Genomic DNA, 56,043 nt, shown 5'->3' on the forward strand with positions numbered 1-56,043 from the left:
CCGACTGGATCCGCTTCTTCTCCGAGGCCGAGCTGTACGGCGAGAACTCCCACTCCTACCGCGACCTCGCCTACGTCGCCGGCCGCAGTCCCACCTACGCCTCCCTCGCCGAGCCGCTCATGCGGCGGGCGGTGGAGCTGTTCGCCGGGGACTCCGAGCACCAGCGGTCCTACGCGCTCAACCTCATCGGCGTGGCCACCGTGCACCTGCTCCAGCGCGAGCCCGAGGAGAGCACGGCCTATGCCGCTCAGGCCATGGACATCGCCAAGAAGGTCCGCTCCGAGCGTGTGAACACTCGTATCCGAAAGACGGTCGACACGGCCGTACGCGACTACGGCGACCTCGGCACCGTGATCGACCTCGCCGACAAGCTCGCCGTCGACCTCCCCGAGAACGCCGAGGCGGTCTGACCCGCAGAGAAACACATGCCCCGGCCGCGGCCGGTCCTCCCGAACTACCCGACTCGGCTCCCCCATGCCAGGTCATCGAGAGGCCGACCGCGGCCGGTTTTGTCCTCCCTCAGAAGGTTGCGCCACGATAACGATCCCGCAGCCGGACATCTCACGCTTCACCGACGCGTAACACGCACGGCGTCTTCGTCACCCGGGCGAAACAACGAGGGGCCTCCACCGAAACCGCGCTGCGCCAGTCTCAGGGCGCATAACCGGCCACCCCTCAACCGACCGGACCGCCAGGCACCGCCCGCACGGGGCCGTACCAACCGACGAGGAGACGCCGATGGCACCAGCCATCATGCTTGCGGCGGACGCACCCAGACTGTCGTCCGCCAACACCGGCTTCATGCTCATCTGTTCCGCCCTGGTGATGCTCATGACGCCGGGCCTGGCCTTCTTCTACGGAGGCATGGTCCGCGTCAAGAGCACCCTGAACATGCTGATGATGAGCTTCATCAGCCTCGGGATCGTCACCATTCTCTGGGTGCTCTACGGCTTCTCCCTCGCCTTCGGCACGGGCAGCAAGCTGATCGGCTGGAACACCGACTGGTTCGGGCTCAGCAACATCGGGCTGACGGAACTCTGGGACGGCTACACCATCCCGGTCTACGTCTTCATGGTCTTCCAGCTGATGTTCGCGATCATCACACCGGCCCTGATCAGCGGCGCCCTCGCCGACCGCGTCAAGTTCTCCGCCTGGGCGCTCTTCATCACCCTGTGGGTCACGATCGTCTATGTGCCGGTCGCCCACTGGGTCTGGGGCGCCGACGGCTGGGCCTACAAGCTGGGCGTGATCGACTTCGCGGGCGGTACGGCGGTCCACATCAACGCCGGTGCGGCGGCCCTCGGTGTCATCCTCGTCATCGGCAGGCGCGTCGGCTTCAAGCGGGACCCTATGCGCCCGCACAGCCTTCCGCTGGTCATGCTCGGCGCCGGTCTCCTCTGGTTCGGCTGGTTCGGCTTCAACGCTGGCTCCTGGCTCGGCAACGACGACGGCGTCGGCGCGCTGATGTTCGTCAACACGCAGGTCGCCACCGCCGCCGCCATGCTGGCCTGGCTCGCCTACGAGAAGATCCGCCACGGCGCCTTCACCACGCTCGGCGCCGCCTCCGGCGCGGTCGCCGGCCTGGTCGCCATCACGCCCTCCGGCGGCGCGGTCTCCCCGCTCGGCGCGATCGCCGTCGGTGCCATAGCCGGTGTGGCCTGCGCCGCGGCCGTCGGCCTGAAGTTCCGGTTCGGCTTCGACGACTCCCTCGACGTCGTCGGCGTCCACATGGTCGGCGGCATCATCGGCTCGCTGCTCATCGGCTTCTTCGCCACCGGCAAGGGCCAGTCCGCCGCCACGGGCGTCCTCTACGGCGACCACACCTTCACCCAGCTGTGGAAGCAGTGCGCCGGTGTCTTCGCGGTCCTCGCCTACTCCCTGATCGTCTCCGCCGTCCTCGCCTTCCTCCTCGACCGGACCCTCGGCATGCGGGTCACCGAGGACGAGGAGGTCTCCGGCATCGACCAGGCGGAGCACGCCGAGACCGCATACGACTTCAGCGGCGCCGGCGGCGGGGTCACCGGGACCACCGCCCACGCCCCGGGCGCCACGCAGACCAGGAAGGTGGACGCATGAAGCTCATCACGGCCGTCGTCAAGCCCCACCGGCTCGACGAGATCAAGGAAGCCCTTCAGGCATTCGGCGTCCACGGACTGACGGTCACCGAGGCCAGCGGCTACGGTCGGCAGCGGGGCCACACCGAGGTCTACCGCGGTGCCGAGTACACCGTCGACCTCGTCCCCAAGATCCGCATCGAGGTCCTCGCCGAGGACGACGACGCCGAGCAGCTGATCGAGGTCGTGGTCAAGGCCGCCCGTACCGGCAAGATCGGCGACGGCAAGGTGTGGTCGCTGCCGGTCGAGACGGCGGTACGGGTCCGCACGGGCGAGCGCGGGCCGGACGCGCTCTGACACGGACGCGCTTCGACACAAAGACGGAAGAACGGAGTCGCCGGGTGACGGGTACGGACGGGCGCGACGAAGCGGAAGACTCGGGACCCAGCGGCTACGCGGCGGCCCGGCTGCGCCTCCTCGGTGAGGGGGCGCGGCCCGGGCCGCCGCGCCGTGGCGCCCTCGCGGAACTGACCGACGACTGGCTCGCCGGACTGTTCGGCGCGGCGGTCGGCGGCCTCGGCGGCGTCTCGCTCGTCGCCGTCGGCGGCTATGGCCGCGGGGAACTCTCCCCGCGCAGCGACCTCGACCTCGTGCTGCTGCACGACGGCTCGGACCCCGGCGCGGTCGCCGCCCTCGCCGACCGGCTCTGGTACCCGGTGTGGGACCTCGGCATCGCCCTGGACCACTCGGTGCGCACCCCGGCCGAGGCCCGCCGGACGGCCGGCGAGGACCTGAAGGTCCACCTCGGCCTCCTGGACGCCCGCCACCTCGCCGGCGACCACGGCCTCACCACCGGTCTGCGCACCGCCGTCCTCACCGAGTGGCGCAACCAGGCCCCCAAGCGCCTGCCCGAACTCCGGGAACTGTGCGCCGAGCGCGCCGAACGGCAGGGCGAACTGCGCTTCCTGCTGGAACCCGACCTCAAGGAGGCCCGCGGCGGCCTCCGCGACGCCACCGCCCTGCGCGCCGTCGCCGCGTCCTGGCTGGCCGACGCGCCGCGCGAGGGCCTGGCCGACGCCCGCCGCCGCCTCCTCGACGTCCGTGACGCCCTCCACCTGTCCACCGGCCGCGCCACCGACCGGCTCGCCCTCCAGGAGCAGGACCAGGTGGCCGCCGCACTGGGGCTGCTAGACGCCGACGCCCTGCTGCGGCAGGTCTACGAGGCGGCCCGCGTGATCGCGTACGCCAGCGACGTCACCTGGCGCGAAGTGGGGCGCGTGCTGCGCGCCCGCGCCGTCCGGCCGCGCCTGCGGAAACTGGCGAAGGACCGGGGCGACTTCCTGCGCAGGGCGGTGGCGGGCGACGGCGACAAGCCCGTCACCGAGCGTTCCCCGCTCGCCGAGGGCGTCGTCGAGCAGGACGGCGAGGTGGTGCTCGCCCGCGCCGCACGCCCCGAACGCGACCCCGTGCTCCCGCTGCGCGCCGCGGCCGCCGCCGCGCAGGCCGGCCTCCCGCTCTCCCCGCACGCCGTACGGCGCATGGCCGCCACCGCGCGCCCCCTGCCCGCGCCCTGGCCCGCCGAGGCCCGCGAACAGCTGGTCACCCTGCTCGGCTCCGGCCGCCCGACGGTCGACGTCTGGGAGGCACTGGAGGCCGACGGCCTGATCACCCGCCTGCTCCCCGACTGGGAACGGGTCCGCTGCCGCCCCCAGCGCAACGCCGTGCACGTGTGGACCGTCGACCGGCACCTGATCGAGACCGCCGTCCGCGCCTCCGAACTCGCCCGCCGCGTCAGCCGCCCCGACCTGCTTCTCGTCGCCGCGCTGCTGCACGACATCGGCAAGGGCTGGCCCGGTGACCACTCGGTGGCCGGTGAGATCATCGCCAGGGACGTCGCCGCGCGGATCGGCTTCGACCGCGCGGACGTGGCGGCACTGTCCACACTCGTGCGGCACCACCTGCTGCTGGTGGAGACGGCCACCCGCCGCGACCTGGACGATCCGGCCACGGTCCGCTCGGTCGCCGAGGCGGTCGGCACCCCGAGCATCCTGGAGCTGCTGCACGCCCTCACCGAGGCGGACGCCCTCGCCACCGGCCCGGCCGCCTGGTCCTCCTGGCGGGCCTCCCTGGTCGCCGACCTGGTCCGCCGGGTCCGTGCCGTCCTCGCCGGGGACGCCCCCGACGAGCCCGAGCCGGCCGCGCCCACCGCCGAACAGGAACGCCTCGGCATCGAGGCCTTCCGCACCGGCGGCCCGGTCCTCGCCCTGCGCGCCCAGACCGAACCCGTCCCGGACGAGGAACCCTCCGGCGACCCGGAACCCCTGGGCGTCGAGCTGATCATCGCCGTACCCGACCAGCCCGGCGTGCTGCCCGCGGTCGCCGGTGTCCTCGCCGTCCACCGCCTGACCGTCCGCACCGCGGAACTGCGGGCCCTGCGCCTGCCCGCGGACGTGGACGACGCCGGCTCGGTCCTCCTGCTGAACTGGCGGGTCGCCGCCGAGTACGGCTCCCTGCCGCAGGCGGCACGCCTGCGCGCCGACCTGGTCCGCGCCCTGGACGGCACCCTGGACATCGCCGGCCGCCTCGCCGAACGCGACGCGGCCTATCCCCGCCGCCGCGGCTGGACCGCGCCGCCGCCCCGCGTGACCGTGGCCCCGGCCGCCTCCCACCACGCCACCGTGATCGAGGTCCGCGCCCAGGACGCGCCGGGCCTGCTGTACCGCATCGGCATGGCCCTGGAGAAGGCGGGCGTACGGGTGCGGAGCATGCACGTGAGCACGCTGGGCTCCAACGCGGTGGACGCGTTCTACGTCACCACGGGCACGGGCGCGCCGCTGCCCGGCGAGGACGCCACGTCGACGGCCGGGGCCCTGGAGGAGACGCTGCGCGGGTGACCCTGCCCCGGTGCACCCGGCGCCGGGATACCCTGGAGGGCGATTCCCAGAAGACCGTCACCGACCCCGAGGACCGCGAGCGCCGTGTTCGACACTCTCTCCGATCGCCTGTCAGCGACTTTCAAGAACCTGCGCGGCAAGGGACGGCTCTCCGAGGCGGACATCGACGCCACGGCACGTGAGATCCGTATCGCGCTTCTCGAAGCGGACGTGGCGCTGCCCGTCGTGCGGTCGTTCATCAAGAACCTCAAGGAGCGCGCGCTCGGTGCCGACGTCTCCCGGGCGCTGAACCCCGCCCAGCAGGTCCTCAAGATCGTCAACGAGGAACTGGTCACCATCCTGGGCGGTGAGACCCGCCGCCTGCGCTTCGCCAAGCAGCCGCCCACCGTGATCATGCTGGCCGGTCTCCAGGGCGCCGGTAAGACCACCCTCGCGGGCAAGCTCGGCCGCTGGCTGAAGGAGCAGGGCCACTCCCCGCTGCTGGTCGCCTGCGACCTCCAGCGTCCCAACGCCGTCAACCAGCTGAGCGTCGTCGCCGAGCGCGCCGGCGTCGCGGTGTACGCCCCCGAGCCGGGCAACGGCGTCGGTGACCCGGTGAAGGTCGCCAAGGACTCCATCGAGTTCGCGAAGTCCAAGGTCCACGACATCGTGATCGTCGACACCGCTGGCCGCCTCGGCATCGACGCCGACATGATGCAGCAGGCCGCGGACATCCGGGACGCGGTGTCCCCGGACGAGATCCTGTTCGTGGTCGACGCCATGATCGGTCAGGACGCCGTCAACACCGCCGAGGCCTTCCGCGACGGCGTCGGCTTCGACGGTGTGGTCCTCTCCAAGCTCGACGGCGACGCCCGTGGTGGCGCGGCCCTGTCGATCCGGCAGATCACCGGCAAGCCGATCATGTTCGCGTCCAACGGCGAGAAGCTGGACGAGTTCGACGCGTTCCACCCGGACCGGATGGCCTCCCGCATCCTCGACATGGGTGACCTGCTCACCCTGATCGAGCAGGCGGAGAAGACGTTCAGCCAGGAAGAGGCCCAGAAGATGGCCTCGAAGCTGGCGTCCAGGAAGGGCCAGGACTTCACCCTGGACGACTTCCTGTCCCAGATGGAACAGGTCAGGAAGATGGGCAGCATCAGCAAGCTGCTCGGCATGCTCCCCGGCATGGGCCAGATCAAGGACCAGATCAACAACCTGGACGAGCGGGACGTCGACCGCACCGCCGCGATCATCAAGTCGATGACCCCGGCCGAGCGCCAGGAGCCGACGATCATCAACGGCTCCCGCCGCGCCCGTATCGCCAAGGGTTCGGGTGTCGAGGTCAGCGCGGTGAAGAACCTGGTCGAGCGGTTCTTCGAGGCCCGCAAGATGATGTCCCGCATGGCCCAGGGCGGCGGTATGCCGGGCATGCCGGGGATCCCGGGCATGGGCGGCGGCCCCGGCCGGCAGAAGAAGCAGCAGAAGAAGACCAAGGGCAAGCAGCGCTCCGGCAACCCGATGAAGCGCAAGCAGCAGGAGCTGGAGGCGGCCCAGCGCCGCGAGGCCGCCGCGCAGAACGGGGGCGCGCTCGGGCTGCCGGGCCAGCAGGTCCCCCAGGACTTCGAGCTGCCGGACGAGTTCAAGAAGTTCATGGGCTGACCGCGCCCATGGACCGACCGGGTCCCTACGTCGCCGGGGGCGCCCCTTCCGTATCGGGGGCGCCCCCGGCGCATGCCGGTGACGGGCCGGTGCCGTACCGCCCCGCTACGACCCACCCCGCGCCGCCGCGCGAGCCGCCGGACCGGCCCCGACGCACCGGGACGGACGCCCACCGGGTCGCGGGCAGCGCCCGTCCCACCGAGGACGGCCCCGGTCAGGGCACGCGGGCGACGAGGTAGCGGAAGACGTTCGGCATCCACACCGTGCCATCCGGGCGGCGGTGCGGATGCAGGGCCTCCGTCAGTTCCTTGTCCACCTGCCTGGCGTCGGTCGCCGCGATCGCCGCGTCGAACAGTCCGGTGGAGAGCAGCCCGCGGACGGCGCTGTCGAGGTCGGCGTACCCGAACGGGCAGGCGACCCGGCCCGAGCCGTCCGGCCGGAGGCCGGCCCGCTGCGCGGCCTCCTCCAGGTCGTCCCGCCGGGCCGGCCGCCAGCGGCCCGCGCCGCGCGGCGGCCCGGCCGGTTCCGCGGCCACCCGCAGCACCGAGGCGGTGGCGCAGCGCTCCGGCGGTCCCCAGCCGGCCAGCACCACGGCGGCCCCGCGCCCGGCCAGCGGCACCGCCGCGGCGAGGAGGTCGCCGAGCCCCTCGGGATCGCCCGCGAGGCCGCCGACCGGCTCCAGGACGGTGACCACGGTGTACCCGGCCGTCTCGGCGCCGGCCGCGCACCAGGGCGGGCCGTCGAGGAGGCGCGCGGCCGTACGCGCGCGCGTGCCGGGCGGGCCGCCCCGTCTGCCGGGCGGGAGGGCCGGCAGCAGACGTTCGCGTGCCAGGGCGAGCCGTTCGGGGGACGCGGAGTCGGCGCCCGTGACCGCGGCCCCTCGCGAGGCCGCCATCAGCAGGGCCAGTCCGGCCCCGCAGCGCAGGCCCAGCAGCCGGGTGCCGGGACCCACGTCGAGTCGGTCGTACACGGTTTCGTACAGGGGTACGAGCATCCGCTCCTGGATCTCGGACCAGTCACGCGCGCGTGCGCTCCGGTCCACGCGCGGTGCGGAGACCGCGTGAGACACGTGCTGCCGCACGAGCGTAGGTGTCATAGGTAAGCGCCCCAATCCGCCGACAGTTCGCCGCCGCGCCCGGTCGCATGGCCCCCGTGTGCCGTGCGCGCGCCCTTCCCACGTATGCCAGGTAACTCCCGCCTCGCGGTGCCGTCCAGGGGTCGAGGACCCCGGCTTGATGCCGCGACACCGGTGTGGCGAGAATTCACGTCCCGGCAATCCGGCCGGCCGTACGGTGTCCGTTCCGCAGGGACGGGCCGGTGCCGGGGTACCGGGCGGCTCGGAGTAACGTCACGAGCGCCGTGGACGCTGACCGAGGTGAGACCGAGCGCCGGAAGCGGCCGAAACACCTCTTGCGGATCCGCCGCTCATCGTTGTGCCAGGGCGTACGGGCCCGGGCGTAGCGCGGACTACGCACCAGCTTGGTAGGAGCTGCGAGGCTTCTCCGCAGATCAGCGCACCCGCCCTCGTCTCCACGCATCAGCGGCAACTGACGGGTACGTGCAAATTATTTGGGATGCCCCGGAATCGGAACACAGCGGCACCCCCGCTCGTTGTCATTACGTGAGCACGACACAGACACCACCTGTTCTCGCCGCGGAGCTGGCGCAGGCGTGGGCCGACATTCAGCGGTACCACCCCGAGCTGCCGGATCTCGCCGCGCCGGAGTCCCTGATCGGAGAGTCGTCGTCCGCGTGCGGACACGCACTCTCCTTCGAACGACTGCTCCATGAGGCAGTCCACGGCATCGCCGCCGCCCGGGGGGTCCGCGACACCTCCCGGGCCGGCCGCTATCACAACCGTCGTTTCCTCGCGATCGCCGAGGAGCTGGGCCTGGACCACCCCGAGGAGCCGCACCCGAGCAGCGGTTTCTCGCTGGTCACACTCAACCCTGAGGCGAAGCGCCGTTACCGCCCGACCATCGAGCGGCTCCAGCGCGCGCTGAAGGCCCACACGGCGGCCACCTCGGCCGACACCTCCCGGACCTTCCGCGGCCCGGCCGCCCGGCACGGATCCTCCGGCGGCGGCGTCCGGGTCAAGGCGGTGTGCGACTGCGGCCGCAACGTCCGGGTCGTCCCCTCGGTCCTGGCCCAGGCCCCCATCGTCTGCGGCGGCTGCGGCAAGCCGTTCCGGATCCCGGAGGTCGTGGGGGCGGCGTAGTCACGAACCACGTCACCGGCATCTCGTGGGTGCCGGACGAGGGCGTCGCACCCCGCCGACGGTCGTGCCTCCCCCCGGCTCCTTCCGGCCGGGGGGACTCCGTCCCGCACGGGCGGGCGCGGACACCACCCGCACGGTCACGTCCACGCCGGGTGCCGCACCGCGCTGCCCGGCCCCAGCTCACGCACCCTCGGCGGAAGGCGACCCGCCGGGTATGGCACAATGGCTAGCTGTACTCGACAGCCGCACAGGACCCCTCTCTCCTCCGGCTGACGCGTCCGTCGGGCACTCGGGTACCGCAACCCCACGCGGCGTCCTGCCGTGCCCAACTCACGTCAAATCCAGGAGAACCCACTCCCGTGGCAGTCAAGATCAAGCTGAAGCGTCTGGGCAAGATCCGTTCGCCTCACTACCGCATCGTCGTCGCCGACTCCCGTACCCGCCGTGACGGCCGGGCCATCGAGGAGATCGGCAAGTACCACCCGACCTACCACCCGTCGATCATCGAGGTGGACGCCGACCGCGTGGCGTACTGGCTCGGTGTCGGCGCTCAGCCGACCGAGCCCGTCCTCGCCATCCTGAAGAAGACCGGCGACTGGCAGAAGTTCAAGGGCGAGCCGGCTCCCGCGCCGCTCCTCGTCGCCGAGCCGAAGGCCGCTCGTCCGACGTTCGAGGCTCTCGGCGGAGACGACGAGGGCAAGGGTGAGGCCATCACCCAGAAGAAGAAGGCTGAGAAGAAGGACGAGGCCGCTGCCGAGTCCTCCGAGTCGACCGAGGCCTGACCAGCATGCTCGAAGAGGCGCTTGAGCACCTCGTGAAGGGCATCGTCGACAACCCTGACGATGTGCAGGTCGCCTCGCGTGACCTGCGCCGCGGTCGTGTGCTCGAGGTCCGGGTCCACCCGGACGACCTCGGCAAGGTCATCGGCCGCAACGGCCGTACCGCGCGCGCCCTGCGCACCGTCGTGGGCGCCATCGGCGGTCGCGGTGTCCGCGTCGACCTCGTCGACGTGGACCACGTCCGCTGACGCTTCATCGACACCGGCTCGGGCCGGGGATGGCCACTGGGCCGTCCCCGGCCCGCAGTCGTGTGAGGCAGAAGATGACAGGAGAATTGGACACGTGCAGCTGGTAGTCGCACGGATCGGCCGCGCCCACGGCATCAAGGGCGAGGTCACCGTCGAGGTACGTACCGACGAGCCCGAACTGCGGCTCGCCCCGGGCGCCGTCCTGGCCACCGACCCGGCCTCCACCGGGCCGCTCACCATCGCCACCGGGCGGGTCCACAGCGGCCGTCTGCTCCTGCGTTTCGAGGGCGTCACCGACCGCAGCGCCGCGGAGGCCCTGCGCAACACCCTGCTGATCGCCGAGATCGACCCCGAGGAACTCCCCGAGGGCGAGGACGAGTACTACGACCATCAGCTGATCGATCTCGACGTGGTCACCGAGGACGGCACCGAGGTCGGCCGGATCACCGAGGTCTCGCACCTGCCCTCCCAGGACCTGTTCATCGTGGAACGCCCGGACGGCAGCGAGGTGATGATCCCCTTCGTGGAGGAGATCGTCACCGAGATCGACCTGGAGGAGCAGAAGGCGGTCATCGCGCCTCCGCCGGGCCTGATCGACGACCGCGCCGAGATCGCCTCCGCCAGGGACGAAGAGGCATGAGGCTCGACGTCGTCACGATCTTCCCCGAGTACCTGGACCCGCTGAACGTCTCCCTCGTCGGCAAGGCACGCGCGCGCGGACAGCTCGACGTCCACGTGCACGACCTGCGCGCGTGGACGTACGACCGGCACAACACCGTCGACGACACCCCGTACGGCGGCGGCCCCGGCATGGTCATGAAGACCGACCCCTGGGGCGACGCCCTGGACACGGTCCTCGCCGACGGCTACGACAAGGGCGCCCGGTCTCCCGCGCTCATCGTGCCCACCCCCAGCGGCCGGCCCTTCACCCAGGAACTGGCCGTAGAGCTGTCCGAACGGCCCTGGCTGGTCTTCACCCCGGCCCGATACGAGGGCATCGACCGGCGGGTCATCGACGAGTACGCGACCCGCATGCCGGTCCACGAGATCTCCATCGGCGACTACGTCCTCGCCGGCGGCGAGGCGGCCGTCCTCGTCATCACGGAGGCCGTGGCCCGGCTGCTGCCCGGCGTCCTCGGCAACGCCGAGTCCCACCGCGACGACTCCTTCGCGCCCGGCGCGATGGCGAGCCTCCTCGAAGGCCCCGTCTACACCAAGCCGCCCGTCTGGCGCGGCCGGGACATCCCCGAGGTGCTGCTCAGCGGCCACCACGGCAGGATCGCCCGCTGGCGCCGCGACGAGGCCCTGCGGCGTACGACGGCCAACCGGCCGGACCTGATCGAGCGCTGCGCCCCCGGGGCCTTCGACAAGAAGGACCGCGAGATGCTCTCCGTCCTCGGCTGGGAACCGGACCCGGAGGGTGACCCGTACGGCCGATTTTGGCGCCGGGCGAGCGGCATGGAAGAATAGGCCGATGTTGTGCGTCCGTCCGGCGCGCGCCCCTGCCACAGGGGGACACGACGCCCGCCCGACCGTACGACAGACCTCTTGTACACCTATCTCCCGTTGATGACCTGTGGCATCGACGAAGAAAGCAGACGAAATGTCTCACCTGCTCGACACCGTCGACGGCGCGTCGCTGCGCACCGACATCCCGGCCTTCCGCCCGGGTGACACCGTCAACGTGCACGTCCGCGTCATCGAGGGCAACCGCTCCCGTGTGCAGCAGTTCAAGGGCGTGGTGATCCGTCGCCAGGGCTCCGGCGTCCGCGAGACCTTCACGGTCCGCAAGGTCTCGTTCTCCGTCGGCGTCGAGCGCACCTTCCCGGTGCACACCCCGATCGTCGAGAAGATCGAGCTGGTCACCCGTGGTGACGTGCGCCGCGCCAAGCTGTACTACCTCCGTGAGCTGCGCGGCAAGGCCGCGAAGATCAAGGAGAAGCGCGACAACTGAGTGCGCCCCCGGCGTCACAGCGGGGCCGGATAGCATCTGGCCCCGATGGACACCGAAGCTCAGCCGACGGAACGCGACCGCCCCTCCCGCCCGGAGTCCCCGGGTAGGGAGGGCCGGTCGCGTTTCGCGTTGGCGGCACGTATCGCCGACTGGGTCCCGGGCGGCCGGATCACCCTCGGCCTCTTCGCCTGCCTGGCGTTCCTGCTGCTCCTCAACGCCTTCGTGATGCAGCCGTTCCAGATCCCGAGCGGATCCATGGAGCAGGGGTTGAGGATCGGGGACCGCATTCTCGTAAACAAGTTGGCGTACCGTTTCGGTGCCCAGCCGCGCCGCGGCGACGTGATCGTCTTCGACGGGACCGGATATTTCGGGAACGCCGACTACGTCAAACGCGTGGTCGGGGTGGGCGGGGACCACGTGGTCTGCTGCGACCAGAAGGGAAGGCTCGAGGTGAACGGCCGGCCGGTCGACGAGACGGCGATCCTCTATCCGGGGGACGCCCCCTCCGGCGTGCCCTTCGACGTCGCCGTGCCCGCCGGGCGCCTGTTCGTCCTCGGCGACCACCGCGGCGACTCCAGCGACTCCCGCGACCATCTCGGCTCACCCGGCGGCGGCATGATCCCCGTGGGCGACGTCATCGGCCGCGCGGACTGGATCGTGTGGCCCTACCGCCACTGGACGCATCTGACCCGGCCGTCCGCCTACGCGCGCGTGTCCGCCGCGGCAGGCGCCCATGGGTAACCGCGGCAAACGGCGCGGCCCGCCCGGCACGCCCGCCGACGACCTGCTGCCCACCGGCGCCCGCCGCACCTCCACGTCCGGAGGCGGCCGCACGCGCGCGGAGCGGCGGAAACTCCAGCGCAAGGTCAAGCGCAAGCGCAGGCGTTCCGCCGTCCGGGAGATCCCCCTGCTGGTCGGCGTCGCCGTCCTCATAGCGCTCGTCCTGAAGACGTTCCTCGTCCAGGCGTTCGTGATCCCCTCCGGATCCATGGAGGAGACCATCCGGATCGGCGACCGGGTCCTGGTCGACAAGTTCACCCCGTGGTTCGGCTCCAGGCCCGAGCGCGGCGACGTCGTCGTCTTCCACGACCCGGGCGGCTGGCTCCAGGACGAGCAGACCGCCAAGAAGAACGACCCCGTCGTCGTCAAGCAGCTCAAGGAAGGCCTGACGTTCATCGGCCTGCTGCCCTCCGACAACGAGAAGGACCTGATCAAACGGGTCATCGGGGTCGGCGGCGACCACGTCAAGTGCTGCGACGCACAGGGCCGCGTCACCGTCAACGGCGTACCGCTCACCGAGGGCGACTACGTGTACCCGGGGGACGCGCCCTCCGCCACGCCCTTCGACATCACCGTCCCCAAGGGCCGGCTGTGGGTGATGGGCGACCACCGAGGTAATTCCGCGGACTCCCGCTTCCACCAGAACACGCCCTACGGCGGCACGGTCTCCGAGAACTCGGTGGTCGGCCGGGCCATGGTCATCGGCTGGCCGCTCGGCCACTGGACGCGCCTGGAGGAACCTAAAACCTTTGCAAGTGTCACCGACTCCGTGTCGGGGACGACCGCGGCTCACCGGCCGTCGCATAGGGTTGCCCAGGAGAATCCGAACGGAACGACCCGGCTCCCGACCCCTGCGGAACTCCCGCTCGTTATGGGAGTGGTGGGCCTGCGGCGTATGCGGGGCAGGCGGCGGCAGAGAGTGAGGAGTTGGCGTGGGGGATGTGGCGGTTGGCGCACGGTCGGGACACGACGGCGAGGAGAACCGCGGGCGTCCCGGGGAACCGGACGCGTCCGGCCGGGACGGCGCCATGACCTCCGGGAACGAGGCGGCGACCGGCGAGGGCGCACCGGACGCTGAGCAGCGCGGCGACGCCGGGGACGCGGGCACGGACGGTTCCGGCCGCCGGCCGGTGAAGCCGCGCTCGTTCTGGAAGGAACTCCCGCTCCTGATCGGTATCGCGCTGGTCCTGGCGCTACTGATCAAGACGTTCCTGGTGCAGGCGTTCTCGATCCCGTCGGACTCGATGCAGAACACCCTCCAGCAGGGTGACCGCGTCCTCGTCGACAAGCTCACCCCGTGGTTCGGTTCCGAGCCCGAGCGCGGCGAGGTCGTCGTCTTCCACGACCCGGACGACTGGCTGGCGGGCGAGCCGACACCGAACCCGAACCCGGTGCAGAAGGTCCTCAGCTGGGTCGGCCTGATGCCGTCGGCGGAGGAGAAGGACCTCATCAAGCGCGTGATCGGGGTCGGCGGCGACACGGTCGAGTGCAAGGGCAGCGGCCCGCTGAAGGTCAACGGCAAGGCGCTGAACGAGCCGTACGTCTACCCGGGCAACACCCCGTGCACCGTGGACGACCTGGGCGGCCAGTTCAAGGTGAAGGTCCCCAAGGGCTACATCTGGGTGATGGGCGACCACCGCCAGAACTCCCGTGACTCGCGTTACAACCAGTCGGACAAGAACCACGGCATGGTCCCCGTCGACAAGGCCGTCGGCCGCGCCATCGTCAAGGCGTGGCCGATCAACCGCTGGGGCACCCTGCCGGTCCCGGACACCTTCGACCAGCCCGGCCTGGACCGGCAGTCCTCCGCCGCCGCGTCCCTGACGGTGGCCCCGCAGGGCGCGGCCGTCGCCGCGGTCCTGCCGGTGGCCGTGTGGCGGCGCCGGCGTGCGAACCGGCCGGAGACCGGGGCCGCGCCGAAGGCCACCTCCGGACAAGGCTGACCCCGCCGGAAAACAGGGACTCCCCCCGCTCGGTACCGCCGGGTAGGGTGCGGGTCCATGGGTGGCGAGAGCATGACGCGTACGGCCCCGCAGCGCGGCGGCACCGGTACGGCACGGGCCGGCGGTGGCCGGGTCGGGCAGCGGTTGTCCGGGCTGGCCGTGGCGCTGGGCGTGGTGCTGTTCCTCGGCGGCTTCGCGTGGGGCGCGGTGGTCTACCGGCCGTACACCGTGCCCACCAGCTCCATGACCCCCACCATCGACGCCGGTGACCGGGTCATGGCCCAGCGCGTCGACGGGGACGAGGTGCGGCGCGGTGACGTGGTCGTCTTCGAGGACAAGAGCTGGGTCGACAACGCGAAGGTGGTCAAGCGCGTGGTCGCCGTCGGCGGCGACACCGTCTCCTGCTGCACCGACGGCAAGCTGACGGTCAACGGCAAGCAGATCGACGAGCCCTACCTGCCCAAGGGCAGCCTGGCCGAGAACAAGGACGTTCCCGAGGTGACCGTGCCGAAGGGCCGGCTGTTCCTCCTCGGCGACGAGCGCCAGGGCTCCCTGGACTCCACCGCCCACCTCACGGACACGGCCCGGGGCACCGTCTCCCGTGACGCCGTCTCGGCCCGCGTGGACGCCGTCGTCTGGCCCTGGAGGGGCATGCTCGCGCGCCCCACCGGCTTCGAACCGCTCGGCGCCCTCTCCCGGCCCGGCCCGCTGCGCACGATCGAGCTGCTGATCGCCGCCGGCGCCGTCCTGATCCTCGGCGGCGGCGCCTACGGCCCGATAGCGGGCCTGTTCGGCCGCTCCCGCGCCCGCACCGCCCACCCGGGGACGACCGGTGCCGGCTGAGACCGCACGACCGGCCGGGGACCCCCACGACGGCGACCACGACGGCGAGCAGCCGTACGGGGGCCTGGGACCCTCCGAGGACGAGCGTGGCCTGCGCAAGGTGGCCCGGGTGGTGCTGCTCGACCCGCGGGACCGCATCCTGCTGCTGCACGGCCACGAGCCGGACGACCCGGCCGACGACTGGTGGTTCACGCCCGGCGGCGGTCTGGAGGGCGCCGAGACCCGCGAGGAGGCCGCGCTGCGGGAACTCGCCGAGGAGACCGGCATCACCGACGTCGACCTCGGCCCCGTGCTCTGGCGGCGCCGCTGCTCGTTCCCGTTCGCGGGCCGCCGCTGGGACCAGGACGAGTGGTACTACCTGGCCCGTACCGCCCGGACGGACATCGCGGCGACGGGGCTGACGGAGCTGGAACGGCGCACTGTCGCCGGAGCGCGCTGGTGGACGTGCCGGGAACTGACCCGGGCACATGAGACGGTGTATCCGACCAGACTCGCCGAGCTGCTGCGCACGCTGCTCGTCGAAGGTCCCCCGGCCAGGCCCGTGACCCTCGACACGGAAATCGTCTGAGGGAATGCCGGACTGGCGCACAATGGGTGGATCGCACGGCTGAAGGGGAACATGCCATGAGCGCCGAGGACCTCGAGAAGTACGAGACCGAGATGGAGCTGAAGCTCTACCGGGAGTACCGAGACGTCGTCGGTCTGTTCAAATACGTGATCGAGACCGAGCGACGCTTCTATCTCACCAACGACTACGAGATGCAGGTGCACTCGGTCCAGGGCGAGGTGTTCTTCGAGGTGAGCATGGCGGACGCCTGGGTCTGGGACATGTACCGACCGGCGCGCTTCGTCAAGCAGGTCCGCGTCCTCACGTTCAAGGACGTGAATATCGAAGAGCTGAACAAGAGCGACCTGGAACTCCCGAGCGGCTGATGACCTGGACTTTCCCCGCTCGCCGCCCGTTCGGGTGACGGAGTTCTCCACAACCGCCGATCCATCCACCAAGATCAACACTTGGGGACGGGACGCGTGACGGTTGGCGCCGGAGGTGGTGCCGACATGAACGCACGAGAAGCAATCGGCAAGTACGGCGAGGACCTGGCCGCCCGGCGGCTCGCCGAGACCGGCATGACGATCCTGGAGCGCAACTGGCGCTGCGGACGGACCGGCGAGATCGACATCGTGGCGCGGGACGGCGACGCACTGGTCGTCTGCGAGGTGAAGACCCGCAGAGGCGGTGGCTACGAACATCCGATGGCCGCCGTCACCCCCGAGAAGGCCGCCAGGCTGCGCCGGCTCGCCGCACACTGGATCCAGGCCCACGGCGGAGCCCCGCCAGGCGGCGTCCGCATCGACCTGATCGGCGTGGTGCTGCCCCGCCGGGGCGCCCCGTCCGTCGAGCACGCCCGGGGGGTGGCCTGAATGGCGTTCGCCCGCACGTGCTCGGTGGCCCTCGTCGGCGTCGACGGCGTGGTCGTCGAGGTCCAGGCCGACCTCGAACCCGGCGTCGCCGCGTTCACCCTGGTCGGCCTCCCGGACAAGAGCCTGACGGAAAGCCGGGACCGGGTCCGGGCGGCGGTGGTGAACTCGGGAGCCGAATGGCCGCAGAAGAAGCTCACCGTCGGACTCAGCCCGGCCTCGGTGCCCAAAGCCGGCTCCGGCTTCGACCTCGCCGTCGCCTGTGCGGTGCTCGGTGCCGCCGAGCGCATCGACCCCCGGGTACTCGCCGACATCGTCATGATCGGAGAGCTCGGCCTGGACGGCCGGGTCCGGCCGGTGAGGGGCATCCTGCCCGCCGTACTGGCCGCGGCCGACGCCGGGTACGAGCAGGTGGTCGTACCCGAGTGCGCCGCCGCCGAGGCCGCACTCGTCCCCGGTGTGTCCGTGCTCGGCGTGCGCAGCCTGCGGCAGCTCATCGCGGTCCTCACCGACGAACCCGTCCCCGACGAGGCACCCGACGATCACGGCCGCCCCGACCCGCTCCTGGCGGGACTGCGGGTACCGGGCACGGGTGCCGCCACCGGCATGCACAGCAGCGGCGCCGCACAGCACGACCAGGACCACGACCTGGCGGACGTCGTGGGGCAGCTCTCCGCCCGCACCGCCGTGGAGGTGTCCGCCGCCGGAGGCCACCACCTCTTCCTGGAGGGACCACCCGGCGCGGGCAAGACCATGCTCGCCGAACGCCTGCCCGCCGTCCTTCCCCCACTCACCCGGGAGGAGTCGCTGGAGGTGACGGCGGTGCACTCGGTCGCGGGACTGCTGCCACCGGGCAAGCCGCTCATCGACGCCGCACCCTACTGCGCACCGCACCACTCGGCCACGATGCAGTCACTCGTCGGCGGCGGAGCGGGCTTCGCGCGCCCGGGAGCGGTGTCCCTCGCCCATCGAGGGGTGCTGTTCCTCGACGAGGCGCCCGAGTTCCGCAGCCAGACCCTGGACGCGCTGCGCCAGCCACTGGAGTCGGGGCACGTCGTCATCGCGCGCAGCGCCGGCGTGGTCCGGTTCCCGGCGAGATTCCTCATGGTGCTGGCGGCCAACCCCTGCCCCTGCGGACGGTTCTCACCGCGCGACTCGCTGTGCGAGTGCCCCCCGTCGGTGATCCGCCGCTACCAGTCCCGGCTGTCCGGACCGCTCCTGGACAGGGTGGACCTGCGTGTCGAGGTTGACCCGGTCACCCGGGCCCAGCTCACCGAGCCCGGCGCGCGAGGTGAGACCACGGCGACCGTGGCGCAGCGGGTACGGCAGGCCCGGGAGCGGGCCGCGGCCCGCTTCGCCGGCACCCCGTGGCACACCAACAGCGAGGTGCCCGGCCGGGAGCTGCGCAGCCGGTACCAGGCCGTTTCCGGGGCGATGGACGAGGCCGAACGCAACCTGGAGCGGGGCGTGCTCACCGCCCGTGGCATCGACCGGGTCCTGCGCGTCGCCTGGACGGTGGCCGACCTCGTCGGGCACGACCGACCGGACGCGACCGACGTGGCCCTGGCCCTGCAACTGCGCACCGGCGTCCCCCGAGGGGTGCCGATGGCGATCGGAGCCCTGACATGACCGCGGCCGCGGACCCCGGCGACGAACGGCTCGGGCGGGTCTTTCTCGGACGGGTCGTCGAGCCGGGGGACGAGGTCGGTGGACGGTGGGTGCGGGAGTTCGGGGTGGGGGAGGTGGTGCGGCAGCTGCGGGGTGGCGGGGAGCCGTTGCCCGGGGTGAGCGCCACCCGGTGGGCGGGGCTCCTCGCCCGGGCCGGGCGGGCCGAGCCGGAGCGGGACCTCGGCTCGGCGCGGGCCGCGGGGGCGCGGTTCCTGTGTCCGGGGGACAGCGAGTGGCCCCGGCAGCTCGACGACCTCGGGGACGCCCGGCCGGTCGGGCTGTGGGTGCGGGGCCGGCCGAGTCTGCGGATGTGGGCGCTGCGGTCCGTCGCCGTGGTGGGGGCCCGCGCGTGCACCGGGTACGGCACCCACGTGGCGGCCACCCTCGCCTCGGACCTCGCCGAGCGCGGCTGGGTGGTGGTGTCGGGTGGCGCGTACGGCATCGACGGCGCGGCCCATCGCGGGACGCTCGCCGCCCGCGGTGCCACCGTCGCCGTCCTGGCCTGCGGCGTCGACCGGCCCTACCCGCGCGGCCACACCGCGTTGCTCGACCGGATCGCGGAACAGGGACTGCTGGTGGGCGAGTTGCCGCCCGGGGACCATCCGACCCCGAGCCGGTTCATCCTGCGCAACCGGGTGATCGCCGCCCTGACCCGGGGCACCGTCGTCGTGGAGGCCGCCCGCCGCAGCGGCTCGCTGGCCACCGCGCGGGCCGCCCAGCGCCTGGGCCGGTTCACCATGGGCGTGCCCGGCCCGGTCACCAGCGCCCTGTCCGCCGGCGTGCACGAGCTGCTGCGCGACGAGGCCACCCTGGTCACCGATGCCGCGGACGTCGTGGAACTCGTGGGTGACATGGGTGACCTCGCACCCGCCCGGCGGGGCCCGGTCCTCCCGCGCGACCTGCTGGAGCCGGCCGCCCGGACCGTCCTCGCCGCCCTGCCCGGCAACCGTGCCGCCCCCGCCGGGGAGATCGCGCTCGGCGCTGGTACGACACCGGATGAGGCGATCGCGAGACTGTACGAACTCCGAGCACTTGGTTACGTCGAACGACACGGCGATGGCTGGAAGTTGACACGCCAGGCGATGACCTCGCTCCGGGGTGGCCACCGCCCCCGCTGACCGAGCGTGTTCGGCCGTCCGGGGGAACCCCCGACGCCCTTGGGGTTTCCCGGAGTTGGCCCCTGCGGCCGGTCACGCACAGCGAGCCGCCGACCGGGGCCGCCCGCCCGGCGCGAGCGCCCCGCGCACGGGTGGTGCCTCACTGTTCGCACACCGCGACTCCTCAGTCACGCTACGCTCACGAAAGCGGTGGTGCAGACCGCGCCAACCCCGCACCAGACCGACACCTCACCCAGTCAGCCCACCCGCTCCCACCTCGCAGCAAGTCACGGCACTTCACGGCAGAACGGCACAAGGCGACGAATGCCCCAGCACACCTCCGGGTCCGACCGGGCGGCGATCCCCCCAGCCGCCCGCGACGGTGGCAACGTGCGGCCGCCCGCTCCCTCGACGCTCGACGAGCTGTGGCGGTCGTACAAGGCGACGGGGGACGACCGGCTGCGGGAGCAGCTGATCCTGCACTACTCGCCGCTCGTGAAATACGTCGCGGGCCGGGTCAGCGTCGGTCTGCCGCCCAACGTGGAGCAGGCGGACTTCGTCTCCTCCGGCGTCTTCGGGCTGATCGACGCGATCGAGAAGTTCGACATCGACCGGGAGATCAAGTTCGAGACGTACGCGATCACCCGGATCCGCGGCGCGATGATCGACGAACTGCGGGCGCTGGACTGGATCCCCCGCTCGGTGCGGCAGAAGGCGCGCAACGTCGAGCGCGCCTACGCCACCCTGGAGGCGCGGCTGCGGCGGACGCCGACCGAGAGCGAGGTCGCCGCCGAGCTGGATATGGAGGTCGAGGAACTCCACGCGGTGTTCAGCCAGTTGTCACTGGCCAATGTCGTCGCCCTGGAGGAGCTGCTGCACGTCGGCGGCGAGGGCGGGGACCGGCTCAGCCTGATGGACACGCTGGAGGACACCGCCGCCGACAACCCGGTGGAGGTGGCCGAGGACCGGGAGCTGCGGCGGTTCCTCGCGCGGGCCATCAACACGTTGCCGGAGCGGGAGAAGACCGTGGTCACGCTGTACTACTACGAGGGACTCACCCTCGCCGAGATCGGCAACGTGCTGGGCGTCACCGAGAGCCGGGTCAGCCAGATCCACACCAAGTCGGTGCTCCAGCTGCGGGCGAAGCTGGCGAGCTTCGGGCGCTGAGTCGCTCCCGTTCGCCCGGGCGCGTCCGTAAAGTGGTCGGCGTGCCAAGGATTCGAGCGGCCTCCGTGGCCGAGCACCGGTCGATGCAGCGAGCCGCCCTGCTGGACGCGGCCCGGACCCTGCTGTCCGAGGGCGGGACGGAGGCGTTGACCTTTCCCGCGCTGGCCGAGCGGACCGGGCTCGCGCGGTCGTCGGTGTACGAGTACTTCCGGTCCCGGGCGGCCGTGGTCGAGGAGCTGTGCGAGGCCGACATCCCCGTGTGGGCGGCGGAGGTCGCCGCGGCGATGGAGCGCGCCGGCTCGCCCGAGGGCAAGGTCGAGGCCTATGTCCGGCAGCAGCTGGCCCTGGTCGGCGACCGGCGGCACCGGGCGGTCGTGGCCATCTCCGCCAGTGAGCTGGACGCCGGGGCCCGGGAGAAGATCCGCGCGGCCCACGGGGGGCTCGTCGCGATGATCGTCGAGGCGCTGGGGGAGCTGGGGCACGGCCAGCCCCGGCTGGCGGCGATGCTGTTGCAGGGGGTCGTGGACGCGGCGGTCCGGAGGATCGAGCTGGGCGCGGCCGAGGACCCCGCCGTGGTGACGGAGGCCGCGGTGACCATGGCCCTGCACGGCGTCCGAGGCTGACCGCCCTCCACCCCCCGCCCCCCCCACCCCACCCCACCCCCCCGCCCCCGCCCCTGGATGATCACCGGTCACGGCATGGGCACGCCCAGTACCGGCAGCAGTCTCGACGGGCCTCTGCGCAGCAGCCACGGGGGCAGCAGGGACAGTGGGTCCACGTAGGTCCCGCCTCGCAGCGCTCCCCAGTGCACGCACGCCGTCCTCGCGCAGTGCGAGCCCGTCGGCTCCACCACCCCCACCACCCCGCCCGCCTCCACCTCGTCACCCTCCCTCACCGAAGGGCTCACCGGCTCGTACGTGGTCCGCAGATCCGTTCCCGCCAGCTCCACCGAGACGACACCCCGCCCGGCCACCCGGCCCGCGAAGGACACCCGCCCCGGAGCCACCGCGCGCACCGGGGCGCCGGCCGGTGCGGCGAGGTCCACTCCCCGGTGCCCGGGGCCGTACACCGTCGCCGGCGGTTTCCAGCCGCGTACCACCGTCGGCCGGACACCCACCGGCCAGGTGCGGCCCACGGCCGGGACCGCAGCCCCGGGCGGCGGAGGCGCGGGCGGTGGCCCCGGTGGGTTGTCCGCCCAGGCAGGCGCGGACGGTGCGGCCGCCGCCGATCCGCACAGCAGAACCATCCACAACGCCACGTACCGCATCGCTCGTCGCATGCGAGAACCGTCCCGCATCCGCCGCGGGCCCCGCCGGACCCTGTGGACCACTCCCCGGTTGTGGACAGCGGCGTCACCCGGTACCCCGCCGGTCCCGTACACTTCTCATGGCGATCCGGGTCACCGGGTCGACTTCGCACGCCCCGGTACGGCGCCCGTCAAGGGTTCGTACCAAGCGCCCCTCGGTCCTTCGCGGCACGGCGCATCGCGGGCGTCAGGCGCGACCGCCGTCCGGCGGACGCGGCACAACCGAGAACACCAAGGAGAACGGCCATGGCCGTCGTCACGATGCGGGAGCTGCTGGAGAGCGGCGTCCACTTCGGTCACCAGACCCGTCGCTGGAACCCGAAGATGAAGCGCTTCATCTTCACCGAGCGCAACGGCATCTACATCATCGACCTGCTCCAGTCGCTGTCGTACATCGACCGCGCCTACGAGTTCGTCAAGGAGACCGTCGCCCACGGCGGCACGGTCATGTTCGTCGGCACGAAGAAGCAGGCGCAGGAGGCCATCGCCGAGCAGGCGACCCGCGTCGGCATGCCCTACGTGAACCAGCGCTGGCTGGGCGGCATGCTCACCAACTTCTCGACCGTCTACAAGCGTCTTCAGCGCCTGAAGGAACTCGAGCAGATCGACTTCGAGGACGTCGCGGCCTCCGGTCTGACCAAGAAGGAACTGCTGGTCCTCTCGCGCGAGAAGGCCAAGCTGGAGAAGACCCTCGGCGGTATCCGCGAGATGCAGAAGGTGCCCAGCGCCGTCTGGATCGTGGACACCAAGAAGGAGCACATCGCCGTCGGTGAGGCCCGGAAGCTGAACATTCCGGTCGTCGCGATCCTCGACACCAACTGCGACCCCGACGAGGTCGACTACAAGATCCCGGGCAACGACGACGCGATCCGCTCCGTCACCCTGCTCACCCGTGTGATCGCCGACGCCGTCGCCGAGGGCCTCATGTCCCGCTCCCGCGTCGCCACCGGCGACAAGGGCGAGAAGGCCGCTGCCGAGCCGCTCGCCGAGTGGGAGCGCGACCTGCTCGAGGGTGAGAAGAAGGACGAGGCTCCGGCCGCGGAGGCCGCCCCGGCCGCCGAGACCGAGGCTCCGGCCGCCGAGGCCGCCGAGGCCGCGGAGTCCGCCGAAGCCGCTCCGGCCGCCGAGGCCGAGGCCGAGGCTCCGGCCGAGGGCGAGAAGGCCGCCGAGGGCGAGCAGGCCTGACGCCGGTCCGTCAGCGTTCGACAGCGGGGCGGTACCGCATCCTGCGCCCCGGGCGCGATGAAGTCCGCCCCCGCTGTTCACCCGTAGGCCGGCAGGACGTACGCGGTCCGCGTTCACCCGTGGACGCGGACCGCGGACCGGACCGCCGACCGTGCGGATCTGAAGATCTTCCAGACTTCGAGAAAGACTCACAGACTCATGGCGAACTACACCGCCGCCGACGTCAAGAAGCTCCGTGAGCTCACCGGCGCCGGCATGATGGACTGCAAGAAGGCGCTGGACGAGGCCGAGGGCAGCGTCGACAAGGCTGTCGAGGCGCTGCGCATCAAGGGCCAGAAGGGCGTCGCCAAGCGCGAGGGCCGCTCCGCCGAGAACGGCGCCGTGGTCTCCATCATCGCCGGCGACAACTCCTCCGGTGTCCTGGTCGAGCTGAAGTGCGAGACGGACTTCGTCGCCAAGAGCGAGAAGTTCCAGGCCGTGGCCAACACCATCGCCGAGCACGTCGTCAAGACGAACCCGGCCGACCTCGAGGCCCTGCTCGCCTCCGAGATCGAGGCCGGCAAGACCGTGCAGGCGTACGTCGACGAGGCCAACGCCAACCTCGGCGAGAAGATCGTCCTGGACCGCTTCGCGCAGTTCACCGACGGTTACGTCAGCGCCTACATGCACCGCACCATGCCCGACCTGCCCCCGCAGATCGGTGTCCTGGTCGAGTTCGACAAGCCGAACGCCGAGGTCGCCAAGGGCGTCGCCCAGCACATCGCCGCGTTCGCGCCGAAGTACCTCTCCAAGGACGAGATCCCGGCCGAGGTCGTCGAGTCCGAGCGCCGCATCGCCGAGGAGACCACCCGCGCCGAGGGCAAGCCCGAGGCCGCGATCGCGAAGATCGTCGAGGGTCGTCTGAACGGCTTCTTCAAGGACGCGACGCTGCTCGGCCAGCCGTACGCGCTCGACAACAAGAAGTCGGTCCAGAAGGTGCTGGACGAGGCCGGTGTCACCCTGAAGCGCTTCTCGCGCATCAAGGTCGGCATCTGAGTCCGGACCGCGATCGACACCCGGCCCGCGGGGAGAACCCCGGGGAGATTCCCGGAGAACTCCCGATAGGGTCGACCGCAGTCGTCCGCGCACATCGCCACACCCCGGCGTGAGGGCGGACGGCAGCAGATCTGACGAGGAGGCCATTGCCGCGCATGGGAGCGAAAAGCACCCCCATCGGCAATGGCCTTCTTCGTATGCGCACCACGTGAAAGAGGCGGGATCCCCCATGACCACCAAGGCCCAGAAGAGCGACGACGGCAAAGTACACGGCCGGTTTCTGCTGAAGCTGTCCGGAGAGGCCTTCTCCGGTGGCGGGGGCCTGGGCGTCGACCCCGACGTGGTGCACAAGATCGCCCGCGAGATCGCCGCCGTCGTGCGTGACGGCGCGCAGGTCGCGGTCGTCATCGGCGGCGGCAACTTCTTCCGCGGCGCCGAACTCCAGCAGCGCGGCATGGACCGTGCCCGCTCCGACTACATGGGCATGCTCGGCACCGTGATGAACTGCCTCGCCCTCCAGGACTTCCTGGAGAAGGAGGGGATCCAGTCCCGCGTGCAGACCGCCATCACCATGGGGCAGGTCGCCGAGCCGTACATCCCGCTGCGTGCCGTGCGCCACCTGGAGAAGGGCCGCGTGGTCATCTTCGGCGCCGGCATGGGCATGCCGTACTTCTCCACCGACACCACCGCCGCCCAGCGCGCCCTGGAGATCGACGCCGAGGCGCTGCTCATGGGCAAGAACGGTGTGGACGGGGTCTACGACTCCGACCCCAAGACCAACCCCGACGCCGTCAAGTTCGACGCCCTCGGCTACGGCGAGGTCATCACCCGGGACCTCAAGGTCGCCGACGCCACCGCCATCACCCTGTGCCGCGACAACAAGCTGCCGATCCTCGTCTTCGAGCTTCTCGCCGAGGGCAATATCGCCCGCGCCGTCAAGGGTGAGAAGATCGGCACGCTGGTGGGCGAGCAGGGCAACCGGGACTGACCGGCACACCCCCGCCGCCCGGGGCGTGCCACCTGTCCGGGGGACGGACGGGACGCAGCCCGGCCGGAGGATGGACAATGTCCTGACGGTCGGGAACCGTGCAGGAAGAAGACGCGACGCAGCCGGCCGCCGCCTCGACGAGGAACCGCAGCCGGGCCTTACTCAAGACACGCAGGAGCAAGTGGTGATCGAAGAGACCCTCCTCGAGGCCGAGGAGAAGATGGAGAAGGCCGTCGTGGTCGCCAAGGAGGACTTCGCCGCGATCCGCACCGGCCGAGCGCACCCGGCGATGTTCAACAAGATCGTGGCCGACTACTACGGGGCCCCGACACCGATCAACCAGCTGGCCTCGTTCTCCGTGCCGGAGCCGCGCATGGCGGTCGTGACGCCGTTCGACAAGACCGCGCTGCGCAACATCGAGCAGGCCATCCGCGACTCGGACCTGGGCGTCAACCCCAGCAACGACGGCAACATCATCCGGGTGGTGTTCCCCGAGCTGACCGAGGAACGGCGCCGTGAGTACATCAAGGTCGCCAAGAGCAAGGGCGAGGACGCGAAGGTGTCCATCCGCTCCGTGCGCCGCAAGTCCAAGGACGCCATCGACAAGTTCGTCAAGGACGGCGAGATCGGTGAGGACGAGGGCCGCCGTGCGGAGAAGGAGCTCGACGACCTGACGGCCAAGTACGTCGCCCAGGTGGACGAGCTCCTCAAGCACAAGGAAGCGGAGCTGCTCGAAGTCTGATGAACGACTCTTCCTGGGGGGCGCCGCCGTCGGCGGGGCAGGCCGGGTACTGGGGGCCCGCCGAGGGCGGACCCGCCCAGCCTGCCCCGGGGGCCGTCCCGGCGGGTCCCGCGTACGATGCGCCTGAGGCGCAGCAGACTCGCCCCATGCCCGTCGTGCCCGACGTACCCGCGTACGTCGGGGACCAGGACGATGACCGGGGGGCCGCTCGGCCGGGCGGCCCCTTGTTCCCGAATGAGTCGTTCCCGAACGAGGCCCTCCACAACGGCACGTTCCGGAATGACACCTTCCAGAACGAGCCGTTCCAGAACGAGCCTTTCCAGACCGGGGGACTCCCGGCCGAGATCCAGAACCCGGAGCCCATGCCCGACGCCCCGCAGCCTCCGCCGCCGGCGCCGCAGAAGAAGAGCGCGGGCCGTGACCTGAGCGCGGCCATAGGGGTCGGTGTCGGGCTCGGCGTGGTGATCATCGCCTCGCTGTTCATCGTCAAGGCCGTGTTCATCGGCGTCATAGCCGTCGCCGTCGTCGTCGGGCTGTGGGAACTGACGAGCAGGCTCCAGGAACGCAAGGGCATCAAGGCGCCGCTCGTGCCGCTGGCGGTCGGCGGCGCGGCGATGGTCGTCGCCGGGTATGTGCGCGGCGCCGAGGGCGCGTGGGTCGCCATGGCCCTGACCGCCCTGGCCGTGCTGGTCTGGCGCATGACGGAACCACCGGAGGGCTACCTCAAGGACGTCACGGCCGGCGTCTTCGCGGCGTTCTACGTGCCCTTCCTGGCCACCTTCGTCGCGATGATGCTCACCGCGGACGACGGGCCCTGGCGCGTCCTGACCTTCCTGCTCCTGACGGTCGTCAGCGACACCGGCGCGTACGCGGTCGGCTGGCGCTTCGGCAAGAACCGGCTCGCCCCGCGCATCAGCCCCGGCAAGACCCGCGAGGGCCTGCTGGGAGCGGTGCTGTTCGCCATGGTCGCGGGCGCGCTGTGCATGCGTTTCCTGATCGACGACGGCGTCTGGTGGCAGGGCCTGCTGCTGGGCCTCGCGGTCGCGGCCAGCGCCACGCTGGGCGACCTGGGCGAGTCGATGATCAAGCGGGACCTGGGCATCAAGGACATGGGCACCCTGCTCCCCGGTCACGGCGGCATCATGGACCGGCTGGACTCCCTGCTGCCCACGGCTCCCGTGGTGTGGCTGCTGATGGTGGTCTTCGTCGGCGGCTGAGACCACCGAGCCGGGCATCGTACGACTTCCGGGCCCCCGTCCGCACACTGGACGGGGGCCCTTCGTCATGCCCGGGACCTGACCGTGCCCCCGGCATCAGCCCCGCCGGAGAGCCGTCACGCAGCCCGAAACCAACCGCCCCCGCTCCGGCGGTGGCCGGTCCGGAGGGAGGCGGCACCCGGATGCCGCAGCACGAGTCGGCGGGTGGGCTCCGCGCGCGGCAGACTCCTTCAGAGGACGGCGTTGCCCCGCCGCCCGGCCACGCAGCAGGGAGTGTGTCCGATGCCCCTCGACCCAGCCCCCGTACCGCCCGCCGCCCCGTCTCCGCCGCGGGTGAGGTTCTGGCCCGTCGACGACCTGCCCGCACTCGACCCCGACCCGTTCCTGGACGAGGTGCTGCGCGACGAGCCGGTCACCCGGATCAGGCTGCCGCACGGGGAGGGCCACGCCTGGCTGATCACCCGGTACGAGGACGTCCGCTTCGTCACCTCCGACCCGCGCTTCTCCCGGGAACAGGTCGTCGGCCGCGACGTCACCAGCATGCGCCCGGCGCCGGTGGCCTCGCAGACGGCGGGCCTGCAATACATCGACCCGCCCCGGCACAACCGGCTGCGCCGGGTCGTCGCCCGCGCGTTCACCGGCCGGAGCATGCAGCGGCTGCGCCCGCTGGCCGAGCGCCGGGCCGCCGAGCTGCTCGACGGGATGGAACGCGCCGGTGCGCCGGCCGACCTCATGGAACATCTGCACGGCCCTTTCCCGATCGCCGTGATCCGCGACTTCCTCGGCGTGGAGGAGAAGGACTGGCACCGCTGGGCGGAGACGGGCGAGGCCCTGCTGTCCGCGGGCGCCGAGTCCAAGGAGCGCGCCGCCCAGGTGGCCCGGGACAACCGCGCCCGCATCGCCGAACTGCTCCGGCGCCGCGGTGCGGAGCCCCGCGAGGACCTCGCCGGGGTGCTGGCCCAGGCGGTCACCGCGGGCGAGATCACCGACGACGAGGCGATCTCCCTCGCCACCGCCGTCCAGGTCAGCGGCGGTCACGCCGTCCGCAACAACAGCGGCTCGATGATGTACGCGCTGCTCACCCACCCCGGGCATCTGGCCCGGCTGCGCCGCGAGCCCGAGCTGCTGCCCCGGGCCGTGGACGAGCTGTTGCGCTACGTCCCGCACCGCAACGGCGTCGGCATCCCCCGGGTCGCCGTCGAGGACGTCACCGTCGGGGGCCAGCTGATCCGGGCCGGTGAGGTCGTCTACAACGCGTACGTCGCCGCCAACCGCGACCCCGAGGTGTTCCCCGACCCGGACGCCCTGGACTTCGACCGCGAGAACCGGGCCCATCTGGCGTTCGGCCACGGCCCGCACCACTGCCTGGCCGCCGTCATGGCCCGCATGGAGGCCGAGGTGGTGATCGGCGCGGTCCTCACCCGCTTCCCCGGCATCCGGCTGGCGGTGCCCCCGGAGGAGGTCGAGTTCCAGCGCCAGGGCCTGATCCGCGGCCCGAGGACCCTGCCGGTGACCTGGTAGAACCGCGAGATCACTGTCTGCCCGGGGCGTGTCCGCCACACGGCCACGGACACGCCCCGCCGCGTCCCCCGGCCGGCTCGCACCGGACGTCACCGCTAGAGGTGCGGACCGATCAGCAGCACGGTGATCACGGAGACCTCGTTGCCGTGCTCATCCTTCTCGTTCGGGCCGTACATCCAGTAGACGCGCCAGGCTGACGCCGTCTGGTTCTCCACGTAGGAGTCCCAGACCTTCTCGCTCGGCAGGTTCGGAAAATGCTCGTACTGGTGGGAACGCAATCCTGGATATCTCGGGTCGATCTGGAGGCGTCCGAGGGTGCGGTGCACCTTCTTCAGCTTCGAGGCAGTGGCGTTGCCGCCCGCCGTCAACCGGTCGAGCGTGGCTTCAGCGTCGTCGGAAAAGCGAAGGGTGAACAAAGGTCAGTCCTCGGTTTCGTCCTCCGCGAGGTACTGGCTGAAGTCGCCGAGGTCCTTGGTCTTCCCTTCCTTCGCCTGCTGCACTCCGCGGCGAACGCGATCGGCTACTTCGTGGTCTGTCCAGACCAGTAGTTCACGCTCGGGGATGGAGACGACAGGGGTCAGCAAGAGCACACCGTCGGGGTCGGCCTCCACCCGGTAGCGCCGGCCTGGCTTGGCTCCGGCGCGTCCCAGGGAGACGCGTCCTCGGGCGTCGACTTCGGTCTCTGCTATGGCTTCGAACTCCTCGCGCGCATTGGTCCTCATGGCTGCACTCCTTGATGGTCCGACGTCTCGGCGTTGGTCGGTCAACACCGCGGGAGGGCGCCGAGTCCGGGCGGGATCGCGGTGTCCCCAGCCTAACCGAGGCGGGGCAAGTGGGCAATGCCCACTTGCCCCGCGACAGGCGCCCCGACCCGCCGCCGCGCCGCCCGCACCGCCTGCGGGCCGTCCGCCCGCTGACTGACCACCGGTGACCGGCACCAAGGCCACTCGTAGCGCGAGCAACGGGCCGCTCGCGGTGCTCGTGAACAGGAGAGGCAGGTAGGCACGGCATGACGCGACGTTGCTCGGTGATAGGGGGGCGGACCGACTTCGTGGAGCACGGGTTGCGGGGCAACAGCCCGTCGTCAACCGCCGCACCGAGCACGGCCCGGACGTCGCCGTAGATGTTCCGCGCATAGCCGCCGCACGCGGCCGGGTCGTTCTCCAGCCTTCCGAACCAGCTACGCGGGTTCGATTGCTGCCGCCCGCTCTGAACGCCGAAAGCCCAGGCAAGAGGGTTGGTCTCCCTCTCCCTGGGCCTTCAGCCGTTCCTGGGACGGGTTCAGGCCCGCGGCAACGCGCTCAGCGCTTGAAGGAGCCCTTGGTCTGTTCCTTCGCGCCCCGCATCTTGCCTCGTGCTTCGAGAGCGGCGCCTTTCGCCGCGAGGGTTTCTTTGTGCACCGCGTGGGCCGCCGTCCGCACGGTCTTTCCGACGATCTGTTCGGCCTTTGCCTTGGCCCGTTCTCCGGCGCTCATCTCGGCACCTCCGTGAGTCTCACCGGCCGTGTGCCCCTTGAGGCAAGAGGTGAAGCCACCCTGGCGGGACGCGTTGTCAAGGGGCGGCGGAGGTCCCCACGGGCACGACGGGGGAGAGGTCCAGATCCGCTCCCACCTGGATGGTCGCCCCGATGCCTCCGCGGCGGCGGCACGTATCGCCATGGACGGTCTGCTCCGCATGGAGGGAATCGGAACGCCGGCAGTGGCAGCTCAGCCGGGGACGTGCAGTCCCGTCGGCCGGGCCGTCTCCGGGGCGTCCGACGCCGCTCAGTGGTGACCACCGATGCCTGTCGACGACAGCCGTAGGGAGAGACACCCGCAGGTCACCCGATTGGATCTGCGACACTGGTACAGCCATGCCTAAGCCCGGAGAACTCACCTTTGTCGCGCCGCGCGGAGCCAAGAAGCCGCCGCGGCATCTCGCCGACCTCACGCCCGCCGAGCGCAAGGACGCGGTGGCCGAGATCGGTGAGAAGCCGTTCCGTGCCAAGCAGCTCGCGCAGCACTACTTCGCGCGGTACGCGCACGACCCCGAGCAGTGGACGGACATCCCCGCCGGGTCGCGCGGCAAGCTGCAAGAAGCGCTGTTGCCGGAGCTGATGACGGTCGTCCGGCATCTGTCGACCGACCAGGGGGCCACGCGCAAGACGCTGTGGCGGCTGTTCGACGGCACGCTGGTCGAGTCCGTGCTGATGCGGTATCCGGACCGGGTCACCATGTGCATCAGCTCGCAGGCCGGATGCGGGATGAACTGCCCGTTCTGCGCCACCGGGCAGGCCGGGCTGGACCGGAACCTGTCCACCGCCGAGATCGTGCACCAGATCGTGGACGGGATGCGGGCGCTGCGGGACGGGGAGGTGCCGGGCGGACCGGCGCGGCTGTCCAACATCGTCTTCATGGGCATGGGCGAGCCGCTCGCCAACTACAAGCGGGTCGTCGGCGCCATCCGGGCGCTCACCGACCCGGCCCCGGACGGGCTGGGCCTGTCCCAGCGCGGGATCACCGTCTCGACCGTCGGGCTGGTGCCGGCCATCCACCGGTTCACCGACGAGGGCTTCAAGTGCCGGCTCGCGATCTCCCTGCACGCCCCCGACGACGAGCTGCGCGACACCCTCGTCCCCGTGAACACGCGGTGGAAGGTGCGCGAGGTGCTGGACGCCGGTTTCGAGTACACCGAGAGGTCGGGCCGCCGGCTGTCGATCGAGTACGCGCTGATCCGGGACATCAACGACCAGGCCTGGCGCGGTGACCGGCTCGGCCGGCTGCTCCGGGGCAAGCCCGTGCACGTCAACCTCATCCCGCTCAACCCGACCCCGGGCTCGAAGTGGACGGCCTCCCGGCCGGAGGACGAGAAGGCGTTCGTGGAGGCCATCGCCGCGCACGGCGTGCCGGTGACGGTCCGGGACACCCGTGGACAGGAGATCGACGGGGCCTGCGGTCAGCTCGCGGCCACCGAGCGGTAATCTGACCACGTCCACATATCTTCATATTCCGACAGGGGAGCGCCACAGCGCTGAGAGTGCGGCAACCGGGCCGCAGACCCTCTGAACCTCGCCCAGGTCATTCTGGGTAGGAAGTTCGGTCACCACTCAAGCTGTTGCGCCCTGCCCGGCCTCCCTCACGGATGCCCGGGCAGGGCCGCGTCTCTTCCTGGCCCACCCCAGGAGGACATCCAGTGCACAACAAGACCCTCGTGGCCGTGGCGGCGGGGCTCGGTCTCCTCGCCCTGCCCGCGCTGACCGGGTGCGGGTCGTCGGACACCGGGAAGTCCACGGACTCCAGGACCGTCACCCTCGTCAGCCACGACTCGTGGAGCGTCTCGAAGGACGTCCTGAAGGACTTCGAGAAGCGGTCCGGGTACCAGGTCAAGGTCCTCGAGGACGGCGATGCCGGCCAGGCCGTCAACAAGGCGATCCTCACCAAGGACAACCCGCAGGGCGATGTCCTCTTCGGCGTGGACAACACCCTGCTGTCCCGCGCCATGGACAACGGGCTGTTCCAGGCGTACCGGCCCAAGGGGTCCGACAAGGTCCTGCCGCAGTACCGGGTCGACCGGGCCGGGCACCGTGTCACGCCGGTCGACACCGGCGACATCTGCGTCAACTACGACAAGGCCTACTTCAGCGCGCACCGGCTGACCCCGCCGCGGTCCTTCGCCGACCTCGCCGAACCCCGGTACAAGAACCTGCTCGTCACCGAGAACGCGGCCACCTCCTCACCGGGCCTCGGCTTCCTCCTCGGCAGCGCCGCACAGTTCGGCGACGCGGGCTGGCAGGGCTACTGGAAGAAGCTCAAGGCCAACGGCGTCAAGGTCGTCGACGGCTGGGAGCAGGCCTACGACCAGGAGTTCTCCGGCTCCACCCAGGGCCGCAAGGCCGGCGGCGACCGCCCGCTGGTGGTGTCGTACGCCTCCTCCCCGCCCGCCGAGGTGATCTACGCCAAGAAGCGGCCCGCCACCGCCCCGACCGGGGTGGCGAGCGGCACGTGCTTCCGGCAGACCGAGTACGCGGGGCTCCTGAGCAACGCCCGCAACCCCAAGGGCGGCAAGGCGTTCCTCGACTTCCTGCTCAGCAAGGAGTTCCAGGAGGACATGCCGCTGAACATGTTCGTCTACCCGGTGCGCGAGGCCGCCCAGGTGCCGCCGGACTTCCTGAAGTACGGCCCCCAGGCCAAGGACCCGCGGACCATGGCCCCGGACCGGATCGCCGCCAACCGCGACCAGTGGGTCAAGACGTGGACGTCACTCGTACTGAGGTAGCGCGGACCCGGCGGGGGAGCGCGGCGCGGTTCGGGCTGATGGCCCTGCCCGTCGCGTTCTTCGCGCTGTTCTTCGCCTGGCCCGTGGCCGCGATCGTCGCGCGCGGCCTGAAGGCGGACGGCGGCTGGCGGCTCGGACGGATCGCGGACGTCGTCACGCAGCCCGACATCCGGCACGTGCTGTGGTTCACCACCTGGCAGGCGCTGGCCTCCACCGCGCTCACCCTGCTGCTCGCGCTGCCCGCCGCCTACGTCTTCGCCCGTCTGCGCTTCCCGGGCAAGCAGCTGCTGCGGGCCGTGGTCACCGTTCCGTTCGTGCTCCCGACCGTCGTCGCCGGCAGCGCCTTCCTCGCCCTGCTCGGGCACAACGGGCTGCTCGACCAGTTGTGGGGCGTACGGCTGGACACCACGGTGTGGGCGATCCTGCTGGCCCACGTCTTCTTCAACTACGCGGTCGTCGTCCGTACCGTCGGCGGCCTGTGGGCCCAGCTCGACCCACGCCAGGAGGAGGCCGCCCGGATGCTGGGCGCCTCCCCGGCGAAGGCCTGGCGGCAGGTCACGCTGCCCGCGCTCGCGCCCGCCGTGGCCGCCGCCGCGCTGATGGTGTTCCTGTTCACCTTCACCTCCTTCGGCGTGGTGCAGATCCTCGGCGGCCCCACCTTCTCCACCCTGGAGGTGGAGATCTACCGGCAGACCTCCGAGGTCTTCGACCTGTCCACGGCCGCCGTCCTCACCCTCGTGCAGTTCGTCGCCGTCGGCGCGATCCTCGCCGTGCACGCCCGGACCGTACGGCGGCGGGAGACGGCCCTGCGCCTGGTCGACCCCAAGGTGACCGCCCGCCGGCCGCGCGGCGGCGGCCAGTGGGCGCTGCTCACCGGGGTCCTGCTGACGATCGCCCTGCTCCTGGTGCTGCCGCTCGCCGTGCTCGTCCGGCGCTCCCTGGACGCCCCCGGTCTCGGCTACTACCGGGCCCTGACCGACCCCGACGGCGGTACGTTCCTGGTGGCGCCCGTGCACGCCGTGTGGACCTCGCTGGAGTACGCCGTCGCCGCCACCGCCATCGCCGTCCTGGTCGGCGGTCTCGCCGCCGCCGCGCTGGCCCGGCGGGACGCGGGACGGCTGGTGCGGGGCTTCGACGCGCTGCTGATGCTGCCGCTCGGCGTCTCCGCCGTGACCGTCGGCTTCGGTTTCCTGATCGCGCTGGACAGGCCGCCGCTGGATCTGCGCCAGTCGTGGATCCTGGTGCCGCTCGCCCAGGCCCTGGTGGGCGCCCCCTTCGTCGTACGGACCATGCTGCCCGTGCTGCGCGCGGTGGACGGACGGCTGCGGGAGGCGGCGGCCGTGCTCGGGGCCTCGCCGTGGCGGGTGTGGCGGGAGGTGGACCTGCCGTTGGTGCGGCGGGCGCTGCTGGTCTCGGCCGGGTTCGCGTTCGCCGTGTCGCTCGGGGAGTTCGGGGCGACCGTGTTCATCGCCCGCCCCGACAACCCCACGCTCCCGGTCGCCGTGGCCCGCCTGCTGAGCCGCCCCGGAGACCTCAACTACGGCCAGGCGATGGCCCTTTCGACCATTCTCATGGTGGTGTGCGCCGCCGCCCTGCTGATCCTGGAGCGGCTGCGCACCGACCGGACGGGGGAGTTCTGATGCTGCTGAGCCTCGACGCCGCGACCGTGCGCCTCGGCGGGCGGCCCGTGCTCGACGCCGTCGGCCTCGACGTCGCCGAGCACGAGGTGGTGTGCGTGCTCGGGCCCAGCGGCAGCGGCAAGTCGACCCTGCTCAGGGCGGTGGCGGGACTGCAACCCCTGGACTCCGGGCGGGTGCTGCTGGACGGCCGCGAGCAGACCCATGTCCCCGCGCACAAGCGGGGGATGGGGCTCATGTTCCAGGACCACCAGCTCTTCCCGCAGCGGGACGTCGGCGCGAACGTGGCGTTCGGGCTGCGTATGCACGGCGTCGCCAAGGGTGAACAGGACGCCGAGGTCGGTAAGTTGCTGGAGCTGGTCGGGCTGCCCGGTGCCGCCGGGCGGGCCGTGGCCTCTCTGTCCGGCGGTGAGCAGCAGCGCGTCGCGTTGGCCCGCGCCCTCGCGCCCCGGCCCCGGCTGCTGATGCTGGACGAGCCGCTCGGCCAGCTCGACCGCTCGCTGCGGGAGCGGCTGGTGGTGGAACTGCGGGAGTTGTTCGGGCGGTTGGGCACCACCGTGCTCGCGGTCACCCACGACCAGGGGGAGGCGTTCGCGCTGGCCGATCGGGTGGTGGTGATGCGCGACGGGCGGATCGCGCAGTCGGGCACGCCGCTGGAGGTGTGGCAGCGGCCCGCCGACGCGTTCGTGGCCCGGTTCCTCGGTTTCGACAACGTGGTGGGGGCGACCGTCGCCGGCGCGGTCGCCGACAGCCCGTGGGGCAAGGTGCCGGTGCCCGACGGCTCGGCGCAGGGCGCCCGCACGATTCTCGTCCGGCCCGCCGGGATCCGGCTGGTGCCCGCCGACCAGGGCCTGCCCTGCACGGTGACCGCCCGCACGTTCCGGGGCACTCATGTGGCCGTGCGTCTCCAGCCGGCGGGAGCCCCGTGGCTGGAGGCGGCCTGCGCGCTGCGGGACGCGCCGGAGCTGGGTGGTGTGGTCGGGGTGGAGTTCGAGGTGTCCGAGACCGTCGTGCTGGACTGAGCGTCTCGCGCACGGCCACCACCGAAGAGACACCGCAGGCCGGGTGGACCGACGGCAGGTGAGCCGGCCGGGTGAGCCGGCTGAGGGAGTCGGCCGGGTGAGCCGGCTGAGGGAGTCGACCGAGGGAGTCGGCCGGGTGAGTCGGCCGAGGCCGGTGGCGGCCCGTCGTCCGGCCCGTACCACCGGCCCCTCGTCGGTCCGGCCCGGCCCGTGCTCACCGGCCCGCTCTCCCCCGGGTGGGGAGGGCGGGCCGGCCGGGGCGTGGCGGGGTGGCGTCAGCCGTTGTGCTTCGCCCCGCGGCGGCGCGCGCCGGCGTAGACCGCACCGCCGCCGACGACGACCAGGGCCGCCGCGAGGCCGGCGATCAGGCCGGTGTGGGAGTCGGCACCGGTCTCGGCGAGGTTGGAGTCACCGACCGCCGGGGACGGCGCGTTGCCCGGCGCGCCCGCCGGGGCGGAGCTGGACCCGGAGGCCGCCGGCGACGGGGTCGCCGAGCCCGCCGGAGCCGACGCGGACGCGGACGACGGCACCGATGCCGATGCCGACACCGACGCGGAAGGGGACGGCGGCGGGGTAGTGGAGGCCGTCGGCTTCGGGGACTCGCTCTCGGCCTTGCAGGCGGTGGACGGGGTCACCAGGTCGGGCTTGATGTCACGGTCGACGTTGGGGGCCTTGACGTGGACCCGGTAGATGGCGCTCGGCTTCCACTGTTCGGGGAACGTGATCCGGGCGCCCCCCTTCGACCCCTTGACCGGCTGCTCGCCGACCTTCGTCTCGACGCCGCCGTCGCCTTCGAGGAAGACACTGACGGTGGCGTCGGCGGCGGAGGCGTCCGTGTCGGTGACGACTATGACGCCCTTGGCGCCGTCGCACCTGGCTTCGGCGGAGAAGTCTTTGATGTCGCAGGCGAGTGCGGAGCCGGCCAGGCCCAGCACCAGCGCCGCCGACCCGGAGGCGACACCCAGAACGAGCACGGAACGGCGTGCGCTACGGCGAGTCATGGACAACGTTTGTCCTTTACAGAGTGCAATCGCGGGGGGTGGCGGGGGAGTTGGGGCGCAAGACGAGGTGAGGCCCCAGCACCCCCGGGAGCTCACAGGTTTATAAGCGCTCCGTAAGCAGTGTCAACGTGTGGGCCGTCAACAGCCGTTGACTTTGCCCGCTTATTAACCGCCCAGACGTTTGATGGCATCCGGTGCCTGCTCGATACGGTCAACGAGGGTGATACGGGACTCCATCGCCCGCCCCCGCGCCAGCGACTCCAGCAACGGCCAGGCCGGCAGGTCCCGCGTCCAGTGCGCGCGGTCCACGAGCACCATCGGGGCCGGTTCCCCGCGTGACTCGTAGTAGTTGGGCGTCGCGTTGTCGAAGATCTCCTGCACGGTCCCGGCCGCGCCCGGCAGGAAGACCACCCCGGCGGTGGAACGGGCCAGCAGGCCGTCCTCGCGGGTGGCGTTGGCGAAGTACTTGGCGAGGTGCGCGGCGAAGGCGTTCGGCGGTTCGTGGCCGTAGAACCAGGTGGGGATGCCCACCGACGTCCCGCCCCCCGGCCAGCGGTCGCGCACCTCGAAGGCGGCCCGCGCCCAGTCCGTGACCGAAGGCCGGAACGAGGGCGCCTTGGCCAGCAGCCGGAGCGCGTCGTCCAGCATGTCGTCGTCGAAGGGCGCGGCGTACGCGCCGAGGTTGGCGGCCTCCATCGCGCCCGGCCCGCCGCCGGTGGCGACCGTGTACCCGGCGCGGGTCAGGGCCCGGCCCAGCCGGGCGGCACCCGCGTACTCGGCCGTGCCGCGGGCCATCGCGTGGCCACCCATGACCCCCACCACCCGGGCGCCGACGAGGAGTTCGTCCAGGGCGTCGGAGACGGCGTCGTCGTGGATCGCCCGCAGCATCGAGGAGAAGACGTCACCGTCGGCCTTCGTCCGCCGGAACCAGGCGTACGCGCGCGCGTCCGGTGTCGCCTCGTACCCTGCCGCCAGCGAGTCGAACAGTTCGTCCGGGGTGTAGACGAAGCCCCGGTAGGGGTCGAAGGGGAGTCCGGGGACCGGCGGGAACACCAGGGCGCCGGCCGCCCGGACCCGGGCGGCGGCCTCGGGGTCCATCGGGCAGCCGAGGAAGACGGCGCCGGTGCTGTCGAGACGGAGCAGGACGTCCGTACGGTCCGTCAGGTCCACGGCCTGGACGCGGAACCGGGCGAGTGTGCCGTGCTCGGCGACCACCTCGTCGAACTCGGCGAGGGACTCGATCTCGTGGTCGTGGGCCGCACGGTGCGGCTGGGCGGGTATCGGATGCACCCGCCCATGCTGGCACGGGCCTTCGCCCGGGAGGTGGTCAGCCCTGGATCGCGGCCGGATCCATCCACATCACTTCCCAGATGTGGCCGTCGAGGTCCTCGAAGGCGCGGCCGTACATGGAACCGTGGTCCTGGTTCTCGCCGGTCGCCGCGCCGCCGGCCGCGATCGCCCGGTCGACCAGCTCGTCGACCTGCTCACGGCTCTCGGCGCTCAGACAGAGCATCACCTCGTTGGTGGTCGTCGAGTCGGCGATCTCCTTCTTGGTGAAGGTCGCGTAGAACGGCTTCGTCAGCAGCATCACCACGATCGTGTCGCTGATCACCACGGAGGCGGCCTTCTCGTCGCTGAACTGGGGGTTGATCGTGTAGCCGAGTTCCGTGAAGAACCTCTTCGAGGCGTCGAGGTCGGTCACGGGCAGGTTCACGAAGATCATCTGCTGGTACATGGGGGCCTCTCCCGTCGGGGCTGCGCGGTGTGTCGCGTTCCGGTGGGTAGACCGATGGCCGGCGCCGGACTCATCGCCGGGCGGGGATCTTTTTTCGTGCCGGAGTACTCAGCGGGCCGCCGGCAGGGCCGACAGCGCGGCGACCGCCAGGGTGAGCGGGCCGAACAGCGCCAGCAGGGCGGCGGTCCGCAGGGCGGCGGCACCGCGCAGCAGCAGGGCGGGCGCGCCGAGGCGCAGCAGCGCGGCGACCGTGTCGGCTCGGCACTGGCGGGCCTCCACGGCCGCGGTGAGCAGCGTGGCGACCGTGCAGCCGGCGACGACCAGCGCGCCGAGCGTGGTCAGCGGGCCGGAGAAGGGGAGCGCGCCACCGCCGTGCAGGGCGGTCACGGCGTAACCGGCGGATCCCACCGCGCAGACCACGCCCAGCGGACGGCCGATCCGGGCGGCCTCCGCCATGAGGACCCGGCCGGCGAGCAGCCGGAGCGCCCCCGGCCGGACGGACTGGAGGAACCGGCCACACAGGTGGGTGAGGCCGGGGGAGGCCAGGACGAGGCCGGTCGCGGTGAGCACCCAGCCGGGGAGCGCCGTGGGGGACAGGCCGGGCGTGACGCGGCCGGCGTAGGCGTGGGCGGCGAGACCGGCGGTGAGGAGGGCCACGCCCCAGGGGAGGCCGGCGGGGGTGGCGGGTGCGCCGCCGAGGGACGCCGGCTGCGCGTCGACGCGGTCGGCGTCCGGCGCGGGCAGCGCGGGGCCGGCCGCCGCGTCCGGTGCCGGCTCGCCGTGGTCCGCACTCGCGGACGCCGTCCCGGCGGTACGGCCGGCCGCGGCCTCGCGGCCGGGGTGCCCGCCGTCCTCGGTGCCGCCCGCGGGCCGCCGGCCGAACCGTGCCCCGAACCTGCCGTACGCCCCGAAGGTCTCCCGTGCCGGCGCGTCGCCGTGCGCCCCGAAGCGGCCGTACCTGCGGGCGGCCGGTGCCGCCGGCCGGGGGTCCCGCGGGCGCAGGGCCAGGGCCACCGTCGCGCTGGTGGCGGCGGGGACCAGGGCGAGCAGGGTCAGGGCCGCCGGCACCGGGAGGGGCTGGTCGGCGGCCAGGAAGTCGGCCGTCGCGCCGCGGAACGGCACGCCCGTCAGGTCGCCCCGCAGGTGGAGGAAGGACAGCAGGGCCAGCACGGAGCCCAGGGCGCAGGCCACGGCCGTCGACAGGGCGGAGACGGCCATGAGGCGGGCCGGCCCGAGGCCCACGGCGGACAGGCCGGGGCGCGGCCGGGTCGCCGGGTCGGTGCGGGCGACCGCGACCGCGAAGTACACGGTGGCGGCGAGCGGCACCGCGCACCAGCTCAGGCGCAGCGCGGCGGGGCCCGCGGCCTCGGGGTGGGCGAGGGCGTAACCGAGGCAGGCGAGGAGCAGGAACGCGGTGCCCGCCGCGGCCGCGGCCACCAGCAGGCGGCGCAGCTGGACGGCGGGCCGGGCGGCGCGGGTCAGACGGAGAGCGAGCACGCGGCCCGGCCTTCCGCGTCGGGGGCGTCCGGCAGGTGCACGGTGTGCACGCGCCGCCCGTCCAGCAGGGTCACCGTGCTGTCGGCGAGGGCGGCGGTGTCGGCGTCGTGCGTGGCGAGGACGACCGTGATGCCGTGCGAGCGGGCGGCCGTGGTCAGGGTGCGCAGGACGTGGGTGCGGTCGGCGCGGTGCAGGGGGGCCGTGGGCTCGTCGGCGAAGAGGACCGTCGGGGCGGGGGCGAGCGCGCGGGCGATGGCGACGCGCTGACGTTCGGCCTGCCGCAGCTCGCGCGGGCGGCAGCGGGCCCGGTCGCCGACGTCCAGCCGTTCCAGCCACTCCAGCGCGGCGGCCTTGGCGCGGCGGCGGCCGGTGCCGCGCAGCATCAGCGGGAGGGCCGCGTTCTCCCAGACGTTCAGCTCGGGGACCAGGACCGGCTCGGGGTCGATCCAGCCGAACCGGCTCCGGCGCAGCCGCTCGCGGGCCGCCGGGCCGAGGGTGTGCACGGGGGCGCTGTTGAACCAGACCTCGCCGGTGTGCACCGGTACCTGGCCGGACAGACAGCGCAGCAGGGTCGTCTTGCCGCTGCCGCGCGGGCCGCTGACGGCGAGGATCTCGCCTTCCCGCACGCCGAGCGACACCCCGGTGAGGCCGGGGGAGCCGTCGCGGTGCGTGAAGTGCAGGGAGCGTGCCCAGAGCACGTCGTTGTCCGGCGGGGACTCCATGGGCGTCACCTCGGTTCTGATCCGTATTCCCGTGCCTGATCCCCCATGTGGGCGAACGAAGCCTGGGCCGATCGGTCACTGCACGCTAGGCAGCTCACCGGGGCGGGGACGGACGGCACACGGCCCCGGGCCGCCGTTCTCACTCGAACGGGCGGCACCGGGGCCGGTGTGATCAGCTGATCGGACGCGTGCGGCTCAGAGCTTGGTCCACGCCTCGCTCAGCGTCCCGCGCAGGATCTGCTCGATCTCGTCGAAGGTCCCCTGGTCGGAGATCAGCGGCGGGGCGAGCTGGACGACCGGGTCGCCGCGGTCGTCGGCACGGCAGTACAGGCCGTTGTCGAACAGCGCCTTGGAGAGGAAGCCGTACAGGACGCGCTCGGTCTCCTCGTCGTTGAAGGACTCCTTGGTGTTCTTGTCCTTCACCAGCTCGATGCCGTAGAAGAAGCCGTTGCCGCGGACGTCGCCGACGATCGGCAGGTCGTGCAGCTTCTGGAGGGTCGACAGGAACGCGCCCTCGTTGTCCAGCACGTGCTGGTTGAGGCCCTCGCGCTCGAACAGGTCGAGGTTGGCGCAGCCCACCGCGGCCGACACCGGGTGGCCGCCGAAGGTGTAGCCGTGCAGGAAGGTGTTGTCGCCCTTGTAGAACGGCTCGGCGATCCGGTCGGAGACGATGCAGGCGCCGATCGGGGAGTAGCCCGAGGTCATGCCCTTGGCGCAGGTGATCATGTCCGGGACGTAGCCGAACTTGTCGCAGGCGAACATCGTGCCCAGGCGGCCGAAGGCGCAGATGACCTCGTCGGAGACGAGCAGCACGTCGTACTGGTCGCAGATCTCGCGGACCCGCTGGAAGTACCCGGGCGGCGGCGGGAAGCAGCCGCCGGCGTTCTGCACCGGCTCCAGGAACACCGCGGCGACGGTCTCCGGGCCCTCGAAGAGGATCTCCTGCTCGATCTGGTCGGCGGCCCAGCGGCCGAAGGCCTCGGGGTCGTCACCGTGGATCGGGGCGCGGTAGATGTTGGTGTTCGGCACCTTGTGGGCGCCCGGGACCAGCGGCTCGAAGGGGGCCTTCAGGGCCGGCAGGCCGGTGATGGACAGGGCGCCCTGCGGGGTGCCGTGGTAGGCGACCGCGCGCGAGATGACCTTGTACTTGGTCGGCTTGCCCTGGAGCTTGAAGTACTGCTTGGCCAGCTTCCAGGCGGTCTCGACGGCCTCGCCGCCACCGGTGGTGAAGAAGACCTTGTTCAGATCGCCCGGGGCGTAGTCGGCCAGCCGCTCGGCCAGCTCGACGGCCTTCGGGTGGGCGTAGGACCACACCGGGAAGAAGGCCAGCTCCTGGGCCTGCTTGAACGCGGTCTCGGCGAGTTCCGTACGGCCGTGACCGGCCTGGACCACGAACAGACCCGCGAGACCGTCGAGGTAGCGCTTGCCCTTGTCGTCGTAGATGTAGGTGCCCTCACCCCGGACGATGGTCGGGACGGGGGAGTTCTCGTACGAGGACATGCGGGTGAAGTGCATCCACAGGTGGTCGTACGCGGTGCGGCTGAGGTCCTTGGTGCTCACGGTTATCGGGTTCCCCACATGTAGGTCTGCTTCTTCAGCTTCAGGTAGACGAAGCTCTCGGTGGAGCGCACGCCGGGCAGGGCACGGATGCGTTTGTTGATGACGCCCAGCAGGTGGTCGTCGTCCTCGCAGACGATCTCGGCGAGGATGTCGAACGAGCCCGCGGTCATCACCACGTACTCGACCTCCGACATGTCCGTCAGCGCGTCCGCGATCGACTCGACATCGCCCTCGACGTTGATCCCGACCATCGCCTGCCGGCGGAAGCCCACGGTGAGCGGGTCCGTGACGGCGACGATCTGCATCACGCCCTGGTCCAGCAGCTTCTGCACGCGCTGGCGCACGGCCGCCTCCGACAGGCCCACGGCCTTGCCGATCGCGGCGTACGGCCGGCGGCCGTCCTCCTGGAGCTGCTGAATGATGGCGAGGGAGACGGCATCCAGCTGGGGAGTGCCGTTCCTGGACTCGCGGGACGAGTCCCTCTGGTCTGCGCTTCGACTGGCCACGACCTCACTGTGCACGACGTCTCGACAGTTTCGCAAGGTGCGAGCGATGAAATCCGTTGTTTATGCGACCGGACCTTGCGGATTTCGCAGAAGTGGTGGCGGTGGGGGTGTTGAAAACGTGGGTACGGCGACTAGGGTGGGGTCTCAGCGTTTGGACAGCCAGAACCAGATCAGGAGGCCGGCAGTGAGCACCGAGCTGCGTCGTCTGCGCAACTACATCGACGGTGAGTTCCGGGACGCCGCCGACGGACGGACCACCGAGGTGGTCAACCCCGCGACGGGCGAGGCGTACGCCACCGCGCCGCTGTCGGGGCAGGCGGACGTCGACGCCGCCATGGAGGCCGCCGCCCGCGCCTTCCCCGCCTGGCGCGACACCACGCCCGCCGAGCGGCAGAAGGCCCTCCTGAAGATCGCGGACGCGTTCGAGGAGCGGGCCGAGGAGCTGATCGCGGCCGAGGTCGAGAACACCGGCAAGCCGGTCGGGCTCACCCGCTCCGAGGAGATCCCGCCGATGGTCGACCAGATCCGCTTCTTCGCGGGCGCGGCGCGGATGCTGGAGGGCCGCTCGGCGGGCGAGTACATGGACGGCATGACCTCGATCGTCCGCCGCGAGCCGGTCGGCGTCTGCGCGCAGGTCGCGCCGTGGAACTACCCGATGATGATGGCCGTGTGGAAGTTCGCCCCGGCCATCGCGGCCGGCAACACGGTCGTCCTGAAGCCGTCGGACACCACCCCGGCCTCCACCGTCCTGATCGCCGACATCATCGGCTCGGTCCTGCCCAAGGGCGTCTTCAACGTCATCTGCGGCGACCGCGACACCGGCCGCCTGATGGTCGAGCACGAGACTCCGGCGATGGCCTCCATCACCGGTTCCGTGCGCGCCGGCATGTCCGTCGCCGAGTCCGCGTCCAAGGACCTCAAGCGGGTCCACCTGGAGCTGGGCGGCAAGGCCCCGGTCGTCGTCTTCGAGGACACCGACATCGCCAAGGCCGTCGAGGACATCTCCGTCGCGGGCTTCTTCAACGCCGGCCAGGACTGTACGGCCGCGACCCGCGTCCTCGTCCAGGAGTCCATCCACGACGAGTTCGTGGCCGCGCTCGCCAAGGCCGCGTCCGAGACGAAGACCGGGCAGCCCGACGACGAGGACGTCCTCTTCGGTCCGCTGAACAACCCCAACCAGCTCAAGCAGGTCGCCGGCTTCATCGACCGCCTCCCGGCGCACGCCAAGGTCGAGGCGGGCGGCGAGCGGGTCGGCGACAAGGGCTACTTCTTCGCCCCGACCGTCGTCTCCGGCCTGAAGCAGGACGACGAGATCGTGCAGAACGAGGTCTTCGGTCCGGTCATCACCGTCCAGTCCTTCACGGACGAGGAGCAGGCCCTCGCGTACGCCAACGGCGTCGAGTACGCCCTCGCGTCCTCGGTGTGGACCAAGGACCACGGTCGCGCGATGCGCATGTCGAAGAAGCTGGACTTCGGCTGCGTGTGGATCAACACGCACATCCCGCTGGTCGCGGAGATGCCGCACGGCGGCTTCAAGAAGTCCGGCTACGGCAAGGACCTGTCGGGGTACGGGTTCGAGGACTACACGCGGATCAAGCACGTGATGACGTCGCTGGACTGAGTCCTGACCGGCGCCGGCGGCGCGGCCCGCGGACGGGTCACCTCCCCGTCCGCGGACCGCGCCGCGTCATGTCGCCGGGCGGCTGACAAGCGGCCGGCGCACGCTTGATCGACAAGGTGTCGGCCCGGCGCCGTCCCGCTCGACGCAGCGTCGATTGTCCGGCCGCGGACCGGGGCGGCATGCTTCCGGGGTGCCCCAGACTTCTTCCCGTACGTCCGCGCCGTCCCGCCGTTCCCTCCTCGCCGCCCTCGGCGGCACCGCCGCGCTCGGCGCCCTGGCCGGCTGCGGGGTGCCCGCCGCCTACGTCCGGCCCGGTGACCGGTCCGTGACCGACGAGTCGGCGCGCGACCGGAAGCTGACCTGGGCGAACTGGCCCCTCTACATCGACACCGACGACGACAGCCCCAGCCGCCGGCCCACGCTGGAGGCGTTCGGGAGGCGCACCGGGATCTCCGTCGACTACGTGGAGGAGATCAACGACAACGACGAGTTCTTCGGCAAGATCAGCCCCGCGCTGATGAACCACCAGGCCACCGGCCGGGACCTGATCGTCATCAGCGACTGGATGTGCGCCCGGTACGTCCGGCTGGGCTGGGTCCAGGAGATGGACCGCGCCCGCCAGCCGCACGTGGCGAAGAACCTGGACCCGCTGCTCCGCTCGCCCGCCTTCGACCCGGGCCGCCGGTTCACCGTGCCCTGGCAGTCGGGCATCACCGGCATCGCCTACAACCACCGCAGGCTCGGCCGCGAGATCCGCCGTGTCTCCGACCTGTGGGCGAAGGACCTCAAGGGCCGGGTCACGCTCCTGTCCGGCCTGGACGAGGCGTTCGCGCTGCTCATGCAGGGCAACAGCGTGGACATCACGCGGTGGACCGCCGACGACTTCCACCGGATGTGCGACCAGGTGGAGCGGGAGGTCCGGCGGGGTCAGATCCGCCGCTTCACCGGCAACGACTACACCAAGGACCTGGTCAGCGGCGACGTCCTCGCCTGCCAGGCGTACTCCGGCGACGTCATCCAGCTCCAGGCCGACAACCCCGACATCCGCTTCGTCGTCCCCGAGGAGGGCGCCGAGCTGTGGTCGGACTCCCTGATGATCCCCGACCGGGCCCGCCACAAGGCCGGCGCCGAGCGCCTGATCGACTACTACTACGAACCCGGGCCCGCCGCGCGGCTCGCCGCCTGGGTGAACTACGTGTGCCCGGTCCCCGCCGCCCGCGAGGTCCTGGCCGCGTCCCGGGACAAGGAGACAGCCGCCCTCGCCGACAACCCGCTGATCTTCCCGGACCCCGGCATGCGCGAGCGCCTCGCCGTCGCCCGTGACATCACGTCCACGGAACGCGGGGAGTTCGCCCGGCGGTGGAACCGGATCGCGGGTCTGTGACGACGTCGGACCGCGCTGGACCGAGAGCGCGTTGAACGCGCTGTCCGTGCCCGAGTACCTGCCGGGGCTGGCGGCGTGGATCTCCCGGGTGCGGGACGGACCGGACGCCGTCGACGCCGACCACCCCTTCGTCCTCTACGGCACCGACTGGCCGGCCTTCGCGCACCTCGTCATCGCCGTCGCCTTCTACGGCCCGTACCGCGACCCCGTGCGCAACATCTGGGTCGTCGAGTTCGGGATGATCGCCTGCGCCGGGATCGTCCCGCTCGCCCTCGTCTGCGGTCCCGTCCGCGGGATCCCCTTCTGGTGGACCCTGATCGACATGTCGCTCGGCGTGTTCGGGGTGATCCCGCTGTACGTCGTCCGGAAGAAGATCGAACGGCTGGAGGCGTTCGGTGTGCCGCTCGCGCCCCCGGCCGTCACCGCGGCGGGCTGAACCCGGCGCGGTACCTCAGCGGTTGAACGCGGGGAACGCGAAACGCCGGGCGACGGTGAGGCCGTCGCCCTTCGCGTCCGTGGAGTTGACCGAGTAGACCAGGGTGCGGGACAGGTCCCGGGTCGCCGCGATCACCGTCGCGTATCCCGGGCGGGAGCCGGTCTTGCCCCAGATCACCCGGCCGTTCAGCTCGAACCGCTCCAGCCCCGCCCCGTACCGCGCCCCGGGCACGTCGGGCAGCGTGAACATCTCCGTCAGCTGCGGCTCGGGCACCACCCGGCCGCGGAACAGCCCCACCAGCAGCCGCTCCAGATCGGCGTTCGTCGAGATCAGGTCGCCGGCGGCGAAGCGGTCGGTCATGTTCCAGTCGGTCACGTCGACCAACTCGCCGTCGATCCAGTCGTAGCCGCGGTTGTGCGGTCCGTGGATGCGGGGATCCCCGCCGGCCGGGAAGGAGCTGTGCCGCATGCCGAGCGGCCGGAAGATCCGCACCTGGGCCTGGTGCGCGTACGTGTCACCGGTCACCTTCTCGATGAGCATGCCGAGCACGGTGTAGTGGATGTTGCCGTAGTCCTGCCGTGCGCCCGGCGCGTACGCCGGGCCCTGCGCGACGGAGGCCGCCACGACCTGCCGGGGCGTCAGCGTCTCGAAGCGGTGCGGGTAGCCGTCCTCGACCGTGTCGCCGAGCGACGCCCCCGGGCGCAGGCCGCTGGTGTAGTCGAGCAGCTGCCGCACGGTGATGGGGGCGAACTCGTCGGTGAGCAGGCCCGGAAGATACCGCTGCACGGTGCCGTCCAGGTCGATACGGCCCTCCGCGGCCAGCTGGAGCACGATCGACGCGGTGACCACCTTCGTCACCGACCCGGCCCGGAACCGCCCGTTCGCCAGCGCCGGGGCCCCGGTCCTGACGTCCCGTACGCCGGCCGTTCCGCGCCAGGTCCCGTCACCGCCGACGCGCAGCAGCGCGGCGGTGGCGTCCTGGTCGGGGAGGCCGGCGATCGCGGCGGAGAGTGCCTCGCTGTCCGGGCCGGCCGTGACACCGGCGGAGGCCGGTGCCACGGGGGCGGCGGACGCGGGTCCGGCCAGCGGGCCGGCGGCCAGCGCGGCGACGAGACCGGCGGCCAGGAGGAGGGAACGGCTGTTCCGGCGCATAGGAGGCTCCTTGAGGAGATCGGGAAGAGGACGCGAGATCATCCTCCGGCGCCGGGACGGGGGGCGGATCCTCACCGAGGAGGGCGTACGACCCCTGCTCGTCCCCGAGCAACCACCCCTGTCCACAAGGGAATTGCCGGGGATCACCCCTACGGGGACAGCTGGTCCCCCGGGGCCGGCGGGAACACCGGGGTACGCAGGGTGTGCAGGACGTCGATGCGGTTCGTCGTGATCGAGTCGACGCCGAGGTCCAGCAGCCGGCGCATGGCGCGGCGGGTGTCCGGGGTCCACACCGACAGCAGGCAGCCGTCGCGGTGGACCCGGGCGGCCAGCTCCCGGTCGACCAGCGGGAAACGGTAGTTGAGCCAGCGGGGGCGCACCGCCGCCAGCAGCGCGGGCCGGGGCGGGGCCAGGGACGTCCAGGTCAGGGCGATCTCGGCGGCCGGGTCGGCGGCCCGGACGGCGAGCATCGCCTCGGCGCCCGCACAGTAGTAGGCGCGGTCCCGGGCCCCGCTCTGCCCCACGACGTCCAGGACCCGCTCGACCGCGCGGCGCTCGACCCGTCCGCACAGGTCCACCATCACCCGGGCCTCACCCGTCGCGGACAACGCCTCCGCCAGCGTCGGCACCCCGCCCGCCGTGAGGCCGCGCACCTCCTCGGCGGACAGCGCGCGCAGCGGCCGCCGCACTCCCCACAACCGCTCGAGCGTGTCGTCGTGCAACAGCACGGGGACGCCGTCACGGGTGAGCCGTACGTCGATCTCGACGGCGTCCGCGCCGCGGTCGAGCGCGGAACGCAGCGAGTCGGTCGTGTTCTCACGGAAACGGTAGGGGTCGCCGCGGTGGGCCACGGCGGTCACGGTCTGCATGGCCCCATTGTGGTGGGCGTCAGGAGGCGAGCCGCCCGGCGGTGTACGTGTCGATCTCCGCGAGGATCCGCGCCTTGCCCTCCGCGTCCAGGAAGGAGGCCTCGACGGCGTTCTTCGCGAGGCCGGCGAGACCGTGCTCGTCCAGGCCGAGGAGGCGGGCGGCCACCGCGTACTCGTTGTTGAGGTCGGTGCCGAACATCGGCGGGTCGTCCGAGTTGATCGTGACCAGCACCCCGGCGCGCGCGAACTCCGCGAGCGGGTGCTCGTCCAGGGTGCGCACCGCGCGGGTGGCGATGTTGGAGGTCGGGCACACCTCCAGCGGGATGCGGTGCTCGGCGAGGTGGGCGAGCAGCCGGGGATCGCGCGCGGAGCTGGTGCCGTGCCCGATCCGCTCGGCACTCAGCTCGGTCAGCGCGTCCCACACCGTCTGCGGGCCGGTCGTCTCACCGGCGTGCGGAACGGAGTGCAGGCCGGCGGCCAGGGCCCGGTCGAAGTACGGCTTGAACTGCGGCCGGGGCACGCCGATCTCGGGGCCGCCGAGCCCGAACGACACCAGGCCCTCCGGACGGATGCGGTCGTCGGTGGCCAGCCGCGTGGTCTCCACGGCCGCCTCGAGACCGGCCTCGCCGGGTATGTCGAAGCACCAGCGCAGTACGGTCCCGAACTCGGCCTCGGCCGCCTTGCGGGCGTCCTCGATCGCGGCCATGAAGGACTGCTCCTCGATCCCGCGGCGGGTGGAGGAGAAGGGGGTGATGGTCAGCTCGGCGTACCGCACCTGCTGCCGGGCCAGGTCCCGGGCCACCTCGTAGGTGAGCAGCCGGACGTCCTCCGGGGTGCGGATGAGGTCCACGACCGACAGGTACACCTCGATGAAGTGCGCGAAGTCCGTGAAGGTGAAGTAGTCGGCCAGGGCCTCGGGGTCGGTGGGGACCTTGGAGTCGGGGTGGCGGGCGGCCAGTTCCGAGACGATCCGGGGGGAGGCGGAGCCGACGTGGTGCACGTGCAGTTCGGCCTTGGGCAGCCCGGCGATGAAGGCGTGCAGATCGCGGCCGGTGGTGCCGGCGGCGGGTACGGAGCTGTCGGTCAAGGGTCCTCCCCGGGACGGGCGCCCGCGGGACGGCGTCGGTCGTGCGGGCGCGGTGATCGGCTGATCGGTGACGCCGGATCATCGTAGGCCCCGGGCCGCGGTGTCCCGGCCTGCCCGTAGCATGACGGGACGTCCAGCAGAGGGGTCCTTCCACCATGTCCGACGAGGTGCCGCAGTCGACGCCGGGGGAGCAGGGCACCGGGCACGGGTCCGGGGCACCCCGGCTCTCCCTGGACAAGGACGCGGCCCGGGCCGCGTCGGAGGCACCGGTGCGGGACGCGGTCCCGGCCCCCGGTTCCGGCCCCGGTTCCGTCCACGACCGGCGGACGCCGACCTCATTCCCCACGGCCCCGGACGCGCCGGGCGGCGCCGCCCCCGCGCCATGGGCGAGCCCGGCCGCCGGCTCCGCCGCCACGACCGCGGCCCAGCACCCGAACCCGTTCGCCCCGCCGACTCCGGCCACGCAGGGCAACCCGTACGGGCCGCCGTCGTCACCCTCGGCCCAGCACCCGAACCCGTTCGCCCCGCCGGCCCCGGCCACACAGGGCAACCCGTACGCGCCGCCGTCGTCACCTTCGGCCCAGCACCCGAACCCGTTCGCCCCGCCGGCCCCGGCCACACAGGGCAACCCGTACGCGCCCCCGGCCTCTGCCTCAGCCCCGGCTCCGCAGCCGAACCCGTTCGCGCCGCCGGCCGGCATCCCGCAGCCGAGCCCCTACGCCCCGCCGGTGCCTCCTGCCGCCGGGCAGGGGGCGGCGGACCCGGTGCCGCCACCGCCCATCGCCCCCGGCGGCCCCGGTCAGGTGCCGTACGGCTACCCGGGGACGGCTCCGGCGTACGGCTACCCGGGCTCCTCGCCCGCGCCGTACGGCGGCGGCCCCGGCTACGCCTGGCCCGGAACGCAGCCGGTTCCGAGCAACGGCATGGGGACGGCCTCGCTGGTGCTGGGCATCATCGCGGCGGCCGGCTTCCTGCTGTGGCCGGTGGCGCTGGTGCTCGGCGTCCTGGCGGTGATCTTCGGCGCGGTGGGCAGGTCCAAGGTCCGCCACGGCGAGGCGACCAACCCGGGCGTGGCCCTGGCCGGCATCATCTGCGGAGCCGCGGGGATCGTCCTGGTGGCGGCCCTGTTCGGCTTCGCCGTCGCGATGTACACCTGAGGCCCCCAACTCCGGACACCGTCCCGCCCCGGCCCGGGTTTCCGCCTCGGCCCGGGCCGCCGTCCCGGCTCGGGGTCCCGCCCCCGGCTCGGGTTTCCGTCCGGCTCGGGCTCCCGCCCCTCCCCGCTCGGACATCCACTTCCGGCTTGGGGCCTCCGTACCCGCCCCCGTTCCGGCGCGCTTGCCTCCGCTCGGGCACCGGCCCGGCTCAGGTCCGCCTCCCCCCCCAGGCGCCGGCCCCCGCCTCGTGCGAGCCGCGCCCCCGCTCAGGCCCCGCCCACGCTCACGCCCGCCTCCCCAGGCGTCGGCCCCCGCTCAGGTGCCCGCGCCGCCCCCGCTCCCTCAGGCCCCCGCCCCCGCCAATCTCTCCCGGGCCTCCATCAGGGCGAAGCCCAGCAGGTTCCGGCCCTGCCAGCGTTGTGGGTCGGCGGTCGCGTCGTCGTCCGCCGCCAGGCCGATGCCCCACACGGGGTCGACGGGGCTGGCCTCCACCAGGACCCGGTCGCCGGTGCCGAGCAGGTACTGAAGCAGGTTCTCGTCGGCCGCGAACTTGTGCACGCTGCCCTCGACCACGATCCGGAAGCGATCCCGCTCCCAGGTCGCGTCGTCGAAGCCCCGGACCAGCCGGCCCGCCTTCTTCGCCTCGGCGGGATGCTCCGCGGCCAGCACCCGCCGCTCCGCCTCCGCGTCGCCGAACAGCCGGGCCTTGCCGGCCATCATCCAGTGCTCGGCCGTCGCGTACTCCGCACCGTCCACCACGAAGGGTGACGGCCACCACTGGCTGAGGCAGCTCGCGCCGATCCGCCCGTCGGGCCGCGGCCGGTGCCCCCAGAAGTGGAGGTACGTGATCCGGGAGCCGGCCCGGACCTCCCTGATCAGGGCTTCCAGCCCGTCGATCTTCCCCATGCACGCGAGTGTGGCACGCACCACTGACACTCCGTCCGCCCTTTTCCCTCCCGACTCGACACCTGGTCGACAGATTCCGTCGCGTAACCAAAAGGCAACAACGGAATCACTTGTTGACGACCACTCCCTCTGTCAGGATCGGCACTCAAATCGAGCTGGAGCTACGCCACCCGCCCACCGGGGCGGGGCGAACGGCGGAGGAGAGCGACATGCACAACCCGGGCACCGCCACCCCGGAACGATTCCCCGCAGAGGAACGCTTCGCCGCGCAGGACCGCTTCACTGACGGCGCGCAGTTCATCGCGGGCCGGCTGACCAGGGGCACCTCGGGTCACACCCACACCGTGGTCGACCCCGCGAGCGGCGAGGGGGTGTACACGTACGAACTGGCCGGCGCCGACGACGTCGACGCGGCCGTCGCCGCCGCGCGCGCGGCCTTCCCGGGCTGGGCCGCCACGACCCCGGGCGAGCGCTCGGACGCCCTGCACCGGTTCGCCGCCGTGCTCGCCGACCGCGCCGAGGACCTCGCCCGCGCCGAGTCCCTCCAGTGCGGCAAGCCGCTGAAGCTCACCCGCGAGTTCGACGTGCCGGGCACCATCGACAACACCGCGTTCTTCGCGGGCGCCGCCCGGCATCTCCAGGGGCAGTCCGCCGGTGAGTACTCCGGCGACCACACCTCGTACGTCCGGCGCGAGCCCATCGGGGTCGTCGGGTCGATCGCGCCCTGGAACTATCCCCTCCAGATGGCCGCCTGGAAGATCCTCCCGGCGATCGCCGCGGGCAACACGATCGTGCTGAAGCCCGCCGAGCTGACCCCGCTGACCTCGCTGCTGTTCGCCCAGGCCGCCACCGACGCCGGAATCCCGGACGGGGTGGTCAACATCGTCACCGGGACCGGGCGGGAGGCCGGGGAGCACCTGGTCGGCCACCCGGACGTGGCCATGACCTCCTTCACCGGCTCCACCGGTGTCGGCAAGCGGGTCGCCGAGGTCGCCACCGCGACCGTCAAGCGGCTGCATCTGGAGCTGGGCGGCAAGGCACCCTTCGTCGTCTTCGACGACGCCGACCTGGAGGCCGCGGTCCACGGCGCGGTCGCCGGCGCGCTCATCAACACCGGCCAGGACTGCACGGCCGCCACGCGCGCGTACGTGCAGCGACCGCTGTACGAGGCGTTCGTCGAGCGGACGGCCGCGCTGATGGAGACCGTGCGGCTCGGGGACCCCTTCGCGCCCGGTACCGACCTCGGGCCGCTGATCTCGCACGCCCAGCGCGACCGGGTCGCCGGCTTCGTGGACCGGGCGCGTGCCTACGCGCGCGTGGTGACCGGCGGGGAGGCCCCCGGGGGAGACCTCGGGAAGGGTGCCTACTACCGGCCCACCCTGATCGCCGGTGCCCCGCAGGACAGCGAGGTCGTCCGGTCCGAGATTTTCGGTCCCGTACTGGTCGTGCTGCCGTTCGACGGTGATGATGAGGGCATCCGGCTGGCCAACGACACACCGTACGGCCTCGCCGCCTCCGCGTGGAGCCGCGACGTCTACCGCGCCAACCGTGCCACCCGCGAGATCAAGGCGGGCTGCGTGTGGATCAACGACCACATCCCGATCATCAGCGAGATGCCGCACGGCGGCTACAAGGCCTCCGGCTTCGGCAAGGACATGTCCGTGTACTCGTTCGAGGAGTACACGCAGGTCAAGCACGTAATGTTCGACAACACGGCGGTGGCGCGGAAGGACTGGCACCGCACGATCTTCGGGGACCGCTAGCGACGACAGGCCAGTGACCAGGCCGATCCCTCCCGAAAGGGCACCACGCGCATGGAGCAGTACGAGCCCGACCGCCTGACCCCGCCGCAAGTCGCGGCCATGCGGCGCAGCCTCCGCAACGGCAGGGCCGGCCTGACCCGCCGGTCGCTGCTGCGGGCGTCCGCCGGCGGTGCGCTCGCGGCCGGCGGCCTCGGGGCGCTGAGCGCCTGCGGGATCCCCGCGGCCGGCAAGAGCCAGGGCGGCACCTCCGCCGAGGACCACTCGGCCAAGGAGAAGGTGGTGAACTTCTCCAACTGGACCGAGTACATCGACGTCGACGACAAGGGGAAGCGCCACCCCACGCTCGACACCTTCCGCAGGCGGACCGGGATCACGGTCAGGTACAGCGAGGACATCAACGACAACAACGAGTTCTTCGGCAAGCTCAAGCCGCAGCTCGCCGCGGGCCAGGACACCGGCCGCGACATCATCGTCCTCACCGACTGGCTGGCCGCCCGGCTCATCCGGCTCGGCTGGGTCCAGAAACTGGACCCGTCCAACCTGCCGCACGCCTACAGCAACCTCTCGGCCCAGTTCCGCAACCCGGACTGGGACCCGGGGCGGGCGTACTCCTACCCCTGGCAGGGCATCTCCACCGTCATCGCCTACAACAAGAAGGCACTCGACGGCATCGAGGTCACCTCGGTCTCCGACCTGCTGGACAACCCCCGGCTCAAGGGGCGCGTCGGCTTCCTGTCGGAGATGCGCGACTCCGTCGGCATGACCCTGCTCGACATGGGCAAGGACCCGGGGAAGTTCACCGACGACGACTTCGACGCGGCCATCGCCCGTCTCCAGAAGGCCGTCGACAAGGGCCAGATCCGCCGCTTCACCGGCAACGACTACACGTCCGACCTCACCAAGGGCGACTTCGCGGCCTGCGTGGCCTGGGCGGGCGACGTCGTCCAGCTCAAGGCGGACAGCCCGGACGTCGACTTCGTCGTCCCGGACAGCGGCTACATGACGTCGACCGACAACATGTGCGTACCGAACAGGGCGCGCCACAAGACGAACGCCGAGCGGCTCATCGACTTCTACTACGAGCCCCGGCAGGCCGCGGAGCTGGCCGCGTACATCAACTACGTGACGCCGGTCGACGGAGTGAAGCCGTACCTTGCGAAGATCGACAAAGACGCGGCGGACAACCCGCTGATCGTCCCCGACAAGGCCATGCAGGCGAAGTCCCATGCCTTCCGCTCCCTGAGCCAGAAGGAAGAGACGGCCTACGAAGAGAAGTTCGCGAAGCTCACAGGGGCGTGATGACGACGATGAAGACGACACCAGACAACAGCGGCGACGTCCGCCTCTCCGGTATCTCCAAGACCTACGGCTCCTTCACCGCCGTGCACCCGCTGGACCTGACCGTGCCCCAGGGCTCCTTCTTCGCCCTGCTCGGCGCGTCCGGCTGCGGCAAGACGACCACCCTGCGCATGATCGCCGGTCTGGAGGAGCCCACCTCGGGCACCGTCCGCCTCGGCGAGGAGGACGTCACCCACCTGCCGCCGTACAAGCGGCCCGTGAACACGGTCTTCCAGTCCTACGCCCTCTTCCCGCACCTGGACATCTTCGAGAACGTCGCCTTCGGCCTGCGCCGGCGCGGCGTGAAGAGCGTGAAGAAGCAGGTCGAGGAGATGCTGGACCTGGTCCAGCTGGGCGAGCAGGCGCGCAAGAAACCGCACCAGCTCTCCGGTGGCCAGCAGCAGCGCGTGGCCGTCGCCCGCGCCCTCATCAACCACCCGAACGTGCTCCTCCTCGACGAGCCCCTCGGCGCCCTCGACCTCAAGCTGCGCCGCCAGATGCAGCTGGAGCTGAAGCGGATCCAGACCGAGGTCGGCATCACCTTCGTCCACGTCACGCACGACCAGGAGGAGGCCATGACCATGGCCGACACGGTCGCCGTGATGAACGGCGGCCGGGTCGAGCAGCTGGGCTCGCCGGCCGACCTCTACGAGAACCCGCGGACCACCTTCGTCGCGAACTTCCTCGGCACCTCCAACCTCATCCGCGCCGAGGTCGACACCCGCAGCGGCGACGACCTGGTGCTCACGGCGGGCGGCGGGAAACTGGTGCTGCCCGAGGCGCGGTGCTCGGCCCCGACGACGGCCGGCGGCACGGTGCTGGTCGGCATCCGCCCGGAGAAGATCTCCCTCACGCACGCCGACGACGCCGGCTCCGTCCCCGCGGGCCGCAACCGCATCACCGGCCGAATCGCCGACGCGAGCTTCATCGGTGTCTCCACGCAGTACGTCATCGACAGCCCCGTCTGCGAGGAGCTGTCGGTGTACGTGCAGAACGTCGAGCGCGACGGCCGGCTCGTCCCCGGCGCCGAGGTGGTCCTGCACTGGAGCCCGGCGCACACCTTCGGCCTCGACGCGGCGCAGGACATCGACGCGGGCACCGAGGAAGAGGTCGCCGCCTGATGTCGACGCTCACCGAGGCGCCCCCGCCCCTCAGTCCGACCGCACCGGAGGAGAAGCCCCCGCGCAGACGCGGCCGGTTCACGCCGTACTGGCTGCTGCTGCCCGGCCTGCTGTGGCTGGTCGTCTTCTTCGCGCTGCCGATGCTCTACCAGGCCTCCACGTCCGTGCAGACCGGCTCCCTGGAACAGGGCTACAAGGTCACCTGGCACCTGGCGACGTACTGGGACGCCCTGTCGGAGTACTGGCCGCAGTTCCTGCGGTCCGTCCTCTACGCCGCCGCCGCGACCGTGCTCTGCCTGCTCCTCGGCTACCCGCTCGCCTATCTGATCGCCTTCCGCGCGGGCCGCTGGCGGAACCTGATCATGATCCTGGTGATCGCGCCGTTCTTCACCAGCTTCCTGATCCGGACCCTGGCCTGGAAGACGATCCTCGCCGACAACGGCCCGGTCGTGCACACGCTGAACTCGCTGCACATCCTCAGCCTGACCGACTGGCTCGGCTGGACGGCCGGCGACCGGGTGCTGGCCACCCCGCTGGCGGTCGTCTGCGGACTGACGTACAACTTCCTGCCGTTCATGA

54 protein-coding genes, 2 pseudogenes and 1 riboswitch (2 of these 57 running past the window's edge) are annotated in these 56,043 nt (G+C 71.8%); of the genes and pseudogenes, 40 read left to right on the top strand and 16 right to left on the bottom strand.

All coding sequences use genetic code 11. The features are described 5' to 3' along the window. From AB0F03_RS20880 to ffh, 5 genes are all read left to right on the top strand, one after another. Window positions 1–410, top strand: partial view of a hypothetical protein gene (locus AB0F03_RS20880; RefSeq protein ID WP_361993921.1) — the end only. 1,069 nt of this gene lie to the left of the window's left edge; 410 of the gene's 1,479 nt are visible here — the last part of the coding sequence; its start codon lies beyond the left edge, outside the window; its stop codon occupies window positions 408–410. A gap of 328 nt (window positions 411–738) precedes the next feature. Beyond that, window positions 739–2,076 (top strand): ammonium transporter, encoded by a 1,338-nt coding sequence (locus tag AB0F03_RS20885; protein WP_361993924.1) that lies wholly within the window; start codon window positions 739–741, stop codon window positions 2,074–2,076. Further along, window positions 2,073–2,411 (top strand): P-II family nitrogen regulator, encoded by a 339-nt coding sequence (locus AB0F03_RS20890; protein ID WP_039656487.1) that lies wholly within the window; start codon window positions 2,073–2,075, stop codon window positions 2,409–2,411. The genes AB0F03_RS20885 and AB0F03_RS20890 overlap by 4 nt, the downstream gene beginning before the upstream one ends. Before the next feature lie 44 nt (window positions 2,412–2,455). Beyond that, window positions 2,456–4,948, top strand: coding sequence for a [protein-PII] uridylyltransferase (locus AB0F03_RS20895; RefSeq protein ID WP_361993927.1), 2,493 nt, complete (start codon window positions 2,456–2,458; stop codon window positions 4,946–4,948). 84 nt (window positions 4,949–5,032) lie between these two features. After that, window positions 5,033–6,586: a signal recognition particle protein gene (gene ffh, locus AB0F03_RS20900; protein WP_361993930.1), complete on the top strand. Its 1,554-nt coding sequence runs from the start codon at window positions 5,033–5,035 to the stop codon at window positions 6,584–6,586. Window positions 6,587–6,800: 214 nt separating this feature from the next. Here the strand turns inward: ffh and AB0F03_RS20905 are convergent, their stop codons facing one another. Continuing rightward, window positions 6,801–7,682: an SAM-dependent methyltransferase gene (locus tag AB0F03_RS20905; RefSeq protein ID WP_361993933.1), complete on the bottom strand. Its 882-nt coding sequence runs from the start codon at window positions 7,680–7,682 to the stop codon at window positions 6,801–6,803. 525 nt (window positions 7,683–8,207) lie between these two features. Between AB0F03_RS20905 and AB0F03_RS20910 the strand changes: the two genes are divergently transcribed. From AB0F03_RS20910 to AB0F03_RS20990, 17 genes are all read left to right on the top strand, one after another. Then, window positions 8,208–8,804: a hypothetical protein gene (locus tag AB0F03_RS20910; protein ID WP_361993936.1), complete on the top strand. Its 597-nt coding sequence runs from the start codon at window positions 8,208–8,210 to the stop codon at window positions 8,802–8,804. A gap of 359 nt (window positions 8,805–9,163) precedes the next feature. Next, the gene (rpsP, locus tag AB0F03_RS20915; protein WP_121786685.1) at window positions 9,164–9,586 is read left to right on the top strand and encodes a 30S ribosomal protein S16; all 423 of its coding nucleotides are present in this window, start codon (window positions 9,164–9,166) and stop codon (window positions 9,584–9,586) included. A 5-nt stretch (window positions 9,587–9,591) separates the two neighbouring features. Beyond that, window positions 9,592–9,831: an RNA-binding protein gene (locus AB0F03_RS20920; RefSeq protein WP_005479813.1), complete on the top strand. Its 240-nt coding sequence runs from the start codon at window positions 9,592–9,594 to the stop codon at window positions 9,829–9,831. Window positions 9,832–9,925: 94 nt separating this feature from the next. Then, window positions 9,926–10,471, top strand: coding sequence for a ribosome maturation factor RimM (rimM, locus tag AB0F03_RS20925; RefSeq protein ID WP_361993939.1), 546 nt, complete (start codon window positions 9,926–9,928; stop codon window positions 10,469–10,471). Continuing rightward, window positions 10,468–11,301 (top strand): tRNA (guanosine(37)-N1)-methyltransferase TrmD, encoded by an 834-nt coding sequence (gene trmD, locus AB0F03_RS20930; protein WP_361993942.1) that lies wholly within the window; start codon window positions 10,468–10,470, stop codon window positions 11,299–11,301. Before rimM ends, trmD begins: the two co-directional genes overlap by 4 nt. Before the next feature lie 133 nt (window positions 11,302–11,434). Beyond that, a complete protein-coding gene (rplS, locus tag AB0F03_RS20935; protein ID WP_121786682.1) occupies window positions 11,435–11,785 on the top strand; it encodes a 50S ribosomal protein L19 in 351 nt (116 codons plus the stop codon). A 45-nt stretch (window positions 11,786–11,830) separates the two neighbouring features. After that, entirely contained in the window at window positions 11,831–12,526 is a 696-nt protein-coding gene (gene lepB / locus AB0F03_RS20940) for a signal peptidase I (RefSeq protein ID WP_361993945.1), read from the top strand. Then, on the top strand, window positions 12,519–13,643 hold the full coding sequence (gene lepB / locus AB0F03_RS20945) for a signal peptidase I (protein WP_361993948.1): 1,125 nt from the start codon (window positions 12,519–12,521) through the stop codon (window positions 13,641–13,643). Before lepB (AB0F03_RS20940) ends, lepB (AB0F03_RS20945) begins: the two co-directional genes overlap by 8 nt. Further along, a complete protein-coding gene (gene lepB / locus AB0F03_RS20950; RefSeq protein ID WP_361993951.1) occupies window positions 13,594–14,508 on the top strand; it encodes a signal peptidase I in 915 nt (304 codons plus the stop codon). The genes lepB (AB0F03_RS20945) and lepB (AB0F03_RS20950) overlap by 50 nt, the downstream gene beginning before the upstream one ends. A gap of 57 nt (window positions 14,509–14,565) precedes the next feature. Then, window positions 14,566–15,351 carry a signal peptidase I gene (gene lepB / locus AB0F03_RS20955; RefSeq protein ID WP_361993954.1) on the top strand — a complete coding sequence of 262 codons (786 nt, stop codon included), beginning with the start codon at window positions 14,566–14,568 and terminating at the stop codon, window positions 15,349–15,351. Window positions 15,352–15,415: 64 nt separating this feature from the next. Continuing rightward, window positions 15,416–15,919 (top strand): NUDIX hydrolase, encoded by a 504-nt coding sequence (locus AB0F03_RS20960; protein ID WP_361994225.1) that lies wholly within the window; start codon window positions 15,416–15,418, stop codon window positions 15,917–15,919. A gap of 56 nt (window positions 15,920–15,975) precedes the next feature. Then, complete coding sequence (locus AB0F03_RS20965) at window positions 15,976–16,284, top strand: DUF2469 domain-containing protein (RefSeq protein ID WP_003993268.1); 309 nt, start codon at window positions 15,976–15,978, stop codon at window positions 16,282–16,284. A gap of 126 nt (window positions 16,285–16,410) precedes the next feature. Beyond that, window positions 16,411–16,773 carry a YraN family protein gene (locus tag AB0F03_RS20970; protein WP_361993957.1) on the top strand — a complete coding sequence of 121 codons (363 nt, stop codon included), beginning with the start codon at window positions 16,411–16,413 and terminating at the stop codon, window positions 16,771–16,773. Next, window positions 16,774–18,399 carry a YifB family Mg chelatase-like AAA ATPase gene (locus AB0F03_RS20975; RefSeq protein WP_361993960.1) on the top strand — a complete coding sequence of 542 codons (1,626 nt, stop codon included), beginning with the start codon at window positions 16,774–16,776 and terminating at the stop codon, window positions 18,397–18,399. Further along, on the top strand, window positions 18,396–19,556 hold the full coding sequence (gene dprA, locus AB0F03_RS20980) for a DNA-processing protein DprA (protein WP_361993963.1): 1,161 nt from the start codon (window positions 18,396–18,398) through the stop codon (window positions 19,554–19,556). Before AB0F03_RS20975 ends, dprA begins: the two co-directional genes overlap by 4 nt. Window positions 19,557–19,859: 303 nt before the next feature. Next, complete coding sequence (gene whiG / locus AB0F03_RS20985; protein ID WP_361993966.1) at window positions 19,860–20,702, top strand: RNA polymerase sigma factor WhiG; 843 nt, start codon at window positions 19,860–19,862, stop codon at window positions 20,700–20,702. A 65-nt stretch (window positions 20,703–20,767) separates the two neighbouring features. Further along, on the top strand, window positions 20,768–21,325 hold the full coding sequence (locus AB0F03_RS20990; protein WP_361994228.1) for a helix-turn-helix domain-containing protein: 558 nt from the start codon (window positions 20,768–20,770) through the stop codon (window positions 21,323–21,325). A gap of 68 nt (window positions 21,326–21,393) precedes the next feature. On the opposite strand, the gene AB0F03_RS20995 is transcribed toward AB0F03_RS20990, so the two are convergent. Continuing rightward, a complete protein-coding gene (locus tag AB0F03_RS20995; RefSeq protein WP_361993969.1) occupies window positions 21,394–21,999 on the bottom strand; it encodes a M23 family metallopeptidase in 606 nt (201 codons plus the stop codon). Window positions 22,000–22,254: 255 nt separating this feature from the next. Here AB0F03_RS20995 and rpsB point away from each other — a divergent pair, with 255 nt between their 5' ends. The 6 genes from rpsB to AB0F03_RS21025 all read left to right on the top strand — a co-directional run bounded on the left by rpsB (window position 22,255) and on the right by AB0F03_RS21025 (window position 28,696). After that, window positions 22,255–23,193 carry a 30S ribosomal protein S2 gene (gene rpsB / locus AB0F03_RS21000; protein ID WP_361993972.1) on the top strand — a complete coding sequence of 313 codons (939 nt, stop codon included), beginning with the start codon at window positions 22,255–22,257 and terminating at the stop codon, window positions 23,191–23,193. Window positions 23,194–23,391: 198 nt separating this feature from the next. Next, window positions 23,392–24,228, top strand: coding sequence for a translation elongation factor Ts (gene tsf / locus AB0F03_RS21005; RefSeq protein ID WP_361993975.1), 837 nt, complete (start codon window positions 23,392–23,394; stop codon window positions 24,226–24,228). A 229-nt stretch (window positions 24,229–24,457) separates the two neighbouring features. Further along, window positions 24,458–25,216, top strand: coding sequence for a UMP kinase (pyrH, locus tag AB0F03_RS21010; RefSeq protein ID WP_361993977.1), 759 nt, complete (start codon window positions 24,458–24,460; stop codon window positions 25,214–25,216). 184 nt (window positions 25,217–25,400) lie between these two features. Beyond that, on the top strand, window positions 25,401–25,958 hold the full coding sequence (gene frr, locus AB0F03_RS21015) for a ribosome recycling factor (protein WP_361993979.1): 558 nt from the start codon (window positions 25,401–25,403) through the stop codon (window positions 25,956–25,958). Continuing rightward, window positions 25,958–27,175, top strand: coding sequence for a phosphatidate cytidylyltransferase (locus AB0F03_RS21020; RefSeq protein ID WP_361993981.1), 1,218 nt, complete (start codon window positions 25,958–25,960; stop codon window positions 27,173–27,175). Before frr ends, AB0F03_RS21020 begins: the two co-directional genes overlap by 1 nt. Before the next feature lie 282 nt (window positions 27,176–27,457). Further along, window positions 27,458–28,696 carry a cytochrome P450 gene (locus AB0F03_RS21025; protein ID WP_361993984.1) on the top strand — a complete coding sequence of 413 codons (1,239 nt, stop codon included), beginning with the start codon at window positions 27,458–27,460 and terminating at the stop codon, window positions 28,694–28,696. A gap of 95 nt (window positions 28,697–28,791) precedes the next feature. On the opposite strand, the gene AB0F03_RS21030 is transcribed toward AB0F03_RS21025, so the two are convergent. From AB0F03_RS21030 to AB0F03_RS21040, 3 genes are all read right to left on the bottom strand, one after another. Next, window positions 28,792–29,112 carry a hypothetical protein gene (locus tag AB0F03_RS21030; RefSeq protein WP_361993987.1) on the bottom strand — a complete coding sequence of 107 codons (321 nt, stop codon included), beginning with the start codon at window positions 29,110–29,112 and terminating at the stop codon, window positions 28,792–28,794. A gap of 3 nt (window positions 29,113–29,115) precedes the next feature. Beyond that, the gene (locus AB0F03_RS21035; protein WP_356822436.1) at window positions 29,116–29,418 is read right to left on the bottom strand and encodes a hypothetical protein; all 303 of its coding nucleotides are present in this window, start codon (window positions 29,416–29,418) and stop codon (window positions 29,116–29,118) included. 579 nt (window positions 29,419–29,997) lie between these two features. Beyond that, the gene (locus AB0F03_RS21040; RefSeq protein WP_189900982.1) at window positions 29,998–30,171 is read right to left on the bottom strand and encodes a hypothetical protein; all 174 of its coding nucleotides are present in this window, start codon (window positions 30,169–30,171) and stop codon (window positions 29,998–30,000) included. Window positions 30,172–30,548: 377 nt separating this feature from the next. Between AB0F03_RS21040 and rlmN the strand changes: the two genes are divergently transcribed. The 4 genes from rlmN to AB0F03_RS21060 all read left to right on the top strand — a co-directional run bounded on the left by rlmN (window position 30,549) and on the right by AB0F03_RS21060 (window position 35,609). Beyond that, window positions 30,549–31,655 (top strand): 23S rRNA (adenine(2503)-C(2))-methyltransferase RlmN, encoded by a 1,107-nt coding sequence (gene rlmN, locus AB0F03_RS21045; RefSeq protein WP_361993991.1) that lies wholly within the window; start codon window positions 30,549–30,551, stop codon window positions 31,653–31,655. 23 nt (window positions 31,656–31,678) lie between these two features. Beyond that, window positions 31,679–31,786: riboswitch (TPP riboswitch) on the top strand. 81 nt (window positions 31,787–31,867) lie between these two features. Continuing rightward, window positions 31,868–32,950, top strand: a complete 1,083-nt coding sequence (locus AB0F03_RS21050) for a thiamine ABC transporter substrate-binding protein (RefSeq protein WP_361993994.1) — start codon at window positions 31,868–31,870, stop codon at window positions 32,948–32,950. Between the two features lie 38 nt (window positions 32,951–32,988). Further along, window positions 32,989–34,590, top strand: a complete 1,602-nt coding sequence (locus AB0F03_RS21055; protein WP_361993997.1) for an iron ABC transporter permease — start codon at window positions 32,989–32,991, stop codon at window positions 34,588–34,590. Next, on the top strand, window positions 34,590–35,609 hold the full coding sequence (locus AB0F03_RS21060; RefSeq protein ID WP_361994000.1) for an ABC transporter ATP-binding protein: 1,020 nt from the start codon (window positions 34,590–34,592) through the stop codon (window positions 35,607–35,609). The genes AB0F03_RS21055 and AB0F03_RS21060 overlap by 1 nt, the downstream gene beginning before the upstream one ends. Before the next feature lie 275 nt (window positions 35,610–35,884). Here the strand turns inward: AB0F03_RS21060 and AB0F03_RS21065 are convergent, their stop codons facing one another. The 7 genes from AB0F03_RS21065 to AB0F03_RS21095 form a co-directional block, all read right to left on the bottom strand. Then, a complete protein-coding gene (locus AB0F03_RS21065) occupies window positions 35,885–36,610 on the bottom strand; it encodes an LAETG motif-containing sortase-dependent surface protein (RefSeq protein ID WP_361994003.1) in 726 nt (241 codons plus the stop codon). Between the two features lie 165 nt (window positions 36,611–36,775). Beyond that, the gene (locus AB0F03_RS21070; protein ID WP_361994006.1) at window positions 36,776–37,900 is read right to left on the bottom strand and encodes a Rossmann fold nucleotide-binding protein; all 1,125 of its coding nucleotides are present in this window, start codon (window positions 37,898–37,900) and stop codon (window positions 36,776–36,778) included. A 37-nt stretch (window positions 37,901–37,937) separates the two neighbouring features. After that, entirely contained in the window at window positions 37,938–38,345 is a 408-nt protein-coding gene (locus AB0F03_RS21075; RefSeq protein WP_361994009.1) for a VOC family protein, read from the bottom strand. Between the two features lie 108 nt (window positions 38,346–38,453). Continuing rightward, complete coding sequence (locus AB0F03_RS21080) at window positions 38,454–39,842, bottom strand: hypothetical protein (RefSeq protein WP_361994012.1); 1,389 nt, start codon at window positions 39,840–39,842, stop codon at window positions 38,454–38,456. Beyond that, a complete protein-coding gene (locus AB0F03_RS21085; RefSeq protein ID WP_361994015.1) occupies window positions 39,824–40,564 on the bottom strand; it encodes an ATP-binding cassette domain-containing protein in 741 nt (246 codons plus the stop codon). Before AB0F03_RS21085 ends, AB0F03_RS21080 begins: the two co-directional genes overlap by 19 nt. A gap of 195 nt (window positions 40,565–40,759) precedes the next feature. Next, window positions 40,760–42,142 (bottom strand): aspartate aminotransferase family protein, encoded by a 1,383-nt coding sequence (locus AB0F03_RS21090; RefSeq protein WP_361994018.1) that lies wholly within the window; start codon window positions 42,140–42,142, stop codon window positions 40,760–40,762. Beyond that, on the bottom strand, window positions 42,127–42,645 hold the full coding sequence (locus tag AB0F03_RS21095) for an Lrp/AsnC family transcriptional regulator (protein ID WP_356822417.1): 519 nt from the start codon (window positions 42,643–42,645) through the stop codon (window positions 42,127–42,129). The genes AB0F03_RS21090 and AB0F03_RS21095 overlap by 16 nt, the downstream gene beginning before the upstream one ends. 169 nt (window positions 42,646–42,814) lie before the next feature. Here AB0F03_RS21095 and AB0F03_RS21100 point away from each other — a divergent pair, with 169 nt between their 5' ends. From AB0F03_RS21100 to AB0F03_RS21110, 3 genes and pseudogenes are all read left to right on the top strand, one after another. Continuing rightward, on the top strand, window positions 42,815–44,251 hold the full coding sequence (locus tag AB0F03_RS21100) for a gamma-aminobutyraldehyde dehydrogenase (protein ID WP_361994022.1): 1,437 nt from the start codon (window positions 42,815–42,817) through the stop codon (window positions 44,249–44,251). Between the two features lie 190 nt (window positions 44,252–44,441). Further along, window positions 44,442–45,635, top strand: a complete 1,194-nt coding sequence (locus tag AB0F03_RS21105; RefSeq protein WP_361994025.1) for a spermidine/putrescine ABC transporter substrate-binding protein — start codon at window positions 44,442–44,444, stop codon at window positions 45,633–45,635. Window positions 45,636–45,648: 13 nt separating this feature from the next. After that, window positions 45,649–46,071 (top strand): annotated as a pseudogene (locus tag AB0F03_RS21110) (hypothetical protein); the annotation flags it as partial. 15 nt (window positions 46,072–46,086) lie between these two features. On the opposite strand, the gene AB0F03_RS21115 reads toward AB0F03_RS21110, so the two are convergent. From AB0F03_RS21115 to AB0F03_RS21125, 3 genes and pseudogenes are all read right to left on the bottom strand, one after another. Further along, on the bottom strand, window positions 46,087–47,223 hold the full coding sequence (locus tag AB0F03_RS21115; RefSeq protein WP_361994028.1) for a serine hydrolase domain-containing protein: 1,137 nt from the start codon (window positions 47,221–47,223) through the stop codon (window positions 46,087–46,089). A 149-nt stretch (window positions 47,224–47,372) separates the two neighbouring features. Further along, complete coding sequence (locus AB0F03_RS21120; RefSeq protein ID WP_361994031.1) at window positions 47,373–48,092, bottom strand: glycerophosphodiester phosphodiesterase; 720 nt, start codon at window positions 48,090–48,092, stop codon at window positions 47,373–47,375. 19 nt (window positions 48,093–48,111) lie between these two features. Continuing rightward, window positions 48,112–49,316: pseudogene (locus AB0F03_RS21125) on the bottom strand (adenosine deaminase). A gap of 18 nt (window positions 49,317–49,334) precedes the next feature. Between AB0F03_RS21125 and AB0F03_RS21130 the strand changes: the two are divergent. Beyond that, window positions 49,335–50,336, top strand: coding sequence for a DUF4190 domain-containing protein (locus tag AB0F03_RS21130; protein WP_361994035.1), 1,002 nt, complete (start codon window positions 49,335–49,337; stop codon window positions 50,334–50,336). 342 nt (window positions 50,337–50,678) lie between these two features. Here AB0F03_RS21130 and AB0F03_RS21135 read toward each other — a convergent pair whose 3' ends face one another. Then, complete coding sequence (locus AB0F03_RS21135) at window positions 50,679–51,242, bottom strand: NADAR family protein (protein WP_361994038.1); 564 nt, start codon at window positions 51,240–51,242, stop codon at window positions 50,679–50,681. 209 nt (window positions 51,243–51,451) lie between these two features. On the opposite strand from AB0F03_RS21135, the gene AB0F03_RS21140 reads away from it, so the two are divergent. The 4 genes in view from AB0F03_RS21140 to AB0F03_RS21155 are tightly spaced (at most 51 nt apart) and all read left to right on the top strand, a layout consistent with a single transcriptional unit that may run on beyond the window. Continuing rightward, complete coding sequence (locus AB0F03_RS21140; protein WP_361994041.1) at window positions 51,452–53,005, top strand: gamma-aminobutyraldehyde dehydrogenase; 1,554 nt, start codon at window positions 51,452–51,454, stop codon at window positions 53,003–53,005. A gap of 51 nt (window positions 53,006–53,056) precedes the next feature. Next, window positions 53,057–54,304: a spermidine/putrescine ABC transporter substrate-binding protein gene (locus tag AB0F03_RS21145; RefSeq protein WP_361994044.1), complete on the top strand. Its 1,248-nt coding sequence runs from the start codon at window positions 53,057–53,059 to the stop codon at window positions 54,302–54,304. Next, a complete protein-coding gene (locus AB0F03_RS21150) occupies window positions 54,304–55,464 on the top strand; it encodes an ABC transporter ATP-binding protein (RefSeq protein WP_361994047.1) in 1,161 nt (386 codons plus the stop codon). The genes AB0F03_RS21145 and AB0F03_RS21150 overlap by 1 nt, the downstream gene beginning before the upstream one ends. Beyond that, window positions 55,464–56,043 carry the 5' portion of an ABC transporter permease gene (locus AB0F03_RS21155; protein WP_361994049.1) on the top strand. It continues 350 nt past the right edge of the window, so the window shows 580 of its 930 coding nt (coding positions 1–580); it begins with the start codon at window positions 55,464–55,466; its stop codon lies beyond the right edge, outside the window. The genes AB0F03_RS21150 and AB0F03_RS21155 overlap by 1 nt, the downstream gene beginning before the upstream one ends.

The organism is Streptomyces sp. NPDC028722 (assembly GCF_040637655.1).
GTDB lineage: Bacteria > Actinomycetota > Actinomycetes > Streptomycetales > Streptomycetaceae > Streptomyces.

Coding starts and splice junctions, on each gene's coding strand:
- AB0F03_RS20885 (WP_361993924.1), top strand. CDS start 739: ATGGCACCAGCCATCATGCTTGCGGCGGACGCACCCAGACTGTCGTCC.
- AB0F03_RS20890 (WP_039656487.1), top strand. CDS start 2,073: ATGAAGCTCATCACGGCCGTCGTCAAGCCCCACCGGCTCGACGAGATC.
- AB0F03_RS20905 (WP_361993933.1), bottom strand. CDS start 7,682: ATGACACCTACGCTCGTGCGGCAGCACGTGTCTCACGCGGTCTCCGCA.
- AB0F03_RS20920 (WP_005479813.1), top strand. CDS start 9,592: ATGCTCGAAGAGGCGCTTGAGCACCTCGTGAAGGGCATCGTCGACAAC.
- trmD (WP_361993942.1), top strand. CDS start 10,468: ATGAGGCTCGACGTCGTCACGATCTTCCCCGAGTACCTGGACCCGCTG.
- rplS (WP_121786682.1), top strand. CDS start 11,435: ATGTCTCACCTGCTCGACACCGTCGACGGCGCGTCGCTGCGCACCGAC.
- lepB (WP_361993945.1), top strand. CDS start 11,831: ATGGACACCGAAGCTCAGCCGACGGAACGCGACCGCCCCTCCCGCCCG.
- lepB (WP_361993948.1), top strand. CDS start 12,519: ATGGGTAACCGCGGCAAACGGCGCGGCCCGCCCGGCACGCCCGCCGAC.
- lepB (WP_361993951.1), top strand. CDS start 13,594: ATGACCTCCGGGAACGAGGCGGCGACCGGCGAGGGCGCACCGGACGCT.
- lepB (WP_361993954.1), top strand. CDS start 14,566: ATGGGTGGCGAGAGCATGACGCGTACGGCCCCGCAGCGCGGCGGCACC.
- AB0F03_RS20965 (WP_003993268.1), top strand. CDS start 15,976: ATGAGCGCCGAGGACCTCGAGAAGTACGAGACCGAGATGGAGCTGAAG.
- AB0F03_RS20970 (WP_361993957.1), top strand. CDS start 16,411: ATGAACGCACGAGAAGCAATCGGCAAGTACGGCGAGGACCTGGCCGCC.
- AB0F03_RS20975 (WP_361993960.1), top strand. CDS start 16,774: ATGGCGTTCGCCCGCACGTGCTCGGTGGCCCTCGTCGGCGTCGACGGC.
- dprA (WP_361993963.1), top strand. CDS start 18,396: ATGACCGCGGCCGCGGACCCCGGCGACGAACGGCTCGGGCGGGTCTTT.
- whiG (WP_361993966.1), top strand. CDS start 19,860: ATGCCCCAGCACACCTCCGGGTCCGACCGGGCGGCGATCCCCCCAGCC.
- AB0F03_RS20995 (WP_361993969.1), bottom strand. CDS start 21,999: ATGCGGGACGGTTCTCGCATGCGACGAGCGATGCGGTACGTGGCGTTG.
- rpsB (WP_361993972.1), top strand. CDS start 22,255: ATGGCCGTCGTCACGATGCGGGAGCTGCTGGAGAGCGGCGTCCACTTC.
- tsf (WP_361993975.1), top strand. CDS start 23,392: ATGGCGAACTACACCGCCGCCGACGTCAAGAAGCTCCGTGAGCTCACC.
- pyrH (WP_361993977.1), top strand. CDS start 24,458: ATGACCACCAAGGCCCAGAAGAGCGACGACGGCAAAGTACACGGCCGG.
- AB0F03_RS21020 (WP_361993981.1), top strand. CDS start 25,958: ATGAACGACTCTTCCTGGGGGGCGCCGCCGTCGGCGGGGCAGGCCGGG.
- AB0F03_RS21025 (WP_361993984.1), top strand. CDS start 27,458: ATGCCCCTCGACCCAGCCCCCGTACCGCCCGCCGCCCCGTCTCCGCCG.
- AB0F03_RS21035 (WP_356822436.1), bottom strand. CDS start 29,418: ATGAGGACCAATGCGCGCGAGGAGTTCGAAGCCATAGCAGAGACCGAA.
- AB0F03_RS21040 (WP_189900982.1), bottom strand. CDS start 30,171: ATGAGCGCCGGAGAACGGGCCAAGGCAAAGGCCGAACAGATCGTCGGA.
- rlmN (WP_361993991.1), top strand. CDS start 30,549: ATGCCTAAGCCCGGAGAACTCACCTTTGTCGCGCCGCGCGGAGCCAAG.
- AB0F03_RS21055 (WP_361993997.1), top strand. CDS start 32,989: ATGGCCCTGCCCGTCGCGTTCTTCGCGCTGTTCTTCGCCTGGCCCGTG.
- AB0F03_RS21060 (WP_361994000.1), top strand. CDS start 34,590: ATGCTGCTGAGCCTCGACGCCGCGACCGTGCGCCTCGGCGGGCGGCCC.
- AB0F03_RS21065 (WP_361994003.1), bottom strand. CDS start 36,610: ATGACTCGCCGTAGCGCACGCCGTTCCGTGCTCGTTCTGGGTGTCGCC.
- AB0F03_RS21075 (WP_361994009.1), bottom strand. CDS start 38,345: ATGTACCAGCAGATGATCTTCGTGAACCTGCCCGTGACCGACCTCGAC.
- AB0F03_RS21085 (WP_361994015.1), bottom strand. CDS start 40,564: ATGGAGTCCCCGCCGGACAACGACGTGCTCTGGGCACGCTCCCTGCAC.
- AB0F03_RS21115 (WP_361994028.1), bottom strand. CDS start 47,223: ATGCGCCGGAACAGCCGTTCCCTCCTCCTGGCCGCCGGTCTCGTCGCC.
- AB0F03_RS21120 (WP_361994031.1), bottom strand. CDS start 48,092: ATGCAGACCGTGACCGCCGTGGCCCACCGCGGCGACCCCTACCGTTTC.
- AB0F03_RS21130 (WP_361994035.1), top strand. CDS start 49,335: ATGTCCGACGAGGTGCCGCAGTCGACGCCGGGGGAGCAGGGCACCGGG.
- AB0F03_RS21135 (WP_361994038.1), bottom strand. CDS start 51,242: ATGGGGAAGATCGACGGGCTGGAAGCCCTGATCAGGGAGGTCCGGGCC.
- AB0F03_RS21140 (WP_361994041.1), top strand. CDS start 51,452: ATGCACAACCCGGGCACCGCCACCCCGGAACGATTCCCCGCAGAGGAA.
- AB0F03_RS21145 (WP_361994044.1), top strand. CDS start 53,057: ATGGAGCAGTACGAGCCCGACCGCCTGACCCCGCCGCAAGTCGCGGCC.
- AB0F03_RS21150 (WP_361994047.1), top strand. CDS start 54,304: ATGACGACGATGAAGACGACACCAGACAACAGCGGCGACGTCCGCCTC.